This window comes from Amycolatopsis coloradensis, assembly GCF_001953865.1.
Taxonomy (GTDB): Bacteria; Actinomycetota; Actinomycetes; order Mycobacteriales; family Pseudonocardiaceae; genus Amycolatopsis; species Amycolatopsis coloradensis.
In genome coordinates this window covers 284,675-341,661 of the sequence record NZ_MQUQ01000002.1, presented here as the reverse complement: position 1 = coordinate 341,661, position 56,987 = coordinate 284,675, and the positions used below count along the sequence as shown (strand labels likewise).

The 56,987-nt window shown below is 68.0% G+C and carries 56 protein-coding genes and 1 riboswitch (2 of these 57 running past the window's edge); of the genes, 30 read left to right on the top strand and 26 right to left on the bottom strand.

Annotated elements, in window-relative coordinates:
* The 6 genes from BS329_RS03500 to BS329_RS03475 all read right to left on the bottom strand — a co-directional run.
* Positions 1 to 677: the beginning of an NAD(P)/FAD-dependent oxidoreductase gene (locus tag BS329_RS03500; protein ID WP_076155590.1), read on the bottom strand. Its footprint begins 1,240 nt before the window's first position; only the first 677 of its 1,917 coding nucleotides appear in the window; its start codon is at positions 675 to 677; its stop codon lies beyond the left edge, outside the window.
* On the bottom strand, positions 674 to 1,591 hold the full coding sequence (locus BS329_RS03495; protein ID WP_076155589.1) for a polyprenyl synthetase family protein: 918 nt from the start codon (positions 1,589 to 1,591) through the stop codon (positions 674 to 676). The genes BS329_RS03500 and BS329_RS03495 overlap by 4 nt, the downstream gene beginning before the upstream one ends.
* Positions 1,588 to 3,081, bottom strand: a complete 1,494-nt coding sequence (locus BS329_RS03490) for a chymotrypsin family serine protease (RefSeq protein WP_143252820.1) — start codon at positions 3,079 to 3,081, stop codon at positions 1,588 to 1,590. The genes BS329_RS03495 and BS329_RS03490 overlap by 4 nt, the downstream gene beginning before the upstream one ends.
* A 7-nt stretch (positions 3,082 to 3,088) precedes the next feature.
* Complete coding sequence (locus tag BS329_RS03485; RefSeq protein WP_076155586.1) at positions 3,089 to 3,706, bottom strand: hypothetical protein; 618 nt, start codon at positions 3,704 to 3,706, stop codon at positions 3,089 to 3,091.
* Between the two features lie 175 nt (positions 3,707 to 3,881).
* Positions 3,882 to 5,249 (bottom strand): DUF6801 domain-containing protein, encoded by a 1,368-nt coding sequence (locus BS329_RS03480; RefSeq protein ID WP_076155584.1) that lies wholly within the window; start codon positions 5,247 to 5,249, stop codon positions 3,882 to 3,884.
* Between the two features lie 69 nt (positions 5,250 to 5,318).
* Complete coding sequence (locus BS329_RS03475; RefSeq protein WP_076155582.1) at positions 5,319 to 5,945, bottom strand: DUF6801 domain-containing protein; 627 nt, start codon at positions 5,943 to 5,945, stop codon at positions 5,319 to 5,321.
* A 346-nt stretch (positions 5,946 to 6,291) separates the two neighbouring features.
* Between BS329_RS03475 and BS329_RS03470 the strand changes: the two genes are divergently transcribed.
* On the top strand, positions 6,292 to 7,209 hold the full coding sequence (locus BS329_RS03470) for an RCC1 domain-containing protein (RefSeq protein ID WP_076155581.1): 918 nt from the start codon (positions 6,292 to 6,294) through the stop codon (positions 7,207 to 7,209).
* 202 nt (positions 7,210 to 7,411) lie between these two features.
* Here BS329_RS03470 and BS329_RS03465 read toward each other — a convergent pair whose 3' ends face one another.
* The 12 genes from BS329_RS03465 to BS329_RS03410 form a co-directional block, all read right to left on the bottom strand.
* Complete coding sequence (locus tag BS329_RS03465; RefSeq protein WP_076155579.1) at positions 7,412 to 8,071, bottom strand: hypothetical protein; 660 nt, start codon at positions 8,069 to 8,071, stop codon at positions 7,412 to 7,414.
* A gap of 62 nt (positions 8,072 to 8,133) precedes the next feature.
* Positions 8,134 to 8,718 carry a hypothetical protein gene (locus BS329_RS03460; RefSeq protein ID WP_076155578.1) on the bottom strand — a complete coding sequence of 195 codons (585 nt, stop codon included), beginning with the start codon at positions 8,716 to 8,718 and terminating at the stop codon, positions 8,134 to 8,136.
* Complete coding sequence (locus BS329_RS03455; RefSeq protein ID WP_076155576.1) at positions 8,715 to 9,218, bottom strand: hypothetical protein; 504 nt, start codon at positions 9,216 to 9,218, stop codon at positions 8,715 to 8,717. Before BS329_RS03455 ends, BS329_RS03460 begins: the two co-directional genes overlap by 4 nt.
* The gene (locus tag BS329_RS03450; RefSeq protein ID WP_076155574.1) at positions 9,203 to 10,396 is read right to left on the bottom strand and encodes an MCE family protein; all 1,194 of its coding nucleotides are present in this window, start codon (positions 10,394 to 10,396) and stop codon (positions 9,203 to 9,205) included. Before BS329_RS03450 ends, BS329_RS03455 begins: the two co-directional genes overlap by 16 nt.
* The gene (locus BS329_RS03445; RefSeq protein WP_076155572.1) at positions 10,396 to 11,451 is read right to left on the bottom strand and encodes an MCE family protein; all 1,056 of its coding nucleotides are present in this window, start codon (positions 11,449 to 11,451) and stop codon (positions 10,396 to 10,398) included. Before BS329_RS03445 ends, BS329_RS03450 begins: the two co-directional genes overlap by 1 nt.
* Positions 11,451 to 12,443: an MCE family protein gene (locus tag BS329_RS03440; RefSeq protein WP_076155571.1), complete on the bottom strand. Its 993-nt coding sequence runs from the start codon at positions 12,441 to 12,443 to the stop codon at positions 11,451 to 11,453. Before BS329_RS03440 ends, BS329_RS03445 begins: the two co-directional genes overlap by 1 nt.
* Positions 12,440 to 13,429, bottom strand: a complete 990-nt coding sequence (locus BS329_RS03435) for an MCE family protein (RefSeq protein WP_076155663.1) — start codon at positions 13,427 to 13,429, stop codon at positions 12,440 to 12,442. The genes BS329_RS03440 and BS329_RS03435 overlap by 4 nt, the downstream gene beginning before the upstream one ends.
* Positions 13,426 to 14,427, bottom strand: a complete 1,002-nt coding sequence (locus tag BS329_RS03430; protein WP_076155569.1) for an MCE family protein — start codon at positions 14,425 to 14,427, stop codon at positions 13,426 to 13,428. Before BS329_RS03430 ends, BS329_RS03435 begins: the two co-directional genes overlap by 4 nt.
* Positions 14,424 to 15,683 (bottom strand): MCE family protein, encoded by a 1,260-nt coding sequence (locus BS329_RS03425; protein ID WP_076155567.1) that lies wholly within the window; start codon positions 15,681 to 15,683, stop codon positions 14,424 to 14,426. Before BS329_RS03425 ends, BS329_RS03430 begins: the two co-directional genes overlap by 4 nt.
* On the bottom strand, positions 15,680 to 16,543 hold the full coding sequence (locus tag BS329_RS03420) for an MlaE family ABC transporter permease (RefSeq protein WP_076155566.1): 864 nt from the start codon (positions 16,541 to 16,543) through the stop codon (positions 15,680 to 15,682). The genes BS329_RS03425 and BS329_RS03420 overlap by 4 nt, the downstream gene beginning before the upstream one ends.
* Positions 16,543 to 17,337 (bottom strand): MlaE family ABC transporter permease, encoded by a 795-nt coding sequence (locus tag BS329_RS03415; protein ID WP_076155564.1) that lies wholly within the window; start codon positions 17,335 to 17,337, stop codon positions 16,543 to 16,545. Before BS329_RS03415 ends, BS329_RS03420 begins: the two co-directional genes overlap by 1 nt.
* Positions 17,338 to 17,660: 323 nt before the next feature.
* Complete coding sequence (locus BS329_RS03410) at positions 17,661 to 18,656, bottom strand: LLM class flavin-dependent oxidoreductase (RefSeq protein ID WP_208619139.1); 996 nt, start codon at positions 18,654 to 18,656, stop codon at positions 17,661 to 17,663.
* A gap of 174 nt (positions 18,657 to 18,830) precedes the next feature.
* Between BS329_RS03410 and BS329_RS03405 the strand changes: the two genes are divergently transcribed.
* Positions 18,831 to 22,646, top strand: a complete 3,816-nt coding sequence (locus BS329_RS03405) for an nSTAND1 domain-containing NTPase (protein ID WP_435818624.1) — start codon at positions 18,831 to 18,833, stop codon at positions 22,644 to 22,646.
* Positions 22,647 to 23,044: 398 nt separating this feature from the next.
* Here the strand turns inward: BS329_RS03405 and BS329_RS03400 are convergent, their stop codons facing one another.
* Positions 23,045 to 25,159 (bottom strand): HelD family protein, encoded by a 2,115-nt coding sequence (locus tag BS329_RS03400; protein ID WP_076155561.1) that lies wholly within the window; start codon positions 25,157 to 25,159, stop codon positions 23,045 to 23,047.
* Positions 25,160 to 25,263: 104 nt separating this feature from the next.
* On the opposite strand from BS329_RS03400, the gene rsmD reads away from it, so the two are divergent.
* From rsmD to BS329_RS03335, 13 genes are all read left to right on the top strand, one after another.
* The gene (gene rsmD, locus BS329_RS03395) at positions 25,264 to 25,836 is read left to right on the top strand and encodes a 16S rRNA (guanine(966)-N(2))-methyltransferase RsmD (protein ID WP_279628125.1); all 573 of its coding nucleotides are present in this window, start codon (positions 25,264 to 25,266) and stop codon (positions 25,834 to 25,836) included.
* A gap of 54 nt (positions 25,837 to 25,890) precedes the next feature.
* Positions 25,891 to 26,373 carry a pantetheine-phosphate adenylyltransferase gene (gene coaD, locus BS329_RS03390; protein ID WP_076155559.1) on the top strand — a complete coding sequence of 161 codons (483 nt, stop codon included), beginning with the start codon at positions 25,891 to 25,893 and terminating at the stop codon, positions 26,371 to 26,373.
* A 99-nt stretch (positions 26,374 to 26,472) separates the two neighbouring features.
* The gene (locus tag BS329_RS03385; protein ID WP_076155558.1) at positions 26,473 to 27,165 is read left to right on the top strand and encodes a ribonuclease domain-containing protein; all 693 of its coding nucleotides are present in this window, start codon (positions 26,473 to 26,475) and stop codon (positions 27,163 to 27,165) included.
* Between the two features lie 67 nt (positions 27,166 to 27,232).
* Positions 27,233 to 27,748, top strand: coding sequence for an RNA polymerase sigma factor (locus BS329_RS03380; protein ID WP_076155557.1), 516 nt, complete (start codon positions 27,233 to 27,235; stop codon positions 27,746 to 27,748).
* On the top strand, positions 27,748 to 28,524 hold the full coding sequence (locus BS329_RS03375) for a hypothetical protein (RefSeq protein WP_076155556.1): 777 nt from the start codon (positions 27,748 to 27,750) through the stop codon (positions 28,522 to 28,524). The genes BS329_RS03380 and BS329_RS03375 overlap by 1 nt, the downstream gene beginning before the upstream one ends.
* A 120-nt stretch (positions 28,525 to 28,644) precedes the next feature.
* The gene (locus BS329_RS03370) at positions 28,645 to 29,370 is read left to right on the top strand and encodes a DivIVA domain-containing protein (RefSeq protein WP_076155554.1); all 726 of its coding nucleotides are present in this window, start codon (positions 28,645 to 28,647) and stop codon (positions 29,368 to 29,370) included.
* A gap of 381 nt (positions 29,371 to 29,751) precedes the next feature.
* On the top strand, positions 29,752 to 30,369 hold the full coding sequence (locus BS329_RS03365; protein ID WP_076155553.1) for a YceD family protein: 618 nt from the start codon (positions 29,752 to 29,754) through the stop codon (positions 30,367 to 30,369).
* Between the two features lie 72 nt (positions 30,370 to 30,441).
* Entirely contained in the window at positions 30,442 to 30,624 is a 183-nt protein-coding gene (rpmF, locus tag BS329_RS03360; RefSeq protein ID WP_005160412.1) for a 50S ribosomal protein L32, read from the top strand.
* A gap of 15 nt (positions 30,625 to 30,639) precedes the next feature.
* Positions 30,640 to 31,386, top strand: a complete 747-nt coding sequence (gene rnc / locus BS329_RS03355; RefSeq protein ID WP_208619138.1) for a ribonuclease III — start codon at positions 30,640 to 30,642, stop codon at positions 31,384 to 31,386.
* Between the two features lie 26 nt (positions 31,387 to 31,412).
* A complete protein-coding gene (mutM, locus tag BS329_RS03350) occupies positions 31,413 to 32,273 on the top strand; it encodes a bifunctional DNA-formamidopyrimidine glycosylase/DNA-(apurinic or apyrimidinic site) lyase (protein ID WP_076155551.1) in 861 nt (286 codons plus the stop codon).
* Between the two features lie 68 nt (positions 32,274 to 32,341).
* On the top strand, positions 32,342 to 32,782 hold the full coding sequence (locus BS329_RS03345) for a helix-turn-helix domain-containing protein (protein ID WP_076155549.1): 441 nt from the start codon (positions 32,342 to 32,344) through the stop codon (positions 32,780 to 32,782).
* 1 nt (position 32,783) lies between these two features.
* Positions 32,784 to 33,347, top strand: coding sequence for a hypothetical protein (locus BS329_RS03340; RefSeq protein WP_076155548.1), 564 nt, complete (start codon positions 32,784 to 32,786; stop codon positions 33,345 to 33,347).
* Complete coding sequence (locus tag BS329_RS03335; protein ID WP_076155547.1) at positions 33,344 to 34,528, top strand: MAB_1171c family putative transporter; 1,185 nt, start codon at positions 33,344 to 33,346, stop codon at positions 34,526 to 34,528. Before BS329_RS03340 ends, BS329_RS03335 begins: the two co-directional genes overlap by 4 nt.
* Positions 34,529 to 34,549: 21 nt before the next feature.
* Here BS329_RS03335 and BS329_RS03330 read toward each other — a convergent pair whose 3' ends face one another.
* The 4 genes from BS329_RS03330 to BS329_RS03315 are packed head-to-tail and all read right to left on the bottom strand — an operon-like array spanning position 34,550 to position 36,869.
* Positions 34,550 to 34,897 carry a DoxX family protein gene (locus BS329_RS03330; protein ID WP_076155546.1) on the bottom strand — a complete coding sequence of 116 codons (348 nt, stop codon included), beginning with the start codon at positions 34,895 to 34,897 and terminating at the stop codon, positions 34,550 to 34,552.
* 27 nt (positions 34,898 to 34,924) lie between these two features.
* Entirely contained in the window at positions 34,925 to 35,611 is a 687-nt protein-coding gene (locus tag BS329_RS03325) for an ABC transporter permease (protein ID WP_076155544.1), read from the bottom strand.
* Complete coding sequence (locus BS329_RS03320) at positions 35,608 to 36,495, bottom strand: ABC transporter ATP-binding protein (protein WP_076155542.1); 888 nt, start codon at positions 36,493 to 36,495, stop codon at positions 35,608 to 35,610. Before BS329_RS03320 ends, BS329_RS03325 begins: the two co-directional genes overlap by 4 nt.
* Complete coding sequence (locus BS329_RS03315) at positions 36,492 to 36,869, bottom strand: GntR family transcriptional regulator (protein ID WP_076155541.1); 378 nt, start codon at positions 36,867 to 36,869, stop codon at positions 36,492 to 36,494. The genes BS329_RS03320 and BS329_RS03315 overlap by 4 nt, the downstream gene beginning before the upstream one ends.
* 163 nt (positions 36,870 to 37,032) lie before the next feature.
* On the opposite strand from BS329_RS03315, the gene BS329_RS03310 reads away from it, so the two are divergent.
* From BS329_RS03310 to aspS, 3 genes are all read left to right on the top strand, one after another.
* A complete protein-coding gene (locus BS329_RS03310) occupies positions 37,033 to 37,356 on the top strand; it encodes a PadR family transcriptional regulator (RefSeq protein ID WP_076155539.1) in 324 nt (107 codons plus the stop codon).
* Positions 37,353 to 38,576, top strand: a complete 1,224-nt coding sequence (locus tag BS329_RS03305; RefSeq protein ID WP_076155538.1) for a DUF1700 domain-containing protein — start codon at positions 37,353 to 37,355, stop codon at positions 38,574 to 38,576. Before BS329_RS03310 ends, BS329_RS03305 begins: the two co-directional genes overlap by 4 nt.
* Before the next feature lie 420 nt (positions 38,577 to 38,996).
* Positions 38,997 to 40,250, top strand: a complete 1,254-nt coding sequence (gene aspS / locus BS329_RS03300; RefSeq protein WP_076155536.1) for an aspartate--tRNA(Asn) ligase — start codon at positions 38,997 to 38,999, stop codon at positions 40,248 to 40,250.
* Between the two features lie 57 nt (positions 40,251 to 40,307).
* Here the strand turns inward: aspS and BS329_RS03295 are convergent, their stop codons facing one another.
* Positions 40,308 to 40,832 carry a YflT domain-containing protein gene (locus BS329_RS03295; RefSeq protein ID WP_076155535.1) on the bottom strand — a complete coding sequence of 175 codons (525 nt, stop codon included), beginning with the start codon at positions 40,830 to 40,832 and terminating at the stop codon, positions 40,308 to 40,310.
* A gap of 227 nt (positions 40,833 to 41,059) precedes the next feature.
* Here BS329_RS03295 and BS329_RS03290 point away from each other — a divergent pair, with 227 nt between their 5' ends.
* From BS329_RS03290 to BS329_RS03245, 10 genes are all read left to right on the top strand, one after another.
* On the top strand, positions 41,060 to 42,424 hold the full coding sequence (locus BS329_RS03290; RefSeq protein WP_084749351.1) for a glutamine synthetase family protein: 1,365 nt from the start codon (positions 41,060 to 41,062) through the stop codon (positions 42,422 to 42,424).
* Positions 42,405 to 43,118, top strand: a complete 714-nt coding sequence (locus BS329_RS03285; RefSeq protein ID WP_076155533.1) for a gamma-glutamyl-gamma-aminobutyrate hydrolase family protein — start codon at positions 42,405 to 42,407, stop codon at positions 43,116 to 43,118. Before BS329_RS03290 ends, BS329_RS03285 begins: the two co-directional genes overlap by 20 nt.
* Complete coding sequence (locus BS329_RS03280; RefSeq protein ID WP_076155532.1) at positions 43,115 to 44,479, top strand: aldehyde dehydrogenase family protein; 1,365 nt, start codon at positions 43,115 to 43,117, stop codon at positions 44,477 to 44,479. Before BS329_RS03285 ends, BS329_RS03280 begins: the two co-directional genes overlap by 4 nt.
* Entirely contained in the window at positions 44,480 to 45,247 is a 768-nt protein-coding gene (locus tag BS329_RS03275) for a 3-oxoacyl-ACP reductase (protein ID WP_076155530.1), read from the top strand.
* Positions 45,248 to 45,513: 266 nt separating this feature from the next.
* Positions 45,514 to 45,607: riboswitch (glycine riboswitch) on the top strand.
* A 144-nt stretch (positions 45,608 to 45,751) separates the two neighbouring features.
* Entirely contained in the window at positions 45,752 to 48,583 is a 2,832-nt protein-coding gene (gene gcvP / locus BS329_RS03270; protein WP_076155528.1) for an aminomethyl-transferring glycine dehydrogenase, read from the top strand.
* A gap of 8 nt (positions 48,584 to 48,591) precedes the next feature.
* Positions 48,592 to 49,683: a glycine cleavage system aminomethyltransferase GcvT gene (gene gcvT / locus BS329_RS03265; RefSeq protein WP_076155527.1), complete on the top strand. Its 1,092-nt coding sequence runs from the start codon at positions 48,592 to 48,594 to the stop codon at positions 49,681 to 49,683.
* A 17-nt stretch (positions 49,684 to 49,700) separates the two neighbouring features.
* Positions 49,701 to 50,078, top strand: a complete 378-nt coding sequence (gcvH, locus tag BS329_RS03260) for a glycine cleavage system protein GcvH (protein WP_076155525.1) — start codon at positions 49,701 to 49,703, stop codon at positions 50,076 to 50,078.
* Between the two features lies 1 nt (position 50,079).
* Complete coding sequence (gene glyA / locus BS329_RS03255) at positions 50,080 to 51,348, top strand: serine hydroxymethyltransferase (protein WP_076155524.1); 1,269 nt, start codon at positions 50,080 to 50,082, stop codon at positions 51,346 to 51,348.
* Positions 51,345 to 52,346, top strand: coding sequence for a lipoyl synthase (gene lipA, locus BS329_RS03250; protein ID WP_076155522.1), 1,002 nt, complete (start codon positions 51,345 to 51,347; stop codon positions 52,344 to 52,346). The genes glyA and lipA overlap by 4 nt, the downstream gene beginning before the upstream one ends.
* A gap of 16 nt (positions 52,347 to 52,362) precedes the next feature.
* Positions 52,363 to 53,736: an L-serine ammonia-lyase gene (locus tag BS329_RS03245; RefSeq protein WP_076155521.1), complete on the top strand. Its 1,374-nt coding sequence runs from the start codon at positions 52,363 to 52,365 to the stop codon at positions 53,734 to 53,736.
* A 51-nt stretch (positions 53,737 to 53,787) separates the two neighbouring features.
* Here BS329_RS03245 and BS329_RS43265 read toward each other — a convergent pair whose 3' ends face one another.
* Positions 53,788 to 54,162: a PIN-like domain-containing protein gene (locus BS329_RS43265; protein ID WP_158075747.1), complete on the bottom strand. Its 375-nt coding sequence runs from the start codon at positions 54,160 to 54,162 to the stop codon at positions 53,788 to 53,790.
* A gap of 22 nt (positions 54,163 to 54,184) precedes the next feature.
* Positions 54,185 to 54,853 carry a DUF433 domain-containing protein gene (locus BS329_RS03235; protein ID WP_076155518.1) on the bottom strand — a complete coding sequence of 223 codons (669 nt, stop codon included), beginning with the start codon at positions 54,851 to 54,853 and terminating at the stop codon, positions 54,185 to 54,187.
* Between the two features lie 130 nt (positions 54,854 to 54,983).
* Between BS329_RS03235 and BS329_RS03230 the strand changes: the two genes are divergently transcribed.
* Entirely contained in the window at positions 54,984 to 55,694 is a 711-nt protein-coding gene (locus tag BS329_RS03230) for a FadR/GntR family transcriptional regulator (RefSeq protein WP_076155516.1), read from the top strand.
* A 222-nt stretch (positions 55,695 to 55,916) separates the two neighbouring features.
* Positions 55,917 to 56,987 carry the 5' portion of a transglycosylase domain-containing protein gene (locus tag BS329_RS03225; protein WP_076155514.1) on the top strand. The gene runs 816 nt beyond the window's last position, so 1,071 of the gene's 1,887 nt are visible here — the first part of the coding sequence; it begins with the start codon at positions 55,917 to 55,919; its stop codon lies beyond the right edge, outside the window.

Sequence of the window (56,987 nt, the reverse complement as noted above, 5' to 3'; positions counted from 1 at the left end):
TACAGTGGCCCGGTCGCGGCGGGTCCGGCCGCTCGGAGATTCGCCAAGGCCGGTTCGAATTCGCTGAGGGCGGCGAAAGCCTCGTCCAGCAAAGCATCCGGTGTCACATCGCCGAATGCCGTCGCCCCCACGGCACAGCCACCGGGAGCCGGCGCCAGCCAGGCGCAGCGTGGATGGCCACGCGGCTCGTCGGCGGGCGGGGCGAGCATCCGGAGAAGCACCCTGCCGTCCGGTTCGGCGCCGATGAACCGCTGGACGGAGGTCAAGCCGGTGCTGTGCGGTGTCCGCCCGCGGAGATGGCCGCCTCCGCCCGCCAGGATGACATGCCCGCCCGGTCTGTCCGTTTTACCCGGCACGTACTCCGCTCCGAGGCCGGCGGCGTGTTCTCGTAAGGTGCCACACAGTTCGTCTCTGTCCACAAGGGAGTATCCGGCGTCAGGCACCGGCCGGGCGGTTTGACCGGAGACGGCGAGGGAAACCGGGAGCACCGGCCAGCGGTCCACGGCGATGCCGATCGACCGGAGGACCTCACGCGCGGGCTTGCCCAGCAACAGGTCGTGGTTCGGGATCGGATGGCTTCGACGGCAGGCCACCAGAACCCGCATCCCGCCACGTGCCAGGACGGCGGCCGCCACCGACCCGGCAGGCCCCGCACCGACGACAAGGACCTGACTCACGCCACGCCCGCCATCCCGGCCAGTTCCCACCGGGCCGGTACGTCAGGTGTCCGGTCCAGCGCCGCGGACGCCCGGCCGAGATGGACCTTCGCGAGATCGCGGGCCGAGTCGAAGCCGCCGTGCGCCGCGACCAGCGCGCACACTCTCGGAAGGTCTCCGGAGTCGAACGAGGGTGAAAGCAGCAACTCGCTCAGTTCACCGGAGGTGTTCGTGCGTAACGCGGCCAGTGTCGGCGCCCCGAAGAGCCCGAGCTGATGATCGGTTCCCGCCGGTTTGTCGTTCCCGGTGTTCTCGAGATCGAGGCAGTCGTCCAGGATTTGGAAGGCGATTCCCCAGTTGAGGCCGAATGCGCCGAGGGCGGCGATCAGCTCGTGGGCTTCTTCCCCGTCCGCGACGGATTCCAGTCCGCCCAGGCGGCAGCACAGCTGGAAGAGCACTCCGGTCTTGCGGCTGACCAGTTCGACATAGTCCGGCAACGACAACTCGGTGTCGAAGGCACGCTCGACGTCGAGCAGTTCTCCGTACGCGAGCTCGGAGACGGTCCGGCTGACCGCTACAGCGACGTCCTCGCCGATTTCGGCGGCCTCGGTCCCCGCGGCGCCGAGACAGGCGAGTCCGGCGAGGACCGCGATCTCCGGCCCGGCGACCTCGTGCGCGGCGGGCCCGCCCCGGCGGATGGCGGCCCGGTCGACCACGTCGTCGTGTACCAGCGAAGCGAGGTGGACCAGTTCGACCACCGCGCCGAGCCGGGCGACCCTGAGCGGGTCGAAACGGCCGAACCCGGCGGAGACCGTCAGCATGCGTGACCTCAAGGACTTACCGGGGCGGCTGATCAACCCGCTGACGGCTTCGCGCAGTGGAGCGACGAGCCCGGAGGTGAGTCGTTCCAGCCGGGTCTGCACGGGATCGCTCATCCGGAGGAGAACCGGTAGGTGCCGTCGATGTCCAGTCCCGGAACGGTCCTCAGATTCGTCATCACCCGCCGGTACACGGCCAGATCGTTCATGTAGTCCAGCAACTGCTGCCGGTTCTTCCCGGCCGCGGGCTGGATGACGTCGTCGAACAACACCCACAGCGCCTGCTTTTCCGCCGCGGTGACGAGGTCGGGCGCCAGGCCCGCGAACATCGCCTTGATGTCGTCGATGTACTCCTGGGTGAGCGAGACCGTCGAGGCCGGATCGGTCAGCACCGACTCGGCGAGCGCGCGGTACTTGCCGTAGTAACGGCGGGCTTCCTCGATCTCCTCCGGGGTGGCGCCCGCCGTTTCCGCCCGGTGCACAGCCAGGTCGAGATTCTTGTAGACCAGCTGCACGACGACGTTTCCGACGAGACTCTCACCGAAGAACTCATCTCGTGCCTTGTCGGCCAGTGCATTGTCGCCCGCCAACGGCAGGTCGTAGTACGCCCCGGCGGAACCGAGCAACCGGCAGGCGATCGAAGGCAACGGGGTGAACGTCCTTCCGTTCCCGCCTTCACAAGCGATCGCGCCCGAGTCTCCGGCGAGGGAAAACCTTTGCGCGTAGATGAGATCCGTGAAGTAGTAGCCGTCGACGGAGACTCTCGCGGTCGTGTCGAGCACGACGCTGGAGGTGTAGCCAGAGGTACGGCCGACCTTCTCGATGCGGCGTCCTTCGGTGGCGATGGCGGTGGCGGCCGGGCTGAGCAGCTCGACGTTCAAGCGCGACAGAACGGTGTCGATCTTGGCCAGGAACGTGCCTCCGTGCGCGCTGGCGAGGAACGCGAGACCGATCGCCGGATGGGTCGCCGAGATCGGCGCCATCAGATTGCGCACCACCGTGGAACTCACGCCGATACCGGGCGAAAGCTCGGCGATCGCGGCGTCCGCGGTGTTCGGTTCGCCTTTCGTCAGCGGGATGAAGCGTTTGAGCCGCGCGATCGTGCTCCCGGCGTCGCCGCCGTCCGACGGTGCGGGCTGGATGATCGCCGAGTCGGGCGGGCCTTCGGTGCCGGCGAGCACGTGGCCCGCGGAAAGGACGCAAAGGGTGCCGTCCGTCTTGTCCCGCACGAGGCAGCCGAGGGTGCCGAGGGTGCCGTCGGCGAGTGACCCCAGGCTCGCGCCCTGCAACGGCGGGCGAAGTCTGTCCGTGATCGGCCCAGGGAAAGCCGCGCCGCCGCCGGAAAAATGGAACTCGCCGGTCTCCACGACGTCGACGCCGTAGCGAGAACCGTCCACCTCCACCGTGCTCGGCAGCAACCGGGAACGGGAGATCAGCACGGCTCGCCGTTTCTTGGCCACCAGCGCGATCACTACCGGTTCAGAGGTCAGGACGCCGTCGCGCGTGCGAAAACCCTTGGTCACCCCGACCACGTTCGGGTCGGCCAGGTGGTCGTCCGCGAACCGCGTTTTCGCGACATCCAGCGCCTTCGAGGTCCGGGCGGTCATGAACACGTCAGCGCACCTCGATGGTCGCGATCAGGGGGTCCTGGTCAGGGGGTATCAGGTCGGCCTGGCTGGCCAGCTGATGAGGGACGCCCGTCTTGACGTCGTAGAGGGTGGTCACCCCGGTGACGCGCCGATCAACGGTGATCCGCATCAGGCCGGGATTCCTTGCCGCCGGAGGGGTTCCAGGGCCGGTGAGAGTGGCCGTCCCGGTGAACACGAATTCGACCTGGGTGGACGGGACCTCGGTCCGCGGGAACTGGACGGTGACCGGGAAACGACCGGACAGGCCACGCGCGTCCGTCACCACGACCGTCAGGTCGAACACCGCGGAGACCATGTCGCATCCGGTGCTCCTGACCACCGGGCCGACGTTTTTGTCGCAGGTCGCCTGCACGATGACGGGACCGATCGCGACCGGTTTTCCATAGCCGATCGTCGCGGGGATCCCGGAGATCACCCGGACCGGCATCAACGGGAAGTTGCTGCTCGGCCGGATCAGCTTCCAGGTGAGTTCCTTGAAACCGTCTGCCGAAGCCGTTTCGGCAACCGTTCCCCGCAGGCCCGTCAGGCCGGCCAGCACGACGGCGCCGCGCAGAGCGGTGCGCCGGTTGAATACCGGATTCATTGTGTTCCCCCCGGAAAAGATCCTCACCGGAGGATACCCAGTTCGGTTTATCCGGCACAAGGCATACTGCGATCACCGTTGTTTGAGTACTTCCGGGATCGGATTTGTCGAATTGTGAGCACGGCGAATATGCCGCTGAATGGACGATTGCCTCAGTGCGCCGCAGGTGCGGACGTCATCCGGCGGGCGGTGTCGCGTTGGGACACTCCCGTTCCGGCGTCCGGGGCAGGCCGACCTGGTTGACACCGAAGCAGACCTGGTTGCCCGGGCCCGAGGACATGCCGCTCAGCAACGAGTCGAGGTTCTCCTTGACGCCGCAGCCGACGAACCTGGGCAGCGTGAAGCCCCGGTACAGCGGGTCGGGCGAGTCGGGGTCGGTCCGCAGGACACCGCCGTATGCCGTGTCGTACTTCGTTCCCCGCAGATTCAGTTCGAGCGGTTCGGCCGTCACGCAGTTGTCCCCGACACCGAGGTCGACGCCGTTGACGGTGATGTTGCTCAGCCTGCCGTAGCCCAGGACCCTGACGGTCGCGGTCGAGCTGCCGTCGGGTTCGGAGATCACGGTCCCGGCGGCGTCGATGAGGGTGTTGCCGGTGCGGTAGTCGGTCGGCAGCAACTCCATCGTCCCGCTGATCGGCAAGAAGCCGAAGCCGAGCAGGTTCAGCTTGCTCGGCGGCTGGAGCGCGGTGCCGCTGATCTCGCTCGTCGTCCGGTCGAGGTAGACGGTCCAGATCGCGTTAAACATGAACCCGGGCTTCAGCCGGGCGACCGCGCCGACCTTGCTGATCGTGGCCGTGTTGACCAGTTCGAACGGCAGCAGCGGGATGACGATGATGTTCGGGTCCGGCGGGTCGCCCGCGGCGCGGGGATCGCCTTGCCGCTTCTGTTCACCCGGTTTCCTGGTCCCCGGTTCGGTCCCCTTCAGCGGCAGCAGTGCGACGCTGCCGAGTGTCGCGTCCTGGCCGGGAGCCTGCGTGCAGGTGATCGGCTTGAACGGGGCCGGGGCGGCGGGGACGGTCAGCGCCAGGGACGGCGCGCCCGTCGACAGCTGAAGTTCGCCTTCGACGGTCATCACGATGTCGGGGACCTTGCCTGTCGCGACCAGGCTCAGGTCACCGGTGACGGGCACCTTGGTCGCCGGGATCGTGAGGGTCACCGGGACCGGGGTCTTCTTGTCCGCACGCGTCGCCGTGAGTTCGACGGCGGCGGCGCCCTCGATCTCGGTCCCCTCGCCGAGCGCCCCCGCGGGGATGGTGAACGTGAGAGAGAAGTCCTTGAGCTGTACGGGCTTTCCGGTGGCGACGATCTTCGGCAGAGTGGCTTTGGTGTCCACTGTGACCGGTCGCGCACCGACCGGATCCGGGAAGACACAGGTGTTCGCCAGGCTCTTGTGCGTGGAATCGGCGCCCTGCGACGGCGCTACGGGCGGAGCCGACGGATCGGTCGCGGCCGAGGAGGCCAGGGCGCCGTTCACCCCCACCAGCAGAATGACGCCCGCCAGAACGGGAAACCTCCCGAGTGCTCGGCGAACCTGCTGTCCCATGGGGGTCCTTTCGTGTCATGCGATGGAGCCCGTGCGGGGCGGGCGTCCCCGCCCCGCACGGATGGTTCATCAGGTGATGGTGATCGACGGGCTGAACGCGCGGTTCTGCGCCGGGTTGGTGTTCTTCACGGTGCAGTTGAAGTTCCAAGCGGTCCAGGTGCCGTCCTTCTTGTGGAAGTCCAGCGGCGCGTTGATCGTGGTGCCGAGCGACGCGGTCGCCGAGCCGGGGGCACCGGCGGTGAATGTCGGGACGCCGGTGCCCGCGTCCTGGACGATGTTGAACGTCCGGGGGCCGGGCACGTACGGGTTGACCTGCGTCGGGACGTTCAGGTTCGTCACCGTCGCCGAAGTCGGGGTGGCGTTGGTGATGGTGATCGGCATGTTGGCCTTGCCTCGGACGCCGTCGTAGTTGGCGGCGTTGAGCAGGGCGTTGATGGTGGCGTTGATGGTCGCGCTGCCCGAGATGTTCGTGGGCGTGGCGGTGGCGCCCGAGGCGATCGACGTCGGGCCGTCGAACTGGGCCTTCACGTCCAGCTGCTGCTGGCCGATGCCGGGGAAGTTGCACATGTACGCGACCGTGCCGGTGGCATAGGTGGTCGCGGCGGCGGCCGTGCCGGCGGTGAGCACGGCGACCGCTCCCATCACGATGCCGGTGGTGGCGACGCCTGCTGACAACTTGCCGAGTCTGCGGGACATACCTGTCATCTCCTTTGATCCAGTTTACGTCTCGGGCGGCTTTCCCCATGCGCCTTTCGGCGGATTATTCTGATCAAATATGCTCGACTTGAGCGGCTTTCTCGAGTGGTGGGGTAAACCGAGGTTACCCGCGAGTTATGAACGTAACAAGGATTCATGTCGACAGGTTTCGGGGTGGGTGAGGAGCCTGTTCTTTCTTGTCAGCTGTCGCTGAATACGATTATGAAGTTTGTCCGAGGATGACAAAGACGGGGCCGGTCGGCGGAGCCGGGTTAACATTTCGCGCATGCCTTCAGACAATCGACGATCCATGACACGGCGCGTGACGAGTAGTGCGATAACCGTAATGATCGCCACGGTTTCCCTTTCCGGCGTCGCCCACGCCGTGTCCATCGGCGAACCGCGGCCGTGGGGCAGCAACGACTACGCGCAGGGGCAGGGCTCTGTGCCCGCGTCGGCGCTCGGCGCCAGCGCGGTGTCCGCGGGGGCGCTCACCCATCTCGCCCTCAAGAACGGTGGTGTGATCGCCTGGGGCAACAACAGCTACCAGCAGACCGATGTCCCGGCCGCGGCCACGTCGGGAGTCTCGGCGATCGCGGCGGGCTGGGCGCACGAGCTGGCGCTCAAGAACGGCGGCGTCATCGCCTGGGGCAACGGTTTCTACGGCCAGAACGTCGTGCCTGCCGCCGCCACCGCCGGTGTCACCGCGATCTCCACCAGCGCTTACTTCAATCTGGCGCTCAAGAACGGCGGCGTGCTGAGCTGGGGTTCGCGAACCGTGGTCCCCGCGACGGTTTCCTCGGGCGTCACGGCGATTTCCGCCGGTGGCGATCACGGGCTCGCGCTGAAGAACGGCGGGGTGATCGGCTGGGGAAGCAACGGAAAGGGTCAGATCACGGTACCCGCGGCGGCGACGTCCGGAGTCAGCTCTGTTTCGGCAGGACTCCGGCACAGCATCGCGCTGAAGAACGGCGGCGTCATCGCGTGGGGAGACAACTCCGCCGGCCAGGCCACGGTTCCGCCGGAGGCGCAGTCCGGCGTCGTCGCCATCGACGCGGGTTTCAACCACAACGTCGCGCTGAAGTCCGACGGGAGCGTCTTCGCCTGGGGCAGCAACGTGAAGCAGGAAAGCAGGGACACCAGCTCGGAACCACCGACGGACTTCTGGAAGTTCTCCGGCGTCTGCGCCCCGGTCTACGCCATTTCCGCGGGTGACAGCACCGGGATTGCCCTGGTGGACCCTGCCGCGCCGTACTTCTGCTGACCCTCTCGTGAGGAAGGTTTGCTTCGACCAACGGAGGATCGGGGACGTCGAGTGTCCTCAATCCTCCGTTGATCAAAGCTTGAGACCGAACCTGTCCATCCAAGCACGGGTGATGTCCGTCGGATCACGCGAAACCGCCATCCGAGCACCAGTACGTACCTAAGACACGGTCGGCTCTAACCGTCCTTACCGCTCACGAGCGTCAGGACAGGTTCGACTTCATGCTCAGGTTGATCGTGTTGCCCGGACCGGAGATCAACGCGCCCAGCGCGAGGTCGTTGATGAAGCAGTCCTTGAACTCGGGGATGGTGAACACACCCGACGAGGGGATCGTCTCGGCGAACAGGTCCACGTTCTTCGACACCAGGGTGAGGTCGAGCGGTTTGACGGTCTTGCAGGCGTTCGGCACCGTCGGGAGCGGGACGACCGGCCAGAACAGGCCGACCACGATGTTGTCGATCAGCATGTTCGCCTGCGAGTGGGTGGTCAGATCGCCGTTGGCCAGCGTGCCGGTGACCGGGCCGGTCGGCTCGATCCGCACCCGGGCCTTGATCTTGAAGACGCCCGAGACCAGCGAGATGTTCGCCGTCGAGGGCGGCAGGGACAGGTCGCCTCTGATCCCGACGTTGTCACCGTCGATGACGAGGGCGCCGTTGAGCTGACCGGGGCCGAGGTCGAGGGAGCCGCCGGTCTTCTTGACCACGGTCTTCCCGGTGACGGTGTAGGACACCGGGATCTCCACCGGGTCGTCCGCCAGGGCGGGACTGGCGGCGAGACTGCCCGCCACGGCGATCGCGGAGGTCAGCGCGACGACCGTGCCGAGACGGCGACGAGCGGTTTTCGGGCGCGTTCGACCGAACATGGGATTCTCCTCGTTTTCTCTCCTGTTTTATAACGCGGACGAAAGGGGGAATGCCCGGTTTGTCACCGGGGGATGAGGTCGGTGATGACCCAGGATTCACCTTCGCGTTCGGCAGTGACCGAAAGCTGGGCCGCTGCCGTCGTCGAAGAATTGTTGTCGGCCCGGGTCGCCGCTTGATCGAGGAATACCAGCAGTCGCGCTTTACCGCCGCCGAGTTCCTGGACGGCAGATGAGGAGACGCGAGTGGTGAGGATGAGTTTCTGTGCCGGAGCCTTTTCCCTGACTTGGGCGAACAACAGGTTGTACGACTCCAGCGCCTTACCTCTCAGCGCCGAAGCGGCCGCCTTTTCGGTGACGTCGGTCCGGTCGTAGGAATAGGAAAAGACCTTGTCGAGCGCCACCGTCACCGCGGAGTTCACCTCGGCTGTCGTGCCGGCATCGGTGAGCGCGGTGTTGGCCGCCGACGGCGCCGCCGAGATCGACCGCGCCTCCAGCGTGAACCAGACGCCCGCCGCCACCAGCACGGCGGCCGCGACCAGCAGGATCAGCGAGACTTTCAGCCGGCGGGACGGCTTCTCGGCGACCTCGTCGGCGACGACTTCGGGCTCGGTGACGGCGTCCGCGTCGGTGTCGGCCGTGGCGGTCATCGCGCACCCACCGGGAGCTGGTCGAGCGCGCTGAGCTTCCAGCCTTCGCCGGTCCGGGTCAGCCCGGCGGCGAACCGGTTGCGTTTCGTCGTCGGCGCCGCGCCTTCCCTCGCCATCGTGATCTCCACCGAAGCCAGCATCTTGGCCGTTCCCGCGTGGTCGTCCAGTTCGCTGATCGCCGCGTCGAGCACCTTGCCCGTCGAGACCGTCGCGTTCTTGGTCAGCGTCTGCTTCGTCGCGTCGTCGGTCTTGCCGAGCTGATCGCGCAGCGGGCCGGTCGACGCGGCGAGCCAGTCGGCGACGCCCTGGTCGATCCGGTGGTGGTCGAGACTGGTCAGGCGGGCGACGAGTTCACGTCCGGTCTTCAGCGCGTCGTCGCGCGAGTTCCCGTAGGACACGGCCTCGGAGCCGGTCGCGGTGAACCAGGTGTACCCGGCCCATCCCGCGAACGCGCAGGCCGCGGTGAACACGGCGATCGCGATCTTCAGTTGCGCAGCCACAACATCTCCTCGAGGCTGGTGGACGTCGGCTGGCCGTCGGCGCCGAACCCGCCGGGCACGGCGGCGGGCGGGACGCCGCCCTTCGGCGCGTTCTGCGAACCGCGGACCGAACTCGGGTTGCCCTTTTCGAGCGTGCACGCGGCACCGGTGTTGAACGGCAGCGTCGAAAGATCCCTGCTGTCGCGGATCTTCGTGCCCCCGTAGCCCTTCGTGCACGGCATCGGGTCGAAAAAGGTCAGGACCAGGCCGATCTTCGCGGACTGGTCGTCGACCGACGCGTCGACCGCCGACACCGCCTTCGGGGTGTTGATCAGCAGCTGCCGCAGGCCGTCGGTGCGCGCGGAGAACACCTGCGACGTGGTGAGCAGGTTCGCCAGCAGGATCGGCAACCCCGGCTCGTTGTCCCGCAGCAGCCCGGAGAGCTGGGTCGCCGCGCCGGGCGCGGTCGCGATCAGGGTGCGGAGGTCACCGTCCGAACGGGACAGCTGTTCGGCGAACTGTTTGGCGTTGTGGCTGAACTGCCGCCACGCCTGCGACGAGTCGACCTGGGTCTTCAGCACGGTCGAGCCGTCGGTGAGCAGTTTCTCCGTCTGCGGCAGGTGGTTCGCGGCCTGCTTGGTGAAGTCGGTGGTGGAATCGAGCAGTACCTGGAGGTTCGCGCCGGAACCACGCAGAGCGTTGTCGAGTTCGTCGACGACGGTCCGAAGATCTTCGGTCGGCACGGACGCGGTCAGCGAGTCCAGGTCGGTCAGCAGATGCTGCACCGGCAGCGGAACGCTCGTCGCCTCACGCGGGATGACCGAACCTTCGGCGAGGAACGGGCCGTAACCGGTCCGCGGCTGCAGGTCGACGTATTGCTCGCCGACCGCGGACCGGTTCGCCACGACCGCCCGCGAGTTCGCGGGGATCGGCGGCGCGTCGTCGTCGATCAGCAGGTCCGCTTCCATGCCACCGGCGGTGAGCCGCAGTTCGCCGACCCGGCCGACGGCGACGCCGCGGTAGGTCACCTCGCCGTTGGTGAACAGGCCGCCGCCGTCGGTCAGCGCGAGCTTCACGGTGTATCCGCTCGCCCCGAAAAGCCGGTCGAGCCCCGCGTAGTTGGCCCCGACGAACGCCGTCGTGGCCAACGCGATGACGACGAACGCGATCACCTGGATCCGGATACGGGCGGTGAGCATCAGCTACCTCCGGAGGACGGCAGCGGCAGTGTCGGGAGTCCCGGCGGGACACCTTCGCCCGGCGGCGGGAGTTCGACGCCCGGTGCGGGGAGCATCGTGATGTAGGCGTTCAGGTAGTCGCCCTTGATCCCGTCCAGCACGGCGTCGGTGAAGGGGAACGTCGGCAGGATCTCCAGCGACCGGGGCAGGCTCTGGCCGGCGTCGGCCAGCCGCTTGAGGATCGGCGCGAGCGCGGTCAGATCGGCGACGAGGTCGTCCCGGCTCTTCTTGATCACGTCGACACCGACGCCGGAGAGCTGGTCGAGCGCTTGCAGCATCGAGACCAGCTGGGTGCGCTGGTCGGAAAGGCTCTTGAGACCGGGGGTGAGGTCGGTGAGCGCGCTTTCGACCTGCTTTTTCCGGTTTGCCAGCGTCGTCGAGAGCTGGTTGAGCCCGTCGAGCGCCGAGGTGATGTCGGTGCGGTGCGTGTCCAGATTGGACACCAGTTGTTCCACGGTGGACAGGAACGAGCGGATCTCCTCCTCGTTGCCGTCCATCACCTTCGACAGTTCGCGGTTGATGGTCTGCAACTGGCCGATGCCACCGCCGTTGAGCAGCAGGGACAGCGCGCCGAAGATCTCCTCGAACTCGGGGTTGCGGTTCGTGCTCGCGACGGGGATGGTCGCGCCGTCGCCCAGCCTGCCCTCGGCCTTCGCCGCGCTCGGCGCGAGTTCGATGAACTTCTCGCCGAGCAGGCTGGATTGCCGCAGCCGTGCGAGGGCGTTGGCGGGCAGGAGGACGTCGCCGTTGACCACCAGGACGGTTTCGGCCGTCCAGCCGTCATCGCCGAGCCGGATGGTCTCGACGCGGCCGACCGGGACGTCGCCCACCTTCACCGCGGCCTGCGGTACCAAGTCGAGCACGTCGGCGAACTGCACGGTCACCCGGTACGGATGGTCGCCGATGTCCGCGCCGCCGGGAAGCGGCAGGTCGTAGACGCCCTTGAAGTCGCTGGAGCAGCCGGTGAGCGCGACGCAGCAGGCGGCGAGTACGGCGATGACGCGTTTCCCGGTCATCAGCGCCCCCCGACGTAGGTGTCGCCGGTGGGGGGAAGCGGGAGCGGGGCGTATTCGAGCATGTTGCCGCGGCTCTGGAGCTTCCCGGTCTCCGGGTCGAGGGCTTCGAGCACGTTCGTCACCGCCAGCGGGATCGTGTCGAGGGTTTCGGCCAGCGCTGCGCGTTTGTCGACCAACGTCCCGGTGGTCACCGCGAGCTTGTCCACATTGGACTTGATCAGCGCGCGGTTGTCACGGATGAACTTCTGGATCTCGGCCAGCGCGCCGCCGAGCCCGTTGAGGGCGCGGGCGAGTTCGTCCTTGTTCTGTGCGAGGGTCCCGGTGACCGAGGCGAGCTGCTTGTTGACCTCGCTGACGTTCCGGTCGTTGGTCGCCAGCATCGAGGTGAACCGCTGCAACTCGTCGACGGTGGCGAACAGGCTCTCCGAGTTCCCGGAGAGGGTCCTGGCGAGGTCGGCGAAATTGCGCACCGACTCGTTGAACGGCTTGCCGTTGCCTTGCAGGTTCTTCGCACCGGTGCGCAGCAGTTCCGAGAGCGCGCCGTCGGCGTTCGCCCCCTTCGGCCCGAGTGCCTTGGCGAGGGTGTCGAGGCTGGAGTAGAGCTGGTCGAGTTCCACCGGCGTGCCGGTGCGTTCGACAGGGATCACCGCGCCGTCGTCCAGCCGGTTCCCCGAGCGGGTGAGCTTGGTGAACTGGACGTACCGGTCGGCCACCACACTCGGCGCCACGACCAGGACGCCCGAGTCGACGGCGATCGGCGTCGAACCGTCGACGGTCAGCACGACCTTGACCTGTTCCCCTTCCGGGGCCACCGATTCGACCTGGCCGACCCGGACGCCGAGCACCCGTACGTCCGATCCACTGTAGACACCGACGGCGCGCGAGAAGTACACCGTGACGCGGTCGAGTCCGCTGCCGGAGAAGATCCACCAGAGGCCGCCGACGACGGCCAGCGCGAGTACGAGGGCGAGGGTGACGAACCTGCTGGTCATCGGCCACCTCCGGGAATCTTCGGCGTACAGGGGTCCCGGTTCTCCGGGATGAGCCCGCACAGGTAGCCGTCCACCCAGCGCCCGTTGCCGAGCGAGTTGTTCACCACGCGGAAGTACGGCGCGGCGAGTTCGAGGCTCTTGGCGAGATTGTCGTTCTGCCGCCGCAGGATGTCGGTCACCTCTCCGAGCTGGCTGAGCGCGCCGCCGAGCTGGTCCTCGTTGTCCTTCACCAGGCCCGAAAGCTGGGTGGCGAGGTCTTGCGCGCCGGTGAGCAGGTCGTGGATCGCCTGCCGCCGGTTGTCCAGTTCGGTGAGCAGGAGGTTGCCGTCCGAGAGAAGCTTGGCGAAGTCGTCGTTCGAGTTCGCGAGTGTCGTGGTGAGACCGTGCGCGTTCGACAGCAGACTGGCGAGTTCGTTGTCCCTGGTGGACACGGTCTTCGACAGCGACGTCAGCCCTTCCAGCGCCTTCCGGATGTGCTCCGGCGAGTTCTTGAACGTGTCGCTGAGCGTGGTGAAGCTCTCCGCGAGCTGCTCGGTGTCGATCGCGCCCGCGGTGTCGGCCAGCCCGTTGAACGCCTCGGTGACGTCGTAGGGCGTCACGGTCCGGGTGCGCGGGATGACCTGCTTCGGGTTCTGCACCGTCTCGCCGGTCGGGCGCAGCGAGAGGAACTTCCGGCCCAGCAAGGTCTTGATCTTGATCTCGGCGGCGGTCTTGTCGCCGACCCACGCGTCCTTGACCCGGAAGCTGACCACCACATGGTCTTCGGCCAGCGCGACGTCGCTCACTTCGCCGACCTTGATCCCGGCGATGCGGACTTCGTCGTCTTCCTGCAACCCGGCCGCTTCGGAGAACTCGGCCTGGTAGGTGGTTCCGGAGCCGATGATCGGAAGCTCCTGGTAATTGAGCGTCGCGGCCAGCAGCCCGGCCGCGACGACGCTGCCGACGAGCCCGATGACGATCGGATTCCGTTCCTTGAAGGGTTTCACGACGTGCACCTCTCCGCCGTCGCCGGAGTCCCGCGGGGAGGGGTGCTCCGGAGGACGGCCGAGCACAGGTAGAAGTTCATCCACGAGCCGTAGGAGCTGATCCGCCCCAGTTCGTTCAGCTTCCGCGGGAGGACGGTGAGGGACTGCTCGACGTCCGCCTTGCCCTTCACGAGCTGCCCGGAGAGCAGGCCGAGACCTTCGATGCTGTCCTTGAGCGGCTTCCTGCCCTGTTCGAGCAGACCGGCCGTCGCGGTGGTGAGGTCCGCGATCCCCGAGACCGCTTCCCCGATCTGGGTACGGTCACCGGCGAGGCCGGACACCAGTTCCCGCAGCGTCGAGACCAAAGTGTACAGTGCGTCGCCCTTGCCGTTGATGGTCTTCAGTACCGTGTCCAGATTCGTGATCACGTCCCCGATCACCTTGTCGCGGCCGGCGAGCGTGGTGGTCAGCGAACCCGTGTGCGCCAGCAGGCTTTCCACCGTGCCACCTTCGCCTTGCAGCACCTGGACGATCTCGCCGGAGAGCTGGTTGACGTCCTTGGGGGACAACGCCTGGAACAGTGGTTTGAAGCCGTTGAACAGCTCCGTGAGGTCGAGCGCGGGAGTCGTGCGCTCCAGCGGGATCTCCGCTCCGGGCTCGAGGAATTCCGTGGTGCCCTTGCCGCGTTCGAGTGCGATGTAGCGCTGGCCGACCATGTTGCGGTACTTGATCACCGCGGTCACGTCGGCGGGCAGCCTGCGCTGCGAGTCGAGGGTGAACTTGATCCGGGCCAGGCTGTGGTCGGCGATCTCGAGTTCCTCGATCTGGCCGACCCGCACCCCGGAGATCCGGACGTCGTCGCCGACGTTCAGCGAGGTCGCGTCGAGGAATTTGGCGCTGTAGGCCTTGGTGTCGCCGAGGCCGGTGTTCGTGATGGACACCGCCAGCAGCACCGTGGCCAGTGTCGTGACGACGACGAAGATCAGCCCCTTGATCAAGGGGCTCACGAAGTTCCTCATCGCAGGGTCACCTCCGTGCCGCGGTAGAGCGGGCCGACGAGCACGCTGCCCCAGGCGGGGACCTGGTTGACCGGGACGCCCGCCGACGGCGCGACCAGGGTGGAGATCACTTCGCGTTCCTGCGGCGAGTTCGCCAAGCCGAGGTCACCTTCCGTACCGGGCATCGAATCGCCGCCGACGGCCGCGATTCCCTGGCTCATCAGGCCGTTCGACGGATAGCAGCGCGGTTCACCGGTGGCGTTGTAGACCGGGTCGTCCTTGCCGGGCACGTACTTTCCGCGAGGCTGGGTGACGGTGATCTCCGCGTGCAGGCCGGGTTCGTCGGTGCCCTTGCCCAGCACCTTGTCCATCTGCGGCTTCAGTTTGGCCAGCGCGTCGAGCGTGCAGGCGAAACTCGGGGAGTACTTCGCCCCGAGTTCCAGCGGTGCCCGGCTGTCGGCGGCGAGCGCGATCATGGTGGCGCGGTTGTTGACGAGGAACGTGGTGACGTGCTGGGAAGACGCCGTCACCTGCTGGTACACCGTCGCCAGTTCCGCCCGCTTCTCCTTGACGGTGTCGAGGGTGACCGCGGAGGCGCTCAACGCGTCGAGGAGATCCGGTGCGATGTCGCCGTACAGCTTCGAAACCGTAGCCAGGTCCCGGATGTTGTCGTTCAGCGCCGGGAGGTTCGGGTTGAACTGCTTGAGATAGTCCGCCGCGGTGGCCAGGGTGTCGCCGATCTGGTCGCCGCGGCCTTCCAGCGCGGTGGCGACGGTGGTCAGCGTGGTGGCGAGTTTCTGCGGCTGCACCGCCTTGAGCAGCGGCAGCAGGTTGTCGAAGACCCGTTCGAGTTCGATCGCGTTGGCCGAGCGGTCCTGGGTGATCACGTCGCCCGAGGCCAGCGACGACCCGGTCGATCCGTCCGGAATGGACAGTTGCACGTACCTCTCGCCGAACAGGGTCTTCGGCACGAGCAGCGCGGACACGTTCTTCGGCAGCTGTGAGACCTTGCCGGGCTCCATGGCCAGGTCGATCTCCGCACCCGCCGTCGTCGCGTGGACGTCGCGGATCTCGCCGACCACCACGCCCCGTGCCTTGACCTGCCCGCCGACGCGCAACTGGTTGCCGACCCGGTCCGCCTGAAGCGTCACGGGGACCGACTCGACGAAGTCCTTCTGGTAGATCTTGATCGACAGCAGCACGAGGGCGGACATCACCACGAGGAACACCACCCCGGCCGTCCTGACCCCGGCTTTGCGCAGCCCGCGCCGGCTCATCCGGCCACCTGCACCGTCGTGGTCGCGCCCCAGATCGCGAGGCTGAGGAAGAAGTCCAGCACGCTGACCGCCACGATCGCGGTCCGCACGCCGCGGCCGACCGCCACGCCGACCCCCGCCGGTCCGCCGCTCGCGCGGAAACCGTAGTAGCAGTGGGCGAGCACGATCACGACACTGAACACCAGCACCTTGCCGAACGACCAGAGCACGTCACCCGGTGGCAGGAACAACAGGAAGTAGTGGTCGTAGGTGCCCGCGGACTGGCCGTAGAACCAGACGGTGATCTGCCGCGACGCGAGATACGAGGTCAGCAGGCCGATCGCGTACAACGGGATGACCGCGAGGAAGCCCGCGATGATCCGGGTGGTCACCAGGTACGGGACGCTGGGGATGCCCATCACCTCGAGCGCGTCGATCTCCTCGGAGATCCGCATCGCGCCCAGTTGCGCGGTGAACCCGCAGCCGACGGTCGCCGACAGGGCAAGACCCGCGACGAGCGGCGCGATCTCCCGCGTGTTGAAGTACGCCGAGACGAATCCGGCGAACGCGGACGTGCCGACCTGGTTGAGCGCCGAGTACCCCTGGAGCCCGACGACCGTGCCGGTGAACACGGTCATCCCGATCATCACGCCGATCGTGCCGCCGATGACCGCCAGCGCGCCGCTGCCGAAGCTCACTTCGGCCAGCAGGCGGGTGATCTCGCGGAGGTAGCGGCGCACCGCGCGCGGGACCCAGGCGAGCGCCTTGAGGAAGAAGAGGATCTGGTCGCCGAGCGTGTCCAGGAAACCGAACCGGCGGTCCACCGCCTCGCGGACCCGCGTCGCCCGGGTGCTTGTGGGGGGAGGTGTCGTCGTGGTCATCAGCTGCCCTTCGCCGGGACGAGCTGCAGGTAAAGCGTCGTCAGCACGAGGTTCAACAGGAACAGGAGCAGGAACGTGATCACCACGGACTGGTTCACCGCGTCACCGACGCCTTTCGGGCCACCTTTGGGATTGAGCCCGCGATAAGACGCGACGATCGCCGCGACGAAACCGAAGATGACCGCTTTGATCTCACTGATCCAGAGGTCGGGCAGTTGGGCGAGAGCGGAGAAACTCGCCAGATACGCACCCGGTGTCCCGTTCTGCATGATGACGTTGAAAAAATAACCACCGAGGACGCCGACCACGCTGACCATTCCGTTGAGGAATGCGGACACCCCCATCGCGGCGAGCACCCTCGGCACGATCAGGCGCTGGATCGGGGAGACCCCGAGCACCTCCATCGCGTCGATCTCCTCGCGGATCGTGCGGGACCCGAGGTCCGCGCACATCGCCGATCCGCCGGCGCCCGCGATCAGCAGCGCCGTCACGATCGGGCTGGCCTGCTGGATGATCGCCAGCACACTGGCCGCGCCGGTGAAGGACTGCGCCCCGATCTGCGCGGTCAGCGAGCCGATGTGCAGCGCGATCACCGCGCCGAACGGGATCGCGACCAGCGCCGTCGGCAGGATCGACACACTCGCGATGAACCAGAACTGCTGGATCAGTTCGCGGGCCTGGAACGGCCGCCGGAAAGTCAGGCGGACGACGTCGAGGCCGAGTGAGTAGAGCCTGCCGGTCTCCCGGAGCGCGCCCGCGCCGGGAAATGAGGGTGCGTTAGTCCGGACGCCCACGCCGACCCTCCAGTTTTCCGGGCACGGCGAATAAACCCCAGGTTGAGCTATTCCTTTGCTCCGAATGGTGGAGCGGAATCGTTGAAACGGGTCAACGGGGTGTTACCGTGCGGTTTCCTACTGGTCGGTACGCTAATCACGTGCCTGCTTGGTGACAAGAACTTCGGTGTGATCAAGACATCACGTCCTGGTAACCGGTGAATTCTTGTTCCTTTGTGACAAAGGCGGATGGGGGTCTTGTCGGTTCTTTCGTGTTCGGCGGGCCGGGTCGCTCGGGTGGGCGGTCGCCGCCGCACCCAAGCGCGTGAAGGCGCAAGCAGGCGTCAGCGCGCCAGGTCGGACACCAGTTCGTACGAGCGCACCCGGTCCGCCTGGTCGTGCACCATGGTCGTGATCATCAGCTCGTCCGCGCCCGTGTCGGTCAGCAGCGTCTCGAGTCCCTTGTGGACGGTCTCGGGCGACCCGATGATGCTGCTCGAAGCCCGGTCCTCGATGAACACGCGCTCGATGTCGGTGTACGGGTAGGCCGCGGCCTCTTCCGGCGTCGGCAGCGGGATGGGGCGGCCCTTGCGCAGGCTGAGGAACGTCAGCCCGCTGGGGGCGGCCAGGTACTGGGCTCGCTCGTCGGTCTCGGCGGCCACCACGGACACGCCGAGCATCACGTACGGCTCGTCCAGGACGTCGGACGGTTTGAACGAGTCGCGGTAGAGCGCCACGGCGGGCAGGGTGTTCTCGGCGCTGAAGTGGTGCGCGAACGAGAACGGCAGGCCCAGTTCGCCCGCCATCCGCGCGCTGAAGCCGCTCGACCCGAGCAGCCACACCGGCGGCTTGTTGCCTTCGGCGGTCACGGCGTTGACCGCGCGCTGGTCGGAGTGCTCGAAGTAGGCCAGCAGTTCCGCGAACTGCTGCGGGAAGTTCTCGGCGGTGAGCCCGCCGGGACCGCGCAGCGCCAGCGCCGTCCGCTGGTCGGTGCCGGGGGCGCGGCCGATGCCGAGGTCGATCCGGCCGGGGTGGAACGCCTCCAGGGTGCCGAACTGTTCGGCCACCACCAGCGGCGCGTGGTTCGGCAGCATGACCCCGCCGGAACCGACCCTGATGCGTTCGGTGGCCGCCGCGACCTGGCCGATCATCACGGCCGTCGCGGAACTCGCGATGCCGGGCATGTTGTGGTGCTCGGCGAGCCAGTACCGGTGATAGCCGAGTTCTTCGGTCCGGCGGGCGAGGTCGAGGGTGTTGCGCAGCGAATCGCCCACACCGCCCCCGGCCACGACGGGCGAGAGGTCGAGCACGGACAGCGGGATGTCAGGCAAAGAGGTCACGCACCGGTACAACGCGGCGGGCGCCCGATCCCTTCCCGTGACTTCGGGCACCCTGTCGGTCGATCGAAATTAACCGACGTGATATGCCCGGTACTCGGCGGACTTCATCCCTTTTCACGGTACGGTTGCCCCCGAATGCGACCGTGGGAAACCACTGAAAAGAAAGGATTGAGGGTGCCGCGTCCGGAGCGACCTTTGGACCCCGGGGACGATCCGTTGCTGGAGTTCGCCGCCGATCTCCGGCGCTTGCGGGAGAAGGCCGGAAACCCGACGTACCGCGAGCTGGGCAGGCGCGCCCACTACTCCGCGGGCACCCTGTCCGAAGCCGCCGGTGGGAAGAAGATGCCCAGCTTGGCGGTGGCCTTGGCCTACGTCCGAGCGTGCGACGGGCCCGAGGCGGAGTGGGAGGCCCGATGGCACGACGTGACCGAGCGCACGCGCGCCGGAGTCAGCGATTCACCGCTTGTCCCGTCGAATGGGGAATCGGCCCCTTATATCGGTTTGACCGCATTCGGACCGGATGACGCGGGCCGATTCTTCGGGCGCGAGCGACTAGTCGGGAAACTCGTCACCAGGCTTTCGGGGCAGCGATTTCTCGCCGTTCTGGGAGCGTCCGGTTCGGGTAAGTCGTCGTTGCTCCGAGCGGGTCTGATGCCCGCCGTCGGCGAAAAGTCCGTCACCTTGCTGATGACCCCCGGCTCCCGGCCGTTGCAGGAGTGTGCCGTCCAGTTCGGCGCCGCGCTCGGCCTCGCGCCCGGCGGGCTGCTCGCCGAGTTCACCGAACACCCGCGCAACCTCGGCCTCGCCGCCCGTCAGCTGGTCACCGACCGCGAGGGCGACGTCGTGCTGGTCGTCGACCAGTTCGAAGAGGTCTTCACGCTCTGCCAGGACGCCGGCGAGCGGGCGGCGTTCCTGTCCGCGCTGATCACCGCGACGACCGAGCCGGAGAGCCGGACCCGGGTCGTCCTCGGCATCCGCACCGACTTCTACACGCACTGCGCGCGGCATCCCGAGCTGGTCGAGGCCATGCAGGACGCGCAGATCCTCGTCGGCCCGATGAGCACCGAGGAACTGCGGCAGGCCATCTCGCGGCCGGCGATCGACGCCGGATACCGCGTCGAGAACGCCCTGGTTTCCCGGCTCGTCGCCGACGCGACCGGGCAGCCCGGTGTGCTGCCGCTGCTCTCGCACGCGCTGCTGGAGACCTGGCGCCGCCGCCACGGCAACACCCTCACCCTCAGCGGCTACGAGTCCACCGGTGGGATAGAACGGTCGGTCGCGCAGACCTCCGAGCACACCTTCACCGCGCTGAGCGAACGTCAGCAGCGGCTCGCGAACCAGATCTTCCTGCGGATGACCGCGCTCGGCGAAGGCACCGAGGACACCAAACGCCGCATCACCCGCGACGAGGTCGACGCCGACGACCCGGACGTCGCCGTCGTGCTGGACAGGCTGGCTTCGTCACGGCTGGTCACCCTCGACGACAACGGCATCGAGATCGCCCACGAGGCGCTGATCCGCGGCTGGCCGCGTCTGCGCGAATGGCTCGCCGAGGACCGCGAGGGCCTGCGCGTGCACCGCCAGCTCACCGAGGCGACCGACGCGTGGGAATCGGTCGGCCGCGACGACGGCTGGCTCCACCGCGGCGCGCGGCTGGCCATCGCCGTGGAGTGGGCGGGGCGGCACGACAGCGCCCTCTCCCAGCGCGAACGCCGGTTCCTCGACGCGAGCGTGGCCATCGAGAACCACGAGCAGGCCATCGCGCGGCGCCGCACCCGTCGGCTGCGCCAGCTGGTCGCGCTGCTGGCCGTGCTTCTGGTGCTGGCGACGGCCGCGATGGTGTACGCCGTCCGTGCCGAGCAGACCGCGACCAGCCAGCGCAACAGCGCGCTCGCGCAGAAGGTCGCCGGGCAGGCCATCGAGATGCGGGCGACGAACCCGGCGCTGGCCGCGCAGCTCGCGCTGGCGGCGTACCGCATCGATCCGGGGGCGGAGACCCGCAGCAGTGTGCTCGGGATGTTCGAGTCACCGTATTCGACCCGCCTCTCCGGGCACGCGAACCGGGTCAACTCGACCGCCTTGCGCGGCGACGGCCAGGTGCTGGTGACCGGGAGCTGGGACCAGACGGCCAAGCTGTGGGACGTCAAGGATCCCCACCGGCCGGTCGAACTGGCCACGCTGTCCGGGCACACGGCCAACGTCAACTCGGTGGCGTTCAGCGCCGACGGCGGCGCGGTCGCGACGGCGGGCTGGGACGGCACCGCGCGCCTGTGGAACGTCACCGATCCGGCGAGACCCGGGCCAGGTGTGGTGATCGGGACGCACCCGAAACGGGTCAACGCGGTGGCGTTCAGCCCGAAGGCGGCGGTGCTCGCCACCGCGGACGGCGAGGGCGTGGTGCGGCTGTTCGACGTCCGCGATCTCGCGAAGCCGGTGCTCGTGGCCACCCTCACCGGGCACACCGGCAACGTCAACGGCCTGGCCTACGCCCCCGGCGGCCGGGCGCTCGTCTCGACCGGCGCCGACAAGACCGCGCGGTTGTGGGACGTCGCCGACCCGGTGGAGGCGAAGCCGCTCGGCGTCGTGACCGGGCACACCGGTCTCGTCCACGCCGCGGCGTTCAGCCCGGACGGCCGCACACTGGCGACCGCGAGCGCGGACCTGACCGCGCGCCTGTGGAACGTCGCCGACCCGCTGGCGCCGTCACCGCTGGGGACGATGGCCACGCACCGGACCATCGTGCGGTCCGTGGCGTTCAGCCCCGACGGGACGACGCTGGTCACGACCGGTTTCGACCGCAACGCGCGGCTGTGGGACGTCACCGATCCGAAGGCCCCACGTGAGAAACCCTTGCTCACCGGGCACACGGCGGCGGTGGTCTGGGCGGTGTTCTCCCGCGACGGCCGCACACTGGTGACCGCGAGCGACGACCAGACGGTGCGGCTGTGGGATCTGCCGGGGCCCGCGATCAGCGGACCGGCGAGGTCGGCGTGCCGGGCGGTGTTCAGCTCCGACGGGAAGCTGCTGGCCACCGGCAGCCAGGACGGCGTGGTGCGCCTGGTCGACGTCGCCGACACCCGGAACCCGCGCGAGCTGAGCAAGGTCACGGGATTCGGCCAGGGTGTCTGCGGACTCGCGTTCAGCCCGGACGGCCGGGCACTCGCGGCGGGCTCGTGGGACCACACGATGCGGCTCATCGACGTCAGTGATCCGCGCGAGCCGGTCGACACCGGCGTCTTCACCCGGCCGGAGGAAGAGGTCGACCCGGTCGCGTTCAGCCCGGACGGCCGGACGCTCGCGACCGCGGGCAGCGGGCATACGGTGAAGCTGTGGGACGTGGCCGACCTCCGGCGTCCCGTCGAACTCGCGACCCTCACCGGGCACGGCGACGACGTCCATTCGATCGCGTTCGGCCCGGACGGCCGCACCCTGCTGACCGGCGGCTGGGACCACACCGCGCGGCTGTGGGACATCTCCCTGGCGAAGACGCCGAAGCAGCTTTCGGTACTGAAAGGACACTCCGACACGGTGTTCTCGGTGGCCTACAGCCCGGACGGCAAATTCGCCGCCACCGGCAGCGCCGATCGCACCGCGCGGCTGTGGGACGTGACGAACCCGGCGGCCCCTCGCGAGGCCGCGGTCCTCACCGGGCACACCGACAACGTCATCTCGGTGACGTTCAGCGGGGACGGGAAGACCTTCGCGACCGGCAGCTACGACCGGTCCGTGCGACTATGGGATGTCGCCGATCCTGGAGCGGTCCGCGAAGCGGCGACCCTGACCGACGATGTCGACCGGGTCAACGCGGTGGCGTTCGCTCCCGATGGGCACACCCTCGCGGGCTCCGTCGCGGACGGCAGCGTGCGGTTGTGGGAGACCAGCCCCGAACGGGCTGCCGAACGCATCTGCGCGACCGTCCATCCGCGAATCAAGGCGGCCGAGTGGGAACAACACCTGCCGGGGCTCGATTACCGGCCTCCGTGCCCCTGACCACGGCCGGATCGTTGTTCGGCGTTGTTGTTCGGCGGAAGTGCCGTGACACCGAACAACGATTAGGCGCTAGAAATACCCCTGGACGTGCGATGCGTCCCGACGTCGTTCACTCACCGGGGGTCTGAAGGGCTCCTTCAAGGCATACACCAGTGCCCTGAAGGAGCCCTTCAGCTTATCTACCCGCTGCCACGTGTGTCGTCCGTCCAGTCACGTGTGATGTCCGTCCAGTCACGCGTGTTGGCCGTTCGAGCACGCGAGCCGTCCTGTGCTGAACAGGTGGACTCACGTGATCAGGTGGACAACTCGCGTGACTGGACGGACGGCGCACGTGATCAGACGGCCAACTCACGTGATCAGATGGACAACTCACGTGATTGGGCGGAGAACTCGCGTGCTCAGGCGGCCGGGATCCAGTCCGGGTTGGAGGCCAGGACGGTCAGCTGCTGGGTCGCCCGCGTGAGGGCGACGTACAGCACCCGGCGTCCGGTGGTGGACTCCGTGATGAGGTCGTTCGGCTCCACCAGGACGACGGCGTCGTACTCCAGGCCCTTGGAGTCGAGGCTGCCGACGACCTTGAGCCGCTCGTCCGACAGTTCCGCGAGCCAGCCTTCGACCTCGGGCACCCGGTCCATCGCGGTGATGACGCCGACGGTGCCTTCGACGGCACCCATCAGTTCCTTCACCGCGGCCTGCGTCGCGGCCTCCAGCCCGGAGGCCTCGACGGGACGGACCTCCGGCGTGATGCCGGTCTGCCGCACCGCGCGCGGAAGCTCGTCGGCCTCGGCGTGCCCGGCGACGACCTTCGCGGCCAGGTCGAAGATCTCCGCCGAGTTCCGGTAGTTGGTGCGCAGGGTGAACCGGCGCCGCGTCGTCTTGAGCCCGAAGGCCTGGTCCCGCGCCATCGCGGCCTCGGCCGGATCCGGCCACGAGCTCTGCACCGGGTCGCCGACCACGGTCCAGCTCGCGTACTTGCCGCGCCGCCCGACCATCCGCCACTGCATCGGCGACAGGTCCTGCGATTCGTCGATGACGACGTGCGAGTACTCGTCGTAGTGCTCGGGCCGGGTCGGGGCGCCGCCGCGCTCCGGGTTGACCTCGATGCTCTGCCTGCCCTTGCGCCGCTTCGGCGGCGGGCCGATCAGGACGCGCAGCTCGTCGAGCAGCGCGATGTCCGCGATCGTCCAGCCACGCGAGCGGTCGGCGAAGTCGGCGGCGAGCAGGCTGATCTCGCCGCGGTTGAGCAGGCCCTTCGCCGCGATGGCGAGCCGCTTCTCGGTGCCGAGCCAGCGCAGGATCTGCGCCGGGTACAGGATCGGCCACCAGACCACCAGGAACCGGTGGAACTCGATGCGCTCGCCGAGTTCGCTGACCAGCTCGGCCTTGTCGATCTGACGGCCGTCGTCCTTCGCGTGCTGCTCGGCCTTCGAGGCGAGCGCGTCGAGCAGCATTTCCGCGGCGCGGATCCGCGACCGGTTCGGCGGACCACCCGCGGTGTGCACCTTGCGGCGCACCTTGTCGAGTTCGCGAGCGTTCAGCCGCAGCACCTCGCCGCGGTAGACGATCTTCATGTCCTCGGGCGCGTCCTCCGGCGTGTCCCGCAACGCGCGCAACAGGATCTTGCGCATCCGCAGCGATCCCTTGATCGCTGCCAGCGGGGCCGGGTCCTGACGGGTCGCTTCGAGGCCGTCGAGGACCTCGCCGAGCGCGCGAAGTTCGACGTTCGTCTCGCCCATCGACGGCAGCACTCGCGAGATGTAGCTGGTGAACACCCCGGACGGGCCGATCACCAGCACGCCCGCACCGCCGAGTTGGCGGCGGTAGCGGTAGAGCAGATACGCCGCGCGGTGCAGCGCGACCGCGGTCTTGCCGGTGCCGGGGCCGCCGGTGATCTCCGTGACACCGCGCCACGGCGCCCGGATGACCTCGTCCTGCTCCTTCTGGATGGTGGCGACGATGTCCCGCATCTTCTCGCCACGCGACCGTCCGAGCGCGGCCATCAGCGCGCCTTCGCCGACGATCCGCATGTTGTCCGGGACCGCGTCGGCGATCAGGACGTCGTCGTCGACGTCGAGCACGTTCTGGCCGGAGCACCGGATCACCCGGCGCCGGACCACGTCCATCGGCTCCTCGGCGGTCGCCTGGTAGAACGCCGCCGCCGCGGGCGCGCGCCAGTCGGTGACGAGGTTGTCGAACTCGGCGTCGCGGATGCCGAGACGGCCGACGTAGATGTGGTCGTTGTCGAGATGGTCGAGCCTGCCGAACACCAGGCCCTCGTACTCCGCGTCGAGGGTCTGGAGGGTCTGGTTGGCGTGGAAGACCATCATGTCGCGCTCGAACAGCATCGACGCCTGCTCGAAGATCGCTTCACGCCCGGCGCCATGGCCGATCTCATAGCCCTTGGCACGCATGGCCTCAGCCTGGGCTCGCAGTTCGGCCAGCCTGGTGTAGACCGTGTCCACATGGGCTTGCTCGATGGCGATCTCGGCCCGTCTGACCCGAGGTTCGGACACGCAACGCTCCTAAACGCTTCTATCGCCTCCGAGGGCGAAGGACGACTCTACGCGAGCTGGGCCGCGGCTTCACCAAGTCCCGTCGAACGTCACGGCGGAAGCCGCTGAGGCACGATGTTCCAATGACCAGGATCGTGGCGGGGACCGCGGGTGGCAGGCGGCTGAAGGTCCCGCCGAAGGGCACGCGGCCGACGTCGGAACGCGTGCGTGAAGCGCTGTTCAACGCGTTGGAGGTCGCCGGCGAACTGCGGGGGACCCAGGTCCTCGACCTCTACGCCGGTTCGGGCGCGCTCGGACTGGAGGCGCTGTCGCGGGGCGCGGCGGGCGCGCTGTTCGTCGAACACGACCGGCGCGCGGTCGAAGTGCTCAAGGGGAACGTCGCCGCGCTGGGGCTCGGCGGCACGGTCCGGGCCGGGACCGTCGAGTCCGTCGTCGCCGCTCCGGCACCGGAAACGTTCGACATCGTCCTCGCGGACCCGCCGTACGCTGTGGATTCCGCCCGCCTGGGAGAAGTCATGGCCGCGCTCGCGGCGGGCCGGTGGGTCGCGGACGGGTCGCTGCTGGTGATCGAACGGGCCGCGCGGGACGGCGAACCGGACTGGCCGCCGGGCTTCGAACCGATGCGGACGAAACGGTACGGCGACACCGCGCTCCACTGGGCTGAATTCCAAGTGTGAGACGGCGCACGGATGAACGCGCAGGGGTGCCTTCTCCTTGGTAGCGTCCGCGCCATGCGGCGTGCGGTCTGTCCCGGGTCCTACGACCCGGCCACCAATGGACATCTCGACATCATCGAGCGGGCGGCCAGGCTGTTCGACGAGGTGGTCGTCGCGGTGGGGGTGAACAAGAGCAAGAAGGGCCTGTTCACCACCGAAGAGCGGCTGGACATGCTCCGCGAGATCACCGCGAAGCTGCCGAACGTGCGCGTCGACTCCTGGCAGGGACTTCTGGTCGACTACTGCCGTGAGAACGACATCATCGCGGTCGCGAAGGGGCTGCGTTCGGTCAGCGACTTCGACTACGAGCTCCAGATGGCGCAGATGAACCGGGAGCTGACCGGGCTCGAAACGCTGCTGATGGCGAACAACCCGGAGTACGGGTTCGTGTCGAGTTCGCTGGTCAAGGAGATCTCCGCGCTCGGTGGCGACATCGAGCACCTGGTGCCGCCGGTGGTGTTCAAGCGCCTCGGGGAGAAGCACTCTGAACGAGGTTGACCCGAACGGCCGAAGCCGTAGGTCGGTCAACGGTGGACGGCGGTGAAGAGTTCATCTCGGCGCCTTCTGGCGAATACACGATCGGGTTACGGTCCGAAAATGACCGACAAACGATCGCGGATCGCCGCCGCGCTGCTCGTTCTGCTTGTCACGTTCTTCGGCGGGCTGAGCGCCGCGCAGGCCACGGCCGCCCCCGTCTCGATCCAGCAGAACCCTTGCGGGGATCTCACCGGTTTCAAGCACGTGTCGCTCTCGTCGCTGCCCGCCGAGGCGACGACGACGTACAACCTCATCCAGAAGGGCGGCCCGTTCCCGTACCCGGACAAGGACGGCACGGTCTTCTCCAATCGCGAGAACATCCTTCCGAAGTGCGCTTCGGGCTATTACCACGAGTACACGGTCCCGACCCCGGGCTCACCCGATCGCGGGGCGCGCCGCATCGTCACCGGCAACGCCGGGGAGCACTTCTACACCGCTGACCACTACAAGACCTTCTCCGTGATCGACGTCAACGGCACGCCGGCTCCGAAGTGCGGTGACACCTCGAAGCTGACGAAGGTCGGCTACTCGACGCTGTCCTCCGCGGCGAAGTCCGTGGTGGACTCCGCCCGCGGCGGCGCGACCGGCACCGTCTACGAGAACCGCGAAGGCGTGCTGCCGTCGTGCGCCGCCGGCTACTACCAGTTGTTCCCCGTCGGCACGAGCGACCGCGTGATCTCCGGCAAGGGCGGCGAGATCGTCTACACCCCGGACCGCTACGCGACCTTCAAGCTGGTGAATCCCAGCGCCTGATCTTCCCGTGCAACGCCACGTGCCTCCCCGTCCGTGAGATACACCGGAACACGGACGAGGAGGCACGATGCGGTCTGGGGACGATGCGAGCTTCAGGGAGTTCGCCAGGGACAAGGCGCTACCGCTCAGACGGACGGCGTACTTGCTCTGCGGCGACTGGCATCTCGCGGAAGACCTGGTCCAAGTCGCGCTCATCAAACTCCACCGGGTCTGGCCGAAGGTCAGCCGGAAGGGGCCCGTCGACAACTACACGAGGCAGATCCTGCTGCGCTGCTGGCTCGATGAGCGGCGGCGACCGTGGCGGCGCAAGGAGAACCGCGACGGCGTCGTCCCCGACGAGCCCGCGGCCCCGGCCACCGCCGGAATCTCGGATTCGCTGCTTCGCGCCCTCGCCGAAGTTCCGCCGAAACAGCGCGCCGCCGTCGTGCTGCGCTACTGCGCCGATCTCCCGGTCACGGAAGTCGCCGTCGCGCTGCGCTGTTCGGAAGGGACGGTCAGGAGCCAGGCCGCGCGAGGACTCGACGTCCTCCGCGCGGCCCTGCAGAGACAGCACGACGAGGCTGTCTCCGGGAGGAGCGCGTGATGGATGAACTCGAAAACAGGCTGCGCGGGATCAAGCTGGCGGAGCCCCCGCTCGGCTTCGACCCGGACGAAATCGCCGTGACGGCGGTGAAGCGGGCCCGGAGCCGGCGCGCGATCGCGTTGACGGGGGCCGCCACGCTGGCGGTGATCGTCGCGGCCGTGGTGGTCGTGACACCAGGGGAGAGGACGGCGGAGGTGGCGCCTGCCGCGCCCCCGAGCCGGGCCGAGCAGAAGGCGCGCGATCTCCGGCATCTGAAGGACGTGCTGCCGGGCATCCTCGTCGGCGCCAAGGACATCTCGGTCCGGGACTTCGTCCAGGTGAACGACTGGGACCTGATGACCTCGGAGGTCAAGTACACCGACGCCGCCGGGATCACACGGAAGATCACCCTCACGATCAGCGGCCCGGTGACCACGAAGGAAGACTATGTCCGGGAGGGACGCTGCGATCCTGAGCACATGGCCGACGGCATCGGACCCGACAGGAAGCCGATGCGGTGCGTCGAGCTGGTCACCCCGGCGGGGATACCGGTGGTGATCTCCGAGACCACGCCGAAGAACCCGGACCAGGTCGGCGAGCCGATCGTGACCGGCCAAGGCGTTTCGATCGGCAAGGTGGTCGGCCGCCACGCGATCGCCTGGCAGCCGGACGGCGGTTCGGTCAACGTCGGGGACCTCGGTGACGTCGGTAACTTCGGCTCCACGGACTCCGGGCCCTCGCTGACCGACGAACAGCTGGTCAAGCTCGTCACCGACCCGGCCTTCACGTTCCGGTGATCATGGCGCGCGGTACCGTGCGGGACACGCCCGGCACCGCGCGCTTTCACCCCTTCCGCCGGTGATGAGGGCAAACTGAGCCCAGGGAATGTGGGGATCGCTGTAGGTAGGGAGTGGGCCGTGTACCGGGTTTTCGAGGCGCTCGACGAGCTCGTCACCATCGTGGAGGAAGCCCGCGGCGTGCCGATGACCTCCAGTTGCGTCGTACCGCGCGGGGACACCCTCGAGCTGCTCGACGACATCCGCGACGCCCTGCCGGGCGAGGTGGACGACGCACAGGACGTCCTCGACAAGCGCGATCAGCTGATCCAGACCGCGCGCACCGAGGCGGCGGAGACCGTCTCGACGGCCAACGCCGAGGCGGACCGCACGGTCGCCGACGCGCAGGCCGAGGCCGAGCGCATCCTCGCCGACGCCCGCGCCCGCGCCGAGCAGATGATGAGCGACGCGCACGGCGAGGCCGAGCGGATGGTCGCCTCCGGCCAGGCCGAGTTCCAGAACCTCACCGACCGCTCGCGGGCCGAGTCGGAACGGATGATCCAGGCGGGCCGCGACGCCTACGAACGCGCCATCGAGGACGGCCGCGTCGAACAGGCCCGGCTCGTCTCGCAGACCGAAGTCGTCCAGGCCGCCCACGGCGAGGCGGCCCGCATCGTCGACGAGGCGCACGTCGAGGCCGACAAGCAGCGAAGTGACTGCGACGCCTACGTCGACGGCAAGCTGGCCGAGTTCTCCGAACTGCTGGCGACCACGCTGCGGACGGTCGACTCCGGGCGCAACCATCTGCGGTCCCCGGTCAACCTGCCGGGCAACAGCCGGACGTCGCTGTACGACTACCAAGCCTGACCCGGTCCGTTGACGACGGGTGAGGACGCTCAACGTCCCCGATCCTCCGTTGATCAAGGTCATGCCACCTGGGCACCGCACGGCGACCTCGTTCGCCGAACTCACGTGCTTGGAGACGTAACTCGCGTGCTTGGAGACGTAACTCGCGTGTGCGGTCTCCAAACACGCGAGATACGCCCCTGAGCACGTGAGATACGGCTCTGAGCACGCGAGTTCGGGGTTTGATCCGGGCTCCCGCTGGACGTATGAACCTCCGGCGCAGGACTCTAGGTCCATCGAGGAGTCCTTCACGGACCTCGCCTGACCGCCCTCACCACCAACGAGGGCCTTGCCTCCTACCAGCCGTAAACCGCTGGCGGCACCTGCGTACCCTGGTATCCGATGTCTGAGAACAAGTCGCCGCAGGCCAGGCCTGCGCAACTGGACGACCGAAGCCCCTGGGTGCTCGACACCCGCGAGCTCGGCCGTCACGCCGGCCTGAGCAAGGCCGTCCAACGTGCCATCCCCGTCGAGTCCGCGCTCGGTGTGCCCGACGTCATCACCATCGACGCCGGTTCCAGCCTGGAACTCGACCTGATCCTCGAGTCCGTCGTCGAGGGCGTCCTCGTCAGCGGCACGGCGTCCGCGGTCGCGACGGGGCACTGTTCGCGGTGCCTCGACCCGATCACCGAGGACGTCGAGGTCGACCTGACCGAGCTTTTCGCCTACCCCGGCTCCGCGACCGAGGAGACCACCGACGAGGACGAGATCCCCCGTCTGGTGGACGACCGGATCGACCTCGAGCCGATGGTCCGGGACGCGGTGGTGCTCGCGCTGCCACTGGCCCCGTTGTGCACCGAGGACTGCCAGGGTCTGTGCATCGAATGCGGCGTCAAGTGGGCCGATCTCGAGCCCGGGCACGGGCATGAGAAGATAGATCCTCGGTGGGCCGCACTGGTCGATCGTTTCGGTGACGAAACGGCCGATGACCAGGCTGATGGCCCCGGAAAGCAAGCCTGACGAGCACCAGCTCGTTCCGGAGAAGCAAGTTCGCTCGCGACCGCGGGCAGACCGTCTGAAGGAGATCTACTCGTGGCCGTCCCGAAGCGGAAGATGTCGCGATCCAACACCCGCGCGCGCCGCAGCCAGTGGAAGGCGGCTCCGGTTCAGCTGGTGCCCTGCTCCAACCGCGCCTGCAAGCAGCCGAAGCTCCAGCACATCGCGTGCCCGGCCTGCGGCCAGCACAACGGTCGCCAGGTCGTCGAGCCCGCCTGATCGGCAGCTGACGACATGGGGGGTAAGTCGGCCGGTGGACCACCCGCTGACCCCGCACCACTGCTCGAAGCGCTCGGGATCACCATCGAACCCGAGCTGCTGACGCTGTCGCTGACCCACCGTTCTTATGCCTATGAGAACGGTGGGTTGCCGCCGAACGAGCGTTTGGAGTTCCTCGGGGACGCGGTGCTGGGTCTGGTCGTCACCGACCACCTCTACAACACGCATCCCGACCTGGCCGAAGGTCAGCTCGCGAAGCTCCGTGCCAGCGTGGTCAACATGCACGCGCTGGCCAGGGTCGCCCGCGGCCTCGGCGAAGGCGGGCTGGGTACGCACCTGTTGCTGGGCAAGGGCGAAGAGCTCACCGGCGGTCGGGACAAGGCGAGCATCCTCGCCGACGGGCTCGAAGCCGTCATCGGCGCCGCGTATCAGCAGCACGGCATCGACATCGCGCGCAAGCTCGTGCACCACCTGTTCGACGACCTGCTCGCCGAAGCGCCGCTGCGCGGTGCCGGTCTTGACTGGAAGACCAGTCTCCAGGAGCTGACCGCGTCGGCAGGGCTCGGCGTGCCCGAGTACAAGGTCGAGGACACCGGCCCCGATCACCGCAAGGAGTTCAGCGCCACCGTGCTCGTCGGCGGGCGTGAACTCGGCTACGGCTCGGGGACGACCAAGAAGGAAGCCGAGCAGAAGGCCGCCGAGACGGCCTGGCGACAGCTTTCCGCCGAACTCGACGTCGAACAGCCGCCGAAAACGACCTGACCGAGGCCAGTGGGAGAATCGGTTTCATGCCCGAACTCCCCGAGGTCGAGGTGGTCCGTGCCGGGCTGGAGGCGCATGTCTCCGGCCGCACGATCTCCGAGGTCGAAGTCCGCCACGCCCGTGCGATCCGCCGCCACGAACTCGGGGCGGAGGACTTCGGCGGACGGCTCTCCGGCACCAAGATCACCGCCGCGCGCCGTCGCGGCAAGTATCTGTGGCTGGATCTGTCGGACGGTCAGGCCATGCTGGCCCACCTCGGCATGAGCGGCCAGATGCTCGTCCAGCCCCAAGAGACGCCCGACGAGAAGCACCTTCGCGTGCGATTCCGCTTCGCTGACAACGGGCCGGAGCTGCGCTTCGTGGACCAGCGGACCTTCGGAGGTCTCGCGCTCGCGGAACTCACCGAGGTCGACGGGACGGCGCTGCCCAGCACCATCGCGCATATCGCCCGTGATCCGATGGACCCGCGCTTCGACCTCGGCCAGGCCGTCCGCGCGCTGCGATCGAGGCGGACCGAGATCAAACGTGCCCTGCTCGACCAGACCCTCGTCTCCGGCATCGGCAACATCTACGCCGACGAGGCCCTTTGGCGGTCCAAGCTCCATTGGGCCCGCCCGACCGACAAACTCACCGCGGCCCAGGGCCGGGCCGTGCTCACCGCCGCCACCGAGGTGATGGCCGCCGCGCTCGTCGCGGGCGGGACGTCGTTCGACGCGCTCTACGTCAACATCAACGGCGAGTCCGGGTACTTCGACCGGTCACTCGACGCCTACGGCCAGGAGGGCCTGCCCTGCGGCCGATGCGGGACGGCCATCCGTCGTGATCCCTTCATGAACCGTTCGTCGTTCTCCTGTCCGCGATGCCAGCCTCGCCCTCGCGTGAGGTGAAAACTGTCGTGTATGAATGCGGGTACCGCGTCAACTAGCATGAACGGGCACGACATGTAGGGAGTGGGATGGTGGCCGCGACCGAGCCCGGCAAGACGACGCTCGCCGAAAAGATCGACAAGCTGTTCCAGATCGTGCTGAGACCCGATCGTGAGCCGTACAGCCACGAGGAGGTCGCCAAGGCCTGCCGTGAGGCCACCGGCGAGAGTTTCTCGACGACCTACCTCTGGCAGCTGCGCACGGGGCGCCGCGACAACCCGACGAAACGCCATCTCGAGGCGCTCGCCCAGTTCTTCGGCGTTTCGCCGGCGTACTTCTTCGACGACGAGCAGAGCGCCAAGATCGGCGAGGAACTGGCGCTCCTCGGCGCACTCCGCGACGCCGGCGTCCGCGATGTGGCACTGCGCGCTGTAACGCTTTCGCCCGACGGACTCGACACCATCAGCGACATGATCGACGCGATCGCCCGCAGGGAATCCGGACGGGGCGGCCCGAAGAGGGAGGCGTGAGGTGGACCGCGGCCGTAAGGAGTTGTGGCGACGCTGCCGGAATCTCGCCGACGGCGTGTCCCTGCCCGAGCCCTTCGACGCCGAGGCCTTCACCGCCGAACTCGCGGCCGGACGCGGCCGTCCGATCGAGCTGATGCGGGTCGACGTCCCCGCCAGCGGTCCGTGCGGGCTCTTGATGAGCACCGAACGCGCGGACTACATCCTCTACCCGGCCAACACGACCGCCCTGCACCGGCGGCACATCCTCCTGCACGAGGTCGGCCATCTGCTGTGCGGCCACGTCGGTTCGGACGCGGGCGCCGACGGCATCGCGCTCGACGCCGCCGCCAGCAAGACCCTCATGCCGAACCTGTCGCCCGAACTCGTCCGCCGTGTTCTCGGCCGCACTGGCTACAGCGCCGTCGAGGAGCAGGAGGCCGAACTGCTCGCCAGCCTCCTCGCGCAGCGCGTCGCCAGGACGTCGGTGCGCGGAGCGGCGCACACCGACGAGAGCGGGAGCGACCTCGCCGGGGGGATGGCCAGGGTCGACAACCTGTTCGGCAGCCGGAAGCGGCGCCTGCCGTGACGGAGACCATCGCGTACTTCTGCTGCGTGGTGGCCTTCGCGGGCTTCGGGTACAAGCTGATCCAGGCCCGCCATACCCAGCCGTTGCGGCGGATGTGGTTGCTCAGCGCGTTCGGGATGTGCATCGCGGGCGGCATCATGCTGCTCACCCCGGCCATGGAGAACGCCGTCGGCATCGAAGAGCCCATCGGCAGTCTCCTGAACCTCGCGGCCGACTTGCTCAAGATCGGCGCGATGGCCTTCGCGGTCGCGTTCTCACATTCGCTGAAGCTGGGGGAGGGCAAGCGGATCGGCTGGCACGTGGTGCTTTCCTGGACCGTGGTGGCCGCCGAGATCGCGCTCTTCCTGCTCTCCGGCAGCTACCGCGTCGGCGAACACACCGCCGCCGGTCCCGGCGGGCTCGGCTGGTTCGTCGCGTACAACGTCGTGTTCCTCGCGTACGGTCTGGTCAGTCTGTTGACCTTTTCGATCGTCTTCGCCCGTTTCGCGCGCCATGCCGATCCCGGTCCGCTTCGCACCGGGCTCTGGCTGCTCGTCGGCGGCGGGGTCGCCGCGCTGGGCTGGACCTTCTGGGACGTCGACGACATCTACATCCTCGCCACCACCGGCGAGGTCGACGCCGGTGAGGACACGCTCTCGTCGATCCTGGCGGCGCTGAGTGTCGGCCTCGCCGGGGCTGGCGCGACGCTCAGCGTGTGGGGCCCGGCGCTGGCGACCCCCTTTCGCCTGCTCGGCACCTACCGGACCTACCGCCGCATCGAGCCGTTGTGGACCGCGATGCGCGAAGCCGTCCCGGGAATCGCGCTGGACCCGGGCCCCGGTATGCCGGGCGGTGTCGAGTTCGCCTTGTACCGCCGGGTCATCGAGATCCGGGACGGCCATCTCGCGCTGCGCCCGTACTTCGATCCGGACATCCCGCCGGTCGCGGAAGCCGAGGCACGCAGGGCGAAAATCCCCGAAGCCCGCGTTCCCGCGACGATCGAGGCCGCCGCGCTGGCCGCCGCCCTCGTCGCCTCCGAGGCAGGCCGCCGGTACGTCCCCGACGACGTTCCGGCGACCTACCTCGACGAACCCGACATCGCCACCGAAGCGGCGTGGCTGGTCGAGGTCACGCACGCCTGGCGACGGTCCACTGTGGTCGGACGCATCCGGGACAGGGCCCGCGAGGCGGTACTCGCGTGATCACGGGTGTCCGTCGTCTGATCACGCGATCGCGAGGACGGCTGCGGCCGCCGAGACCAGCGCGAACCAGACCGACGGGACGACTTCCTTGATCCCGTCGCCCGCCCGCCGGTGCGAGATCGCCGCGCCGATCAGCAGCGCCACCAGCCCGATCGCCGCGGCGGCGCCGAACGGCCGCCAGAACAGCCCTGCGACCAGTCCGGCGGCGCCCGCGACCTCCCACGCGCCGATCCCCTGGATCCGCCGGACCGAGAAGCCGAGCCGCTCGGTCCGGGAAATCAGCGACGGCCGCCGCAGGATCTTCGCCACCCCCAGCGGGGCGAAGATCGCGACCAGCAGTGCCGACAGCACCACATGAGCCACCGTCATCACAGAACTCCTTGGTGTGGAAGGACTTCAGACTGTGACGCGCCGCATCGTGGCGAACCCGCCGACGGCGGCGATGGCCACCAGCACCGCGAGCACCCCGGTCAGCCCGCCCACGGTCAGCGTGCTGAAGAAGGTGCCGATCTTCGGCCAGGAGGCGGTCCAGGTGAGCACCAGCACGATGCCCAGCAGCACCAAGACCTGCGCGGCGCCGAACAGGACGACGCCCAGCACCGCGGCACGCCGGTAGATCAGGCCGTACCACATGCCGTAGACGAACATCAGCGTCAGGAACACGAACGCCGTGAGCAGGGTCAGGTACCAGGGGCCGTCGAGCAGCCAGGGCACCCGGAAGTAGTTGAGACTCAGCCCCCAGCCGCCGGTCGCGTCCTCGATCGCTTGGAACACCACGATCCCCACCGCGTACAGCGCGGACAACCCGGCGACGAGCAGGATCGTGCCCAGGTAGTACGACCTCCTCGACACGCCGAGCGCGAGCCCGAACGGCAGCGACTTCGTCATGCTCAAGGCCCCGCAGACGAGCATGAACACGAAAAGGGTGAACAAGCCGCCGGAGTAGTTCTCGTGCTCTTCTTGCAGGGTCGCGAAAATGGTGACGTTCACCAGGAACGCGAAGAGCGTGACGCCGACCGGGAGGACGAGGTATTGGAGCCGGTCCACCAGGTGATAACGCGCGACAGTGACCAGGGTGTTCATGCGGACGCCTCCTCTGCGGTCTGTCCGTTGGAGGTGTGCACCATCAATTGCTGCAGGGACAACGGTTCCAGCTTCAAGTGCAAGGTCTGTGCCCGTGCTTTCGCCGCCGCGTCGAGCGCGTCGGCGACGGTGACCGAAGCCCGCGAACCGATCTTGCGGCGGTGCAGTACCCGGCGTCCGGCGACGAAGGTTTCCACCGCCGTGGCCGGTCCGCTGACCGTCGCGGCGGTGCCGCGCAGTTCGTCGGCGGGCGCGTCGAGGACGACGCGGCCCTTGTCGATCATCACGACGTGCTCCAGCAGATCGGCCACTTCGTCGATCAGGTGCGTCGAGAGCAGGACCGTGCGGGGGTTTCTCGAATAGTCGTCGAGCAACCGGTCGTAGAACAGTTGCCGCGCGACGGCGTCGAGGCCCGCGTATGGCTCGTCGAGCAGCGTGAGTTCCGCTCGCGCCGCCAGCCCGAGCGTGATCGACAACGCCGAGCGCATCCCGCGCGAGAGCTTCTTGATCGGCCGCTTCAGCGGCAGGTCGAAGTCGCGGAGCAGGGTTTCGGCCAGTTCGGCGTCCCAGTTCGGGTAGAACCAGGACGCCGCTGCGAGGGCGTGCCGCACCTTGAAGTCCGGGAACTGCTGGTCCTCGCGGACGAGCACCATGCGCCGGAGCACCCGCTCGTTCTCCATCGGGTTTTCGCCGAACACGCGGACCGAGCCCGCGCTGGCGAACTCCTGCGCGGTGACGATGCGCAGGAAGGTGCTCTTGCCCGCGCCGTTGCGGCCGAGCAAGCCGGTGATCTTGCCTTCTTCGATGTCGACCGAGACATCGCCGAGTGCCAGGTGGTCGCCGTAGCGCCGGGTCAGGCCGGTGGTCGAAATGGTCGGCGTCATGCGGCGGGTCCTCCGTTCTGGTGTCCGTTCCCGCGGATGAGCGAGATCAGGGTTTCGTCGTCGATACCGAGGCGCCTCGCTTCGACCAGCATCGGCTCGAGGTACTGCTCGGCGAATCGTTTCCGCCGGTCGGTGAGCAGCTTCTCCCGCGCTCCGCCGGCGACGAACATGCCGATACCGCGCCGTTTCTCGAGCAGGCCGTTGTCGGCGAGCACGTTGATGCCCTTGGCCGCCGTCGCCGGATTGATCCGGTAGAAGGCGGCGAGTTCGTTGGTTGACGGCACGCGTTCCCCCTCGGCCAGGCTTCCCTCGGCGATGTCGTCGGCGATCTGTTCGGCGATCTGCACGAACAGCGGTGTTCCTTCGTCGAGCACGACACCTCCGTTCCCAGTCTTCGTGCACCTGCGTCAGGTGCGGTGGTTCATTACTGGACTAAGTAACCCATGAACCTCGGTCGAGCGCAAGCCGCCTGTGCCGTGCGCACTACTGTGCAATGCGTGGTACCTTCTGTTGCGTAAGACTGGGAGGGACGCGATTGTGGAGATCAGTCAGCTACTCAAAGGCGTGCTGGACCTCGCCGTTCTCGCGGTGCTTCGCGGAGAGGACGGCTATGGCTACGACGTGCTCCGAAGACTTCGGGTCGCGGGATTGCAGGAAGTCGGTGACGCCTCGGTGTACGGAACGCTCCGGCGGCTGTACAAGGCGGGCCTGCTGACGTCGTACGTGGTGCCGAGCGAAGAAGGCCCGCACCGGAAGTACTACAGCCTCAACGAGCCGGGCCGCCGGCGGCTCGAAGAGTCGGGGCAGACCTGGCGGACTTTCGCCACGACAATGAACAGCCTGTTGGGAGAGGCAGTATGAGCACGCAGAATCCGACCGCCGTGCGGGTGTATCTGGCGAGGGTCAGGAGCGCGCTCGCCGACCTTCCGGAGAGCGAAGTCGAGGAGATCCTCGAAGACGTCCGGCCCCATCTCGCCGAGATGGAGGCGGAATTGGGGGAGCACCCCAAGGTCGATGCCTTGATCGAGCGTCTGGGCAGCCCTGAGAGCTACGCCGCCGAACTGAGGGCGTCGGGCGGTTATCCGCCGCGTCCGGCCGAAGCGGGCGACAAGACCACCGTGCTGAAGGTGAAGACCGGGATCGGCGGAGCGCGGTTCGCGTTGTGGGGGCTGGTCTTCGCCGTCGGCGGGTTCGCGTTGTTCGGCTTCGCGGCCGCGGTGCTGATCCGGGTGGAACCGTTGCTGGGTCTGCTTTTCGTCGCACCCGTGCTCGCGATCAGCGTCGTCCACGTGGTCCGGCGGGGTGTCGCCCCGATCGCGGAACTGCCCGAGGTGGTCAAGCTCCGCGAGATCGTGGGCTCGTTCCATAAAGACCGGAACAGCAAGGGGCTGAACTACTTCCGCACGCTCAAGCCGGCGTGGTGGGTGCTGTGCGCGGCGGTGCTGGTCGTGTTCGGCCTGCTGCTTGTGCTCCGCGAAACCGAGGCCGTGCTCCTGCTGCCGCTGATGTTGCTGGCGGCCGTCGCGGTGGTCTGGGCAGGCCCGAAGCTGAAGGGCGACCGGCGACTGCTGTGGCTGGCCGTGCCGATCTCGGCGTTCGTCATCGGCGGCATGCTCGGCGGGGCGGGCGCGGCGGTCGATCTGATCGCGAAGCGGTCCTACGGCGACAACTCGTACAACACGCCGAACAACCACAGCAACTACGGCTACGGCGGCAATCCACTGCTGATGTACGGCAGTCAGGACGTGGAGAACATCTACGCGTTCGACGGCGAGGGCAAGCCGCTGACCGGGATCTACCTCTACGACGAGGACGGCCGTCCACTCAGCACGACCCGGTACGCCTGTGAGAAGAGCACGGGCGAGAAGCGGAAGATCGGCGACGACAACCGCTACCCGCGTCCGCAGATCGAGCGGGGCGTCCAGGACGGCGACGGAAACCGCGACGGCTACAACGGATATCGCTCCTACTGCCAGGAGGAGACCGAGGTCCCGTTCAGCGCGGCGATCCCGAAGGGCGCGCCTGTGCCGCCTTCTTCGTCCGTCCCGCCGCCGTCAAGCCCCACTCAGCCGCCGCGCTAGGTGGTCCGGGTGGAGGCGGCTGTCGGGGGCGCCTCCACCCGATCTCGCGGCGTTTCGTCCTCTGGTTGCGGTAGTTCGTGTGGCCAACTACCGCAACTAGAGGACGAAATGCGGATGCGAGCGTCGCACTGGGAGGCCTAACCTTTGAGGCAACGCGCTGACGGAGACGAGTAGCCAGGGGAGCACGCGAGACCAAGAGAGCCGCCGGTAGCTGGGAAGGCGGCCTCGCGCCCGTGGTGAAGACCCTCCCGAGTGCGGGGAGGAACGGCGTCCGGCGCCCCATGCCCCGCCGTCCGGCCCCCGTCACCGGGCCTTCGAGGCCGCGGCTCGTCCAGGGCGGCGGCGAAAGTGCGGTGGTACCGCGAGTTCCCTTCTCGCCCGCACTCCCAAGGGGTCGCGCACATCCGTACAGGAGTTGTGATGATCTCGCGTGTTCTCGTCGCCGACCTCCCCCGGCACGTCGGCGAACGGGTGCGAATAGCAGGCTGGGTGCACCGGCGGCGTCAGCTGAAATCCGTCACCTTCGTCGTGGTCCGGGACCGTTCCGGGCTCGGGCAGGTCGTCGTGGCCGGATCCGGTGGCCCGCCGGAGGAGACCGTGATCGAGGTCGAAGGCCTCGTCACCGCGAACCCGCGGGCGCCAGGCGGATTCGAAGTGACCGAGCCGTCGGTCGGGTTGCTCTCCGAACCCGCCGAACCGCCGCCGTTCGACCTCTACCGCCCTTCCTTGCGGGCGTCGTTGCCGACGGTGCTGGACAACGCCGCGCTCGCGCTGCGGCATCCGCGGCTGAAGGAGGTGTTCACGATCGCGGCGGCGAGCGTCGCCGGGTTCCGGTCGGCACTGGACGGGCTCGGGTTCACCGAAACGCAGACGCCCAAGATCGTTTCGTCGGCCACCGAATCCGGAGTGAACGTCTTCGGCATCGACTACTTCGGCGAGCGGGCGTTCCTGGCGCAGTCCCCGCAGTTCTACAAGCAGGCGCTGGTCGGGGTGTTCGAGCGGGTCTACGAGGTCGGACCGGTCTTCCGCGCCGAACCGCACGACACGGCCCGGCATCTCGCGCAGTACACGAGTCTCGACGCCGAACTCGGCTTCGTAGAAGACCACCACGACGTGATGACGGTGCTGCGTGAGGCCGTCGCGGGGATGGCCGCGGCCGTCCCGGCGAGCGGAGTCGTGGTGCCGGAAGAGATTCCGGAGATCCACTTCGCGGACGCCCAGGACCTGATCGCCCGGCTCTCCGGCGAGGACCCGCGCGGCGAACCGGACCTCGCGCCCGCGCACGAACGGTTGCTTTCGGACTGGGCGCTGCGCACGCACGGCTCGGAGTTCCTTTTCGTCACCGGGTATCCGATGGCGAAGCGGCCGTTCTACACGCACCCGGACCCGGAGCGGCCCGCGTACTCGAACAGTTTCGACCTGCTCTTCCGCGGGCTGGAACTGGTGACCGGTGGCCAGCGCTTGCATCGGTATGCCGACTACGTCACCGCGCTGGCGGTGCGGGGTGAGTCCGCCGAGCCGTACCGGGACTATCTGGACGTCTTCGCGCACGGCATGCCGCCACACGGCGGGTTCGCGCTCGGTCTCGAACGCTGGACGGCCCGGCTGCTCGGATTGCCCAACGTGCGCCAGGCGACGCTCTTCCCGCGTGACCTGCACCGCCTGGCCCCGTAAAAACGCCGCGACTCGGCACCACCGCGGGGGAGGTGCCGAGTCGCGTGGGGATCAGGCTCAGTGGAGGAAAGCGCTCCTGGCGGCCAGGTCGGCCAGCAGGGCGCGGCCCTTCTCGGCGTTGCGCGGCTGGGCCAGGACGTCATAACGCCGGGCGACCAGCTGGCTCTGCGAGATGAATCCGCGCTTGTTCTTCGATGCCGCGTACCCCAGCGCGCCGAACAGCAGGTTGAACCCGATACCACCGACGAGACCGACGAGGATCGGCACCAGTCCGGCGCCCGGGTTCAGCAGGCTCAGCACGAGGCCGAGGAACATACCGAACATCGCGCCCGACAGCGCCGAGCTGGTCAGCACCTTGCTCCAGCCCATCCGCCCGGCGATCCGCTCGACCAGGATCGGTTCCACACCGACGATGGTGACGTCCGTGATCGGGAAGTCGGTTCCCGCGAGGTGGTCGACCGCACGCTGCGCTTCGGAGTACGACTCGTAAGAGCCGATCGGCCACCCGCTGGGCAGCGTCGGGAGCTGAGCCCGCCCCTGGGGCTCGGTGAACGTGGTCTGCTGCGTGAATGCCTGTGTCATTCCTTCTCACCTCTCTTGATCCGTACAACGTTCCGGAGGTACGGATCTCCTCCCGTCCGGCGGGATTCACAGCATCTTCTCAGCCGGGCATCGCAGACAATCCGCCCAGGGATCAACTACAGTCCGAAATGGATAACCAATTAGACCATTGACCAAGTTGACCGGGTCAAGCTGACCCGGTAGGAAGAAGCCGTAAAGGTACCGCTTCGAACCTTTAGGTGAGGCTGATGGCGAACAGGCGCGGCATGCTCACACTGGATCGGCTCCGGGAACTGGTCGAGGACGGCGCCATCGACACGGTGCTGGTGGCCATCACCGACATGCAGGGCAGGCTGCAGGGCAAACGCTGCGCCGCCGAGTACTTCCTCAACGAGGTGGTCGAGCACGCCACCGAAGCGTGCAACTACCTGCTCGCGGTCGACGTCGACATGAACACCGTCGACGGCTACGAGATGTCTTCCTGGGAGACCGGCTACGGCGACTTCGTCTTGCGCCCGGACTTCGACACGCTTCGCCTGCTCCCGTGGCAGGAGGGCACCGCACTCGTCCTCGCCGACCTCGAACGGGTACAAGGCGGCGCCGTCGCCCCGTCGCCGCGCCAGATCCTGCGCGGGCAACTCGACCGGCTGGCCGCGCTCGGCCTCGCCGCCTACGTCGGCACCGAACTGGAGTTCATCGTCTTCGACGACACTTTCGAGTCGGCATGGGACAAGCGGTACCAGGGCCTTCGCCCGGCCAACCAGTACAACGTCGACTACTCGATGCTCGGCACCTCGCGGATCGAACCGCTGCTGCGCCGGATCCGCAACGACATGGGCGGCGCCGGGCTGTATGTCGAGTCGGCCAAGGGCGAGTGCAACCCCGGCCAGCACGAGATCGCGTTCCGCTACGCCGACGCGCTGACCACCTGCGACAACCACAGCGTGTACAAGACCGGGTCCAAGGAGATCGCCGCGCAAGAGGGCAAGAGTCTCACGTTCATGGCGAAGTACGACGAACGCGAGGGCAACTCCTGCCACATCCACATCAGCCTGCGCTCCACTTCGGGTCAGGCCGTGCTGGCAGGCGACGGCCCCGGCGGGTTCTCGCCGCTGATGGAGCACTTCCTCGCCGGGCAGCTCGCCGGCCTGCGGGAGCTGACCTACTTCCTCGCACCGAACATCAACTCCTACAAGCGGTTCGTCCCGGGCAGTTTCGCGCCGACCGCGGTGGCGTGGGGCACCGACAACCGCACCTGCGCGCTCCGCGTCGTCGGGCACGGGGACTCGCTCCGCACCGAGAACCGGGTACCCGGCGGCGACGTGAACCCGTACCTCGCGGTGTCCGCGCTGATCGCGGCCGGGTTGCACGGTATCGAGAACGAACTCGAGCTGGAGCCGGAGTTCCATGGCAACGCCTATGGCTCCGACAAGCCGACCGTGCCGACGACGCTGCGGGAGGCCATGGCGCTGCTCGACCGGAGCGAACTCGCCAGGTCCGCGTTCGGGGACGAGGTCGTCGACCACTACCTGAACGCGGCGATGGTCGAACTCACCGCGTACGACGCCGCCGTCACCGATTGGGAGAGGATCCGTGGGTTCGAAAGGCTCTGACCCCCTCATCGGCCTCACCTCCTATCTGGAGCCCGCGAAGTTTCTCGTCTGGGAGACCGAAGCCGCGCTGCTGCACCGGGTCTACGTCGACGGGATCGTCGCGGCGGGCGGGATCCCGGTCCTGTTGCCGCCGGTGAGCGACGCGCACGACAGGCTGGTGTCCGCCGTGGACGGTCTCGTGCTGGTGGGCGGCGCCGACGTCGACCCGGCGCGCTACGGCCAGGAGCAGCACGCGGCGACCTACATCCGGCCGAACCGGGACGCGTTCGAGTTCGGGCTGTTGCGGTCCGCTTTGGACAGTCGAAAACCGGTGCTGGGTGTGTGCCGCGGGTTGCAGATGCTCAGTGTCGCGCTGGGCGGAACGCTCGCCCAGCATCTGCCGGACACTTTGGACAGCGCGGATCACCAGCCCGCTCCGGCGACCTTCGGCGCCACGACGGTGACCCTTGCCGAGGGCAGCCGGGCCGCGTCGATCCTCGGCACCGAGACCAAGGTGCCGTGTTATCACCATCAGGCGATCGACAGGCTCGGTGACGGGCTGGTGCCGGTCGGCTGGGCCGCGGACGGGACCATCGAGGCGGCGGAACTGCCCGGCGACGACTTCGTACTCGGCGTCCAATGGCATCCCGAACAGAACCCCGACGACATCAGGCTTTTCGAGGCACTCGTAGAAGCAGCGAAGGAGCACGCATGACCACGTTCGAGGTGATCAACCCCGCCACCGAAGAGGTGGTGAGGTCGGTCGAGCCGACCTCGGCCGAGGAGACCGACGCGGCGATCGCCCGCGCGCACGCGGCGTTCCCCGCCTGGCGTGCGGTGGCCCCCGGTGACCGGGCGCGGCTGCTGCGCCGCTTCGCCGACGCCGTCGACGCCGACATCGAGAACCTCGCCCAGCTGGAGGTCGTCAACGCGGGCCACACCATCGGCAACGCGCGCTGGGAGGCGGGCAACGTCCGTGACGTGCTGACGTACTACTCGGCGTCACCGGAACGGTTGAGCGGCAAGCAGATCCCGGTACCCGGCGGGGTGAACATGACGTTCCACGAGCCGCTCGGCGTGGTCGGGGTGATCGTGCCGTGGAACTTCCCGATGCCGATCGCCGGCTGGGGGTTCGCACCCGCGCTCGCCGCCGGGAACACCGTCGTGCTCAAACCCGCCGAACTCACCCCGCTGACCGCGATCAGGCTCGGCGAACTCGCCCGCGAGGCGGGGATCCCCGAGGACGTCTTCCAGGTGCTCCCCGGTAAGGGATCCGTGGTGGGACAACGGTTCGTGGACCACCCGGCGGTGCGGAAGGTGGTGTTCACCGGCTCCACCGAGGTCGGCAAGCAGATCATGGCGGGCTGCGCCGCGCGGGTGAAACGGGTGACGCTGGAACTCGGCGGCAAGAACGCGAACATCGTGTTCGCCGACGCCGACCTGGAGAAGGCCGCGGCCACGGCGCCGTACGGCGTGTTCGACAACGCCGGGCAGGACTGCTGCGCGCGGTCGCTGATCCTGGTGCAGGCGAGCGTGTACGAGAAATTCATGGAGTCGCTGGAACCCGCCGTGAAGGGCGTCGTCGTCGGGGACCCCCGCCTGGAGGTGACCGAGATGGGGCCGCTGATCTCGGCCGGGCATCACGCGAAGGTGTCGTCCTATGTGGACGATTCCGCGCCGGTCGCCTTCCGGGGCAACGCGCCCCTGGGGCCGGGCTACTGGTTCCCGCCGACCGTCGTCACCCCGCCCGACCTGCGGCATCCGCTGGCCTCGGACGAGATCTTCGGCCCGGTCGTCGCGGTGGTCCCGTTCGCCGAGGAGGCGGACGCGGTGACCATGGCCAACGACACCGAGTACGGCCTGTCCGGCTCGATCTGGACGCGCGACGTCGGCCGCGCCTTCCGTGTCGCGCGCGGTGTCGAAGCCGGGAACCTTTCGGTGAACTCGCATTCGTCCGTCCGGTACTGGACGCCGTTCGGCGGGTTCAAGCAGTCCGGGCTGGGCCGCGAACTCGGCCCGGACGCCGTCGACGCCTTCACCGACACCAAAAACGTCTTCATCAGCACGGAGGATTAAATGGTTCAGCGTTTCGAAGGCCGCGTCGCGGTCATCACCGGCGGCAGCAGCGGCATCGGTCTCGCCACCGCTCGGCGGCTGGCGAGCGAGGGCGCGAAGGTCGTCATCGGCGACATCTCCGCCGAGGCGGGCAAGGCCGCGGCCGACGAGGTCGGGGGCCTGTTCGTGCGGGCCGACGTCACCGACGCCGAGCAGGTCGAGACCTTGTTCCAGACTACCGTGGACACTTTTGGCTCGGTCGACGTCGCGTTCAACAACGCCGGCATCTCCCCGCCGGAGGACGACTCGATCCTCACCACCGGCATCGACGCGTGGGAGAAGGTGCAGAAGGTCAACCTTACCTCGGTGTACCTGTGCTGCAAGGCGGTGCTGCCGCAGATGCGGCGGCAGGGGAAGGGCTCGATCATCAACACCGCGTCGTTCGTCGCGGTGCTGGGCGCGGCGACGTCGCAGATCTCCTACACCGCGTCCAAGGGCGGGGTGCTGGCGATGAGCCGGGAACTGGGCGTGCAGTTCGCGCGGGAGAACATCCGGGTCAACGCGCTGTGCCCGGGACCGGTGAACACGCCGCTGCTGAAGGAACTGTTCGCGAAGGACCCCGAGCGGGCCGCGCGGCGGCTGGTGCATGTGCCGGTCGGGCGGTTCGCGGAGCCGGAGGAGATCGCGGGCGCGGTCGCGTTCCTGGCGAGCGACGACGCTTCGTTCATCACCGCTTCGCAGTTCCTGGTGGACGGCGGTATCTCGGGCGCCTATGTCACCCCGCTGTGACTCCGCGTCGCCCTGAAGTACATGAAGGCCCCCTTCCTTGCGCCTAGGTATGGGAAGGGGGCCTTCATGTACTCGGGTCCCAGGGTCGGTGACGACGACCCGGCGGCCGGGCACGACGGGTGACCGTTCGCGCCAACGCCGTGGCCTTGGTGAGGTGGCCGAGGCGGCCGACAAGCGCGTGTGCGGGGAAGTGACGTGCCCGGCCTGAAGTAGACGCATGCCGAACACGCCAGGTACGGTGTGCGCACAACTACAGACAGGGCCGTTGAGCTGGAGCGGGAGAGCCCCCACGAACGTGGTGGGGCACCGAAGGAGCAAACTCCCCGGAATCTCTCAGGTACCCACTACCGCTTCCGCGAGGCCACTCTGGAAAGCAGGCGCGCAAGTGCGCCTCACCCAAGGTGAAAGCCACCCTTCGACAGGGTGGTGAAACTCTCAGGTGCCATGACAGAGGGGGAGTTCCCAGCGCACCGGTCTATCCGGCGCCTGACCCAAGGAGCTCCCTTGACCAGTACGTCCTTCGACGACCGGCACATCGGCCCCTCGGAGTCCGAGCAGGCCAAGATGCTCGCCGAGGTCGGCTACGGCAGTCTCGATGCCCTGGTGCAGGCCGCGGTGCCGTCCGCGATCCGGGTCACCCGTGACCTCGAACTTCCCCCCGCCGCGTCCGAAGAGGACGCCATCGCCGAGCTTCGCGCGCTCGCCGCGCTCAACAAGCCGATGACGCAGATGATCGGTCTCGGCTTCCACGACACGGTCACCCCGGCGGTCATCCGCCGCAACGTGCTGGAGAACCCGGCCTGGTACACGGCGTACACGCCGTATCAGCCGGAGATCTCGCAGGGCCGTCTCGAAGCCCTCCTCAACTTCCAGACCATGGTCTCCGAACTGGCCGGCCTCGCCACCGCGAACGCCTCCCTGCTCGACGAGTCCACCGCTGTCGCCGAGGCCGTCATGCTGATGCGCCGCGCGTCGAAGGCGAAGTCGAACAAGGTCGTCCTCGACGCCGAGTGTCTGCCGCAGACCATCGCGGTCGTGCGCACCCGCGCCGAGGCGATGGGCGTCGAGGTCGAGGTCCGCGACCTGCTCACCGGCCTGCCGGAGGAGTTCTTCGGTGTCGTCGTCCAGTACCCGGGTGCCTCCGGCGTGCTGCGTGGCGCGGGCTTCTACTCCGCCATTTCCGAGACCGCGAAGGCCGCCGGAGCGCTGTACACCGTCGCCGCCGACCTGCTCGCCCTCACGCTGATCACCGCGCCGGGTGAGTTCGGCGCGGACATCGCCGCCGGTTCGACCCAGCGCTTCGGCGTCCCGCTCGGTTACGGCGGCCCGCACGCCGGGTACATGGCCGTGCGCGCCGGGCTTGAGCGCTCGCTGCCGGGCCGTCTCGTCGGGGTCTCGGTCGACGCCGACGGCAACCCCGCGTACCGCCTCGCCCTCCAGACCCGCGAGCAGCACATCCGCCGCGAGAAGGCGACCTCCAACATCTGCACCGCGCAGGTCCTGCCCGCCGTGCTCGCCGCGATGTACGCGGTCTACCACGGTCCGGACGGCCTCAAGCGCATCGCCACCCGCGTCCACGAACTCGCCGGCGGCCTGGCGGACGCCCTCCGCGCGGGCGGCGTCGAGGTCGTCCACGAGGGCTTCTTCGACACCGTCCTCGCCCGTCTGCCCGGCCAGGCCGAAGCGGTCGTCGCCGTGGCCCGCGAGCACGGGATCAACCTCGGCCTCGTCGACGCCGACCACGTCCGCATCGCCGTCGACGAGGTCACCACGCCCGCGATCATCGCCAAGGTGCTCAACGCCTTCGGGATCGAAGGCCCGGCCGCCGAGGCACCGGCGCTGCCCGTCGGCTTGCACCGGGAGAGCGAGTACCTCACCCACGAGGTCTTCCACTCGCACCGCTCCGAGACCGCGATGCTGCGTTACCTGCGCAGCCTGTCCGACCTGGACTACGCGCTCGACCGCGGCATGATCCCGCTCGGCTCCTGCACGATGAAGCTCAACGCCACCACCGAGATGGAGCCGATCAGCTGGCGCGAGTTCGCGGGCATCCACCCGTTCGCCCCCGCTGACCAGGCCGAGGGCTATCACGTGCTGGTCGAGCAGTTGTCGACCTGGCTCGCCGAGGTCACCGGCTACGACAAGGTGTCGCTGCAGCCGAACGCGGGCAGCCAGGGCGAGCTCGCCGGTCTGCTCGCGATCCGCGCGTACCACCACGCCAACGGGCAGCAGGAGCGCGAGGTCTGCCTGATCCCGTCGTCCGCGCACGGCACGAACGCCGCCTCCGCGGTGATGGCCGGGATGCGCGTCGTCGTGGTCAAGTGCACCGACGAGGGCAACGTCGACCTCGATGACCTGCGTGCCAAGGTCGAGGCCAACCGCGACACGCTGTCCGCGATCATGGTCACGTACCCGTCCACGCACGGCGTGTACGAGCACGGCATCGACGAGCTGGCCAAGATCGTCCACGACGCGGGCGGCCAGGTCTACGTCGACGGCGCGAACCTCAACGCCCTGCTGGGCCTGGCGAAGCCGGGCGAGTTCGGCGGCGACGTCTCGCACCTGAACCTGCACAAGACCTTCTGCATCCCGCACGGTGGCGGCGGCCCCGGCGTCGGCCCGGTCGCGGTGCGCGCGCACCTCGCGCCGTACCTGCCGAACCACCCCATGCTGGAGAAGGCGGGCCCCGAAACCGGTGTCGGCCCGATCAGCGCGGCCCCGTTCGGCTCGGCCTCGATCCTGCCGATCTCCTGGGCCTACGTCCGCATGATGGGCGCCGGCGGGCTCACCGCAGCGACGCAGGTCGCGGTCCTCGCGGCGAACTACGTGGCCAAGCGCCTCAACCAGCACTACCCGGTGCTCTACACCGGCCAGGACGGCCTGGTCGCGCACGAGTGCATCCTCGACCTGCGCGGGCTCACCAAGGAGACCGGCGTCAGCGTCGACGACGTCGCGAAGCGCCTGATCGACTACGGCTTCCACGCCCCGACCATGTCGTTCCCGGTCGCGGGCACGCTGATGGTCGAGCCGACGGAATCCGAGGACCTCGGCGAGATCGATCGCTTCATCGAGGCGATGATCGCCATCCGCGGCGAGATCGACGCCGTCGCGCAGGGCCGCTGGAGCGCGGACAACAGCCCGCTGCGGAACGCGCCGCACACCGCGGAAACCCTGGTCGGCGACTGGGACCTGCCCTACGACCGTGAACTGGCGGTGTACCCCGCCGGAGTGAACCGCAAGGCCAAGTACTGGCCTCCGGTGCGCCGCATCGACGGTGCGCGCGGGGACCGTAACCTCGTCTGCTCCTGCCCGCCGCTCAACGCCTACGAGAACTGAGGCACTTGATGTCGAAAGAGACGTCCCTGCACGGAGTCCACAAAGGACTGGGTGCGCTGTTCACCGACTTCGCGGGCTGGTCGATGCCGATCCGCTATTCCAGCGAACTGGCGGAGCACAAGGCGGTCCGCGAGGCCGCTGGCCTGTTCGACCTCTCCCACATGGCCGAGATCGAGGTGACCGGCCTGCAGGCCGCCGACGTCCTCGATTTCGCGCTGGTCGGCAACCTGTCCGGCGTCAAGCCGGGCCGGGCGCGCTACACGATGATCTGCGACGAGACCGGCGGCGTGCTGGACGACCTGGTCGTCTACCGCCTCGCCGACGAGAAGTTCCTGGTCGTGGCGAACGCGGGCAACGCCGCCGTGGTCGCGGAGGCGCTGGCCGAGCGGGTCTCCGGATTCGACGCGGTCGTCGACAACAAGTCCGAGGACGTCGCGCTGATCGCCGTCCAGGGACCGAAGGCCGTCGAGATCCTCGGCGCCGTCACCGACGCCGACCTCGGCGCGCTCAAGTATTACGCGAGCGTCCCAGCCGTCGTGAAGGGGCACGACGTCCTGCTGGCCCGCACCGGCTACACCGGCGAGGACGGCTTCGAGCTGTACGTCCCGGCAGGTGAGGCTCCCGCCGTCTGGCGCATCCTCACCGAGGCCGGCGAGCCGCACGGCCTGCTCCCGGCGGGTCTCGCCTGCCGCGACACGCTGCGCCTCGAAGCCGGGATGCCGTTGTACGGCAACGAACTCAGCCTCCAGCTGAGCCCGTTCGAAGCCGGTCTCGGCCGCGTCGTCAAGTTCGAGAAGCCGGGCGACTTCGTCGGCAAGGCCGCGCTCGAGGAACTGTCCAAGAAGGACGTTCCCCGGGTTCGCGTCGGGCTCAAGGGCTCCGGCCGCCGCGCCCCGCGCCACGGCTACACCGTCCTGGCAGGCGAGACCGAGATCGGTGAGGTCACCAGCGGTGCCCTGTCGCCGACCCTCGGTTACCCGATCGCCATGGCGTACGTGGACCGGGAGCACGCCGAGCCCGGCACCGAGCTTTCCGTCGACATCCGGGGCCGTATCGAGCCCGTCGAGGTCGTCGCCCTGCCCTTCTACTCCCGCGCCTGAAAGGCCCTTTCGCAACCATGAGCATCCCCCAGGACCTGAAGTACACGAAGGAACACGAGTGGCTGAACGTCGCCGACGGCGTCGCCACCGTGGGCATCACCGCCTTCGCCGCCGAGTCGCTCGGTGACATCGTGTTCGTCCAGCTTCCCTCGGTCGGCGACACGGTCACCGCGGGCGAGGTGTTCGGCGAGGTCGAGTCCACCAAGTCGGTCAGCGAGCTGTACGCACCCGTGGACGGCGAGGTCGTCGAGGTGAACGGGGCCACAACGGACACCCCCGAGCTGATCAACTCGGACCCGTACGCCGAAGGATGGCTCCTGAAGGTGCGTCTGTCCGGTGACGTGCCCGCCCTGCTCGACGCCCAGGCGTACGCCGTGCTCACCCAGGAGAGCTGAGATGTTCAACGCAAGCCTGTCCGAAGTGGACCCCGAGGTCGCCGCGGCCGTCGCCGCCGAACTCGGCCGGCAGCAGTCGACCCTGGAAATGATCGCGTCGGAGAACTTCGCCCCGGTGGGCGTGCTCGAAGCGCAGGGTTCGGTGCTGACCAACAAGTACGCCGAGGGTTACCCCGGCCGCCGCTACTACGGCGGTTGCGAACACGTCGACGTCATCGAGCAGCTGGCGATCGACCGCGCGAAGGCCCTCTTCGGTGCCGAGCACGCCAACGTCCAGCCGCATTCGGGCGCGCAGGCCAACGCCGCCGCCATGGTCGCGGTGCTCAACCCCGGCGACACCATCCTCGGCCTCGACCTCGCCCACGGCGGTCACCTGACCCATGGGATGAAGATCAATTTCTCTGGCAAGCTCTACAACGTCGTCGCCTACCATGTCGACAAGGAGACCGGGATCGTCGACGTCGAGGAGATCGAGCGCCTCGCCAAGGAGCACAAGCCGAAGCTGATCATCGCCGGCTGGTCGGCGTACCCGCGTCAGCTCGACTTCGCCGAGTTCCGCCGTATCGCCGACGAGGTCGGCGCGAAGGTCATGGTCGACATGGCGCACTTCGCCGGTCTCGTCGCCGCCGGGCTGCACCCGAGCCCCGTGCCGTACGCGGACATCGTCACCACGACCACGCACAAGACCCTCGGCGGCCCGCGCGGCGGCATCATCCTGTGCCGCCAGGAACTCGCCAAGAAGATCAACTCGGCGGTGTTCCCCGGCCAGCAGGGTGGTCCGCTGGAGCACGTCATCGCCGCCAAGGCCGTCGCGCTGAAGGTCGCCGCGAGCGAGGAGTTCCGCGAGCGTCAGCAGCGGGTCCTCGAAGGCGCGAAGATCCTCGCCGACCGCCTTTCGCGCACCGACTGCGCCGAGGCGGGCGTCCGCGTGCTGACCGGCGGGACCGACGTGCACCTGGTGCTCGTCGATCTGGTCAACTCCACTTTGGACGGTCAGCAGGCCGAAGACCGGCTGCACTCGGTCGGCATCACGGTCAACCGCAACGCCGTCCCGTTCGACCCGCGCCCGCCGATGATCACCTCGGGCCTGCGGATCGGCACTCCGGCCCTGGCGACTCGCGGCTTCGACGCCGAGGACTTCGCCGAGGTCGGCGACATCATCGCCGAGGCGCTGCGCCCGGACTTCGACGAGGACCTGCGCCAGTCGCTGTCCGCCAGGGTCGAGCTGCTGGCCAAGAAGCACCCGCTGTACGCGGACCTCAACCGATGAGCGCGGTCCCCGAGGGGCGCAAACTTCTCCGGCTCGAGGTCCGCAACGCGCAGACGCCGATCGAGAAAAAGCCGCCGTGGATCAAGACCCGCGCGCGGATGGGGCCCGAGTTCACCGAGCTCAAGGGCCTGGTCAAGCGTGAAGGCCTGCACACCGTGTGCGAGGAGGCCGGTTGCCCCAACATCTACGAGTGCTGGGAGGACCGTGAGGCGACGTTCCTGATCGGTGGGGATCAGTGCACGCGGCGTTGTGACTTCTGTCAGATTGACACTGGGAAGCCCGAGGCGCTGGACACGACCGAGCCGCGCAAGGTGGCGGAGTCGGTGCAGGCCATGGGGTTGCGCTACTCGACGGTGACCGGTGTGGCGCGGGACGATCTGGAGGACGGCGGCGCGTGGTTGTACGCGGAGACCGTGCGTCAGATTCATGCGCTGAATCCGGGTACCGGTGTCGAGTTGTTGATCCCGGACTTCAACGCGGATCCGGATCAGCTGGCCGAGGTGTTCGGTTCGCGGCCGGAGGTGTTGGCGCACAACGTTGAGACGGTGCCGCGGATTTTCAAGCGGATCCGCCCCGGTTTTCGGTACGCGCGGTCGCTGGAGGTCATCACGCGGGCTCGTGAGGCCGGTTTGGTGACGAAGTCGAACTTGATTCTGGGCATGGGTGAGACTCCGGAGGAGGTGGCTCCGGCGATGCGGGATCTGGTCGACGCGGGTTGTGAGATCTTGACGATCACTCAGTATCTGCGTCCTTCGCCGCGGCATCATCCGGTGGACCGGTGGGTCAAGCCGGAGGAGTTCGTCGAGCATTCGAAGGCTGCCGAGGCGATGGGTTTCGCTGGTGTGATGGCCGGGCCGCTCGTACGCTCGTCTTATCGGGCCGGTCGTCTTTTCGCGCAGACGAAGGCCCACCGCGGCGAAGCACTGTCGGAGAACCTGGCCCACCTTGCCGCCGAAGGCCCCGCGGCCCAAGAAGCCAGCTCACTGCTGGCCAGATAGGAAGGAGGGCAGATCAATGGCGATCAGCGTCTTCGACCTGTTTTCGATCGGGATCGGCCCCTCCAGCTCCCATACGGTCGGTCCGATGAGGGCCGCACTGACCTTTGTGGACGGTCTCGCCGAGGACGGCGACCTGTCCGCCACGGCGCGTGTCCAGTCCGAACTCTTCGGGTCACTGGGCGCGACCGGGTTCGGGCACGGCAGCGACAAGGCCGTGCTGCTCGGGTTGTCCGGGGAGCGTCCGGAGGAGATCGACACCGAAACGGTGCCCGGCAAGATCGCCGAGATCCGGGAATCGTGTCTGCTGAAGGTGCGCGGAGAGCACGAGATCGTGTTTACCGAGGACACCGACTTGACCATGCACCGGCGGAAGTCGTTGCCCGCGCACCCGAACGGGATGATCTTCCGCGCGTTCGACGCCGACGGGAAGGTACTGCGCGAGCGGACCTACTACTCCGTCGGCGGCGGCTTCGTGCGCGACGAGTCCTACGAGACCGACACTGTCGTCGTCGAGGACTCGACGCGGCTGGAGTTCCCCTTCCGCACCGGCGCGGATCTGCTGAAGCACTGCGAGGACACCGGGCTGCCGATCAGCGAGATCATGCTGCGCAACGAACTCTCCTGGCGTACACGCGAGGAGGTCCGCGAAGGCCTGCTGGAGATCTGGCAGGTCATGGTGGAATGCGTGCACAACGGCTGCGAGCACGAAGGTGTTTTGCCTGGCGGACTGAAGGTGCCGCGCCGCGCGAAGGCGTTGCACGAGAAGCTGCTCGCCGAAGACGGCGTCGGTGACCCGCTGTACGCCATGGACTGGGTGAGCCTGTACGCGCTGGCGGTCAACGAGGAGAACGCCGCGGGTGGCCGCGTCGTCACCGCGCCGACCAACGGCGCCGCCGGGATCATCCCGGCGGTCCTGCACTACTACCAGCGGTTCATCCGGGGTTCGTCGGACGACGGCATCGTGACGTTCATGCTCACCGCGGGCGCGATCGGCTCGATCCTGAAGCAGACGGGCTCGATCTCCGGTGCCGAGGTCGGCTGTCAGGGCGAGGTCGGTTCGGCCAGCGCGATGGCCGCCGCCGGGCTCACCGAGGTCCTGGGCGGCTCGCCCGCGCAGGTGGAGAACGCCGCCGAGATCGGCGTCGAACACCACCTGGGGCTCACTTGTGACCCGGTCGGCGGGCTGGTGCAGATTCCGTGCATCGAGCGCAACGCCGTCGGCGCGTCCAAGGCGATCCATGCCGCGCGGATGGCGATGCGCGGTGACGGCTCGCACGTCGTCACGCTGGACAAGGCGATCAAGACCATGCGCGAGACCGGTGCCGACATGAGTGTGAAGTACAAGGAGACCGCACGCGGCGGCCTGGCCGTCAACGTCATCGAGTGCTGACACCCCCGGCTGCAGGGGCCTTTCACCGCATGGGATGTGGTGAAAGGCCCTTCAGGCACGCCGCTTCTTAATGGGGAATCGCTCGACGCCGCGCTCTGTTATTTTCCAGACATCGGGATTTCGATTGGCGGCATACGTGATCACATCTTGGAGATTGACCTCTACCAAGTGGAGAAGATGATCTCGGGTGGCTTCCCCGGGCAGGTAGAACATGTGGACCTTCGCGGCGCGGTACGCGCTTAGCTCGTGAGGTCGCTCCATGATCTTGGCATCACGATTAAGTACAACCCAGCCAGTGTTGGCGATCTTCCCGAGCCATTCGGTATCTGCCGCCCCAAGCGATTCAGCTCTGGTGCCGAAGACCTCTGGTGGCGTGTGACATGGATAGCCGAGTCCGACGAGAAAACGCCGGACTGATCGAGTCACGGCGTTCTCGTCGAGGTAGAACTCAGGCGGCGCGGCCCAGGAGGACGCGTGCGGCGGCCCGGACGGCTTCGATGCCGATTCCGTGCTCTTCGGCGACGATGGCAGGTTCTTCACCTGCTCTCAGCATCGCGGCTACGTTCGAGACCCGTGCGCCGGAGCCAACGAAAACAGGTTGCCCTGAGGATCGATAAGGATCAATGGCTACAGCGGAGGGCTCGAAGACCTTGAGCTTGAGGTGGTTGGGGAGGTTGTCGGAACCGAATCCGACATACGTGAGGTAGTCTTGCACGATCTCGCGAATCACGGTCTGACCCGAACGGCCCTCGATCAGGCCGGCACCAGCCTCGGTTTTGGAGAAATCCCACAGCACTGAGATTCCATCGGTCACGAGGGCAGGCGATACGAGTACGTACTCTCGTCCGAACTCGCGTTGGAGCTTTTCCAGCGCTGGGCGGATCCGCTGGGGTCGAACTCCGGCTTGACGGAGCCCTTCGAGAACCCATGCCTCGGCGAGCGCGATGAAGGGAACACTCGCCTGGCGAATATTGTCGGTTGCGGAAATGTGCAGCAGCGGGCCGCCGCGAGGGTAGCCTCGCGCCCAGCGGTGGAAGGTCTGTTGAGGAACACCCAGATGGCGAGCAGCATCTGTCATGCTCATCAGGGCTCGGGTAAACCTCACATCTTTGTCCACGTCATCCTCCTCTCCTGGAGACCATATCCGCTCTCCTGCCGCATGTGATCGACAGACACCCGGCTCGCGGTACATGCGTGTGCAAGTACCGCAACAAGAGGACGACTTGCGGGCGGCCTAAACTCGGGTGGTGGAGTCGAAAGCGGGTGACGCGCTGTTCCGCCCGGTGCGCGCGGGCAACGCCTTCGAGGAGACCGTCGAAAGGCTGCTTCAGGCGATCCGGCTCGGCGTGGTGGGCGCGGGGGAGCGGCTGCCTTCGGAGCGGGAACTCGCGGAGCGGCTCGGCATCAGCCGGGTGACGCTGCGGGAAGCGATCCGCGCGCTGGCCGACGCCGGATACGTCGAGTCGCGGCGTGGGCGCTACGGCGGCACGTTCGTCAACGACGCCCTGCCCGATCCGCCCGCCGCCGACGGGCGGAAGGTCGACAACGCCACGCTGGAGGACGCGCTGGGCCTGCGGCACGTCCTGGAAACCGGCGCCGCCGAGATGGCGGCGTCGCGTTCCCTCACCCCGGCCGACCGGCAGCACCTGACCAGCACGCTCGCCGAAGCCGCCGCGGCCGACGTCGGCGATTACCGGCGTAAGGATTCGCGGCTGCACCTGGCGATCGCCGAGGTCACCGCGTCCGGCTCGCTGACCACGGCGATGGCCGACGCACGGATGCGGGTCAACCAGCTGCTCGACATGATCCCGCTGCTCGAACCGAATCTGGAGCACTCGAACGCCCAGCACGAGGCCATCGTCGACGCGATCCTCGCCGGTGACCCCGAGGCGGCCCGCCGGGCGATGACCGAGCACGTCGAAGGCACCGCTTCGCTGCTTCGCGCCTTCCTCGCCTGAGGGACACTCGTGGGGCAGCTGGGGTCAATGTGACCATCGAGCCCTTTCGCGGACCTTCAGTACGTGGCCTGCGGCGAAGCTCTCCCCGCGTTTCGTCCTCTGGTTGCGGTAGTTCGTGCCGCCAACTACCGCAACTAGAGGACGAAACGCGGAAGGAGAGGGCAGGACACGAATCGGTGATTTTCCCACAACCTTTTCACTCGTTCGGGCGTCTTACCTGGCGTGGAGAACCCGGATGACGAGACCGCACCCGAGTCGGATACCACGGCCACCCCGGAGCCGAAGGGAAAGAAACGCAGGTGGCGCCGCATCGCTGCCTGGGCACTGGGCCTCCTGATCGGCATCCCGGTAGTCGCGTTCGGCATCGCGTACGTCCTGCTCGACGTCCGCAGCCCGCAAGAGGTGCTCGCCGACCTCGACAAGACCGTCGTCCTGCAGAACGCCGACGGTTCCGAACTGCTCAAGGTGATCCCGACCGGCGGCGACCGGCTGTTCGTGCCCTACGGCGCCATCCCCCCGAAGCTGCGGGACGCGATCGTCGCGACCGAGGACCCGACCTTCTGGGACAACGAGGGCTTCGACCTCACCGGACTCGGCCGCGCGCTGGTGACCGGCGTCGGCGGTGGCTCGGGGATCACCCAGCAGTACATCAAGAAGTCCACCGGCAACGAGGACGCCACCCTCACCCGCAAGTTCTCCGAACTGGTGCTCGCCACGAAGATCACCCAGCAGCAGACCAAGAAGGAGATCTTCGAGAGCTACATCAACATCATTTCGTTCGGCCGCGGCACCTACGGCCCGGCGTCGGCGATGAGCGCCTACTTCGGCCGCAAGCTCGACGATTCGATCACCTGGAGTGAGGCGGCTTTCCTCGCCGGGATGATCCAGTCGCCTTCGGTGCACGACCCGTACGCCTCCAGCCACCAGCACGCCATGAAGCGCTGGTCCTACGTGGTGAACAAGCTGGTCGCGCGGGGTTACGTCAGCCAGGCCGAAGCGGCCACGATGACCTATCCGGAGGACGCGATCCAGGCGCCGTCGGAGACCCGCGCCGGCCGCGTCACCTACGAGGAGTACCACATCAAGCAGCGGGTCCTCGCCGAGCTGGAACAGGTCGGCTATCCGCTGGACCGGCTCCGCGGCGGCGCGATGAAGATCGAGACGACCATCGATCCGCGTGCCCAGGCCGAAGCCGAGAAGGTGGTCAAGGAACGGCTGAAAGGCCAGCCCGAGCACTTCCGGGCCTCACTGGTCGCCGTCGAACCCGGGACCGGCGCCATCCGTGCCTACAAC

Coding starts and splice junctions, on each gene's coding strand:
- BS329_RS03495 (WP_076155589.1), bottom strand. CDS start 1,591: ATGAGCGATCCCGTGCAGACCCGGCTGGAACGACTCACCTCCGGGCTC.
- BS329_RS03490 (WP_143252820.1), bottom strand. CDS start 3,081: ATGACCGCCCGGACCTCGAAGGCGCTGGATGTCGCGAAAACGCGGTTC.
- BS329_RS03485 (WP_076155586.1), bottom strand. CDS start 3,706: ATGAATCCGGTATTCAACCGGCGCACCGCTCTGCGCGGCGCCGTCGTG.
- BS329_RS03480 (WP_076155584.1), bottom strand. CDS start 5,249: ATGGGACAGCAGGTTCGCCGAGCACTCGGGAGGTTTCCCGTTCTGGCG.
- BS329_RS03475 (WP_076155582.1), bottom strand. CDS start 5,945: ATGTCCCGCAGACTCGGCAAGTTGTCAGCAGGCGTCGCCACCACCGGC.
- BS329_RS03470 (WP_076155581.1), top strand. CDS start 6,292: ATGATCGCCACGGTTTCCCTTTCCGGCGTCGCCCACGCCGTGTCCATC.
- BS329_RS03465 (WP_076155579.1), bottom strand. CDS start 8,071: ATGTTCGGTCGAACGCGCCCGAAAACCGCTCGTCGCCGTCTCGGCACG.
- BS329_RS03460 (WP_076155578.1), bottom strand. CDS start 8,718: ATGACCGCCACGGCCGACACCGACGCGGACGCCGTCACCGAGCCCGAA.
- BS329_RS03450 (WP_076155574.1), bottom strand. CDS start 10,396: ATGCTCACCGCCCGTATCCGGATCCAGGTGATCGCGTTCGTCGTCATC.
- BS329_RS03445 (WP_076155572.1), bottom strand. CDS start 11,451: ATGACCGGGAAACGCGTCATCGCCGTACTCGCCGCCTGCTGCGTCGCG.
- BS329_RS03440 (WP_076155571.1), bottom strand. CDS start 12,443: ATGACCAGCAGGTTCGTCACCCTCGCCCTCGTACTCGCGCTGGCCGTC.
- BS329_RS03430 (WP_076155569.1), bottom strand. CDS start 14,427: ATGAGGAACTTCGTGAGCCCCTTGATCAAGGGGCTGATCTTCGTCGTC.
- BS329_RS03425 (WP_076155567.1), bottom strand. CDS start 15,683: ATGAGCCGGCGCGGGCTGCGCAAAGCCGGGGTCAGGACGGCCGGGGTG.
- BS329_RS03420 (WP_076155566.1), bottom strand. CDS start 16,543: ATGACCACGACGACACCTCCCCCCACAAGCACCCGGGCGACGCGGGTC.
- coaD (WP_076155559.1), top strand. CDS start 25,891: ATGCGGCGTGCGGTCTGTCCCGGGTCCTACGACCCGGCCACCAATGGA.
- BS329_RS03385 (WP_076155558.1), top strand. CDS start 26,473: ATGACCGACAAACGATCGCGGATCGCCGCCGCGCTGCTCGTTCTGCTT.
- BS329_RS03380 (WP_076155557.1), top strand. CDS start 27,233: ATGCGGTCTGGGGACGATGCGAGCTTCAGGGAGTTCGCCAGGGACAAG.
- BS329_RS03375 (WP_076155556.1), top strand. CDS start 27,748: ATGGATGAACTCGAAAACAGGCTGCGCGGGATCAAGCTGGCGGAGCCC.
- BS329_RS03365 (WP_076155553.1), top strand. CDS start 29,752: ATGTCTGAGAACAAGTCGCCGCAGGCCAGGCCTGCGCAACTGGACGAC.
- rnc (WP_208619138.1), top strand. CDS start 30,640: ATGGGGGGTAAGTCGGCCGGTGGACCACCCGCTGACCCCGCACCACTG.
- mutM (WP_076155551.1), top strand. CDS start 31,413: ATGCCCGAACTCCCCGAGGTCGAGGTGGTCCGTGCCGGGCTGGAGGCG.
- BS329_RS03345 (WP_076155549.1), top strand. CDS start 32,342: ATGGTGGCCGCGACCGAGCCCGGCAAGACGACGCTCGCCGAAAAGATC.
- BS329_RS03330 (WP_076155546.1), bottom strand. CDS start 34,897: ATGACGGTGGCTCATGTGGTGCTGTCGGCACTGCTGGTCGCGATCTTC.
- BS329_RS03325 (WP_076155544.1), bottom strand. CDS start 35,611: ATGAACACCCTGGTCACTGTCGCGCGTTATCACCTGGTGGACCGGCTC.
- BS329_RS03320 (WP_076155542.1), bottom strand. CDS start 36,495: ATGACGCCGACCATTTCGACCACCGGCCTGACCCGGCGCTACGGCGAC.
- BS329_RS03305 (WP_076155538.1), top strand. CDS start 37,353: ATGAGCACGCAGAATCCGACCGCCGTGCGGGTGTATCTGGCGAGGGTC.
- aspS (WP_076155536.1), top strand. CDS start 38,997: ATGATCTCGCGTGTTCTCGTCGCCGACCTCCCCCGGCACGTCGGCGAA.
- BS329_RS03295 (WP_076155535.1), bottom strand. CDS start 40,832: ATGACACAGGCATTCACGCAGCAGACCACGTTCACCGAGCCCCAGGGG.
- BS329_RS03290 (WP_084749351.1), top strand. CDS start 41,060: ATGGCGAACAGGCGCGGCATGCTCACACTGGATCGGCTCCGGGAACTG.
- BS329_RS03280 (WP_076155532.1), top strand. CDS start 43,115: ATGACCACGTTCGAGGTGATCAACCCCGCCACCGAAGAGGTGGTGAGG.
- BS329_RS03275 (WP_076155530.1), top strand. CDS start 44,480: ATGGTTCAGCGTTTCGAAGGCCGCGTCGCGGTCATCACCGGCGGCAGC.
- gcvT (WP_076155527.1), top strand. CDS start 48,592: ATGTCGAAAGAGACGTCCCTGCACGGAGTCCACAAAGGACTGGGTGCG.
- gcvH (WP_076155525.1), top strand. CDS start 49,701: ATGAGCATCCCCCAGGACCTGAAGTACACGAAGGAACACGAGTGGCTG.
- glyA (WP_076155524.1), top strand. CDS start 50,080: ATGTTCAACGCAAGCCTGTCCGAAGTGGACCCCGAGGTCGCCGCGGCC.
- lipA (WP_076155522.1), top strand. CDS start 51,345: ATGAGCGCGGTCCCCGAGGGGCGCAAACTTCTCCGGCTCGAGGTCCGC.
- BS329_RS03245 (WP_076155521.1), top strand. CDS start 52,363: ATGGCGATCAGCGTCTTCGACCTGTTTTCGATCGGGATCGGCCCCTCC.